The sequence below is a fragment of the Listeria grandensis genome, from assembly GCF_014322885.1.
GTDB lineage: Bacteria > Bacillota > Bacilli > Lactobacillales > Listeriaceae > Listeria_A > Listeria_A grandensis.
Genome location: NZ_JAASUG010000002.1, coordinates 57672 through 115342 on the forward strand (window position 1 = coordinate 57672; position 57671 = coordinate 115342).

The following is a 57671-nucleotide window of genomic DNA, read 5'->3' on the forward strand; positions in this document are numbered from 1 at the left end:
CGCCGTCTCCGGAAGGCTAAAATGATGGTAGCTCATATGTGTCACATCTTGCACGTCCGCTTTATATGTAACACCTGTTTCAATAAAGATTTGCTTAATCTGCTCCACATAAGGCAGACATTCTTGTAGCGGAAAATCGGCGACAAACTCTGATAAAATCGTTACTTTTTCATTCCCGTTCTCCAAAATTTCACCGCCGAAATGGTACACTTGCCATGCAATACCAACATCATGGGAAAAGGTTGTACGGATTTTCTTCATTGCTTCCCTGGCAACTTGGATAGCAGATTTCTCATGGGGAACACCCACTTCCATCCAAAAATCAAGTTGCAAATGCGTCTTACTTGTATGAATCATCCCTCCAACAGCTCCAGGCGCATCAAGACAATAACCAAAACTCGCGTCCACAATATCTAAATCAAACAACTTAGCCCCGGTTAGACCTTCTTCTTCTTTTGTCGTCAAAAGAAACTCGATTTGTCCGTGCGGCTGATCATTTTTAGTAAGCCAGCGAGCTGCGGCAAGTATCGCTGCAACGCCTGCTTTATCATCCGCACCTAGATTAGCTTTGTTAGCTGTTTCGATATATCCATTTGTTATAATAACCTCGGGGGAATCGGAGGAAAACATCGTGTCCAAGTGGGCTGAAAAAGCAATGACCGGTAGTTGCTCCATGGCCTCATTTGTTGCTGGAAGTGTCGCGACAATACCGGACTGTTGCTTGCTAAGCTTCACGGCAATACCTATTTCTTTAAAAAAAGTTTGCACGTATGTCATGATTTCCTGCTCTTGTCCTGATGGAGAAGGGATAGCAACGAGTTCTAAAAAAAGGTCTTGCACGTTAAATTGTGTCATATTTAGTCACCTCCGCCTTGTTCTTAAAAATTATTAGTGTTTTCCTACCAATTTCACTTGAATTTCTCATTAAAAGTAAGTATGATGGATGTAACGAGATTTTATTTGGAAGGAGCCAGTCCACTTTATGACTAACAAAAAAGTTGCCAAAGTTGTTGTTATTTTGATGCTTGTTGCAATTGTAGCCTCTTCTGTATTAACAGGGGTATTGATGTTTCTATAATTGTTGATTGAATACGAGATTTAGAGACCGCACTTGTTTTGTGTGGTTTTTTTGTTTGTCTTCAGTTGAGCTAGTGAAATCTGGATTTGCTTACTCTTATGTTTGGTATTTTTTTTCGCAGGCTTTTTATTGTGGGGGTAGGTTAATATGCTGCAAGGCTTTTTTTAGGATTAACAGTTCGCTTTGCTCACTCTTATGCACAGGCTTTTTATTGTGGGGATAGCTTAATATGCTACAAGGCTTTTTTAAGGATTAACAGTTCGCTTTGCTCACTCTTATATTGGAAGCCTAATTCACTTTGTTTCAAAGGCTTCCAACAAAAAAGAGCGATAGCGTATTTAAACGTACCACTCAAGACATCTAGGGAGTTTAGGGGTATGGATCTAGATGTATTAGTTTAATACCCGCTGCTCTTCTTGTTAAACATTGGATTTTCTGATGATCCTTCCCCCCGAAAAATCCTATTTATTTTCAGTAGATTGGTGTGTTATCTTTCGTAATAGTTTCAATATTTTCTTTGACCTTACTTAGGAATCTGCCGGCAACTAGTCCGTCCAATATGCGGTGATCAATCGAAAGGCAGAGATTAACCATATTCCGAATCGCGATCATATCATCAATCACAACAGGACGCTTCACAATGGATTCTACTTGTAGGATTGCTGCTTGTGGGTGGTTAATGATTCCCATTGACTGGATGGAACCAAATGAGCCTGTGCTATTGACTGTGAATGTGCCACCTGACATGTCCTCTTGTGTTAGTTTACCAGCGCGTGCTTTGGCTGCTAATTGGCTGATTTCGCGTGCGATACCTTTAATAGACTTCTCATCGGCATTTTTGATAACTGGTACAAACAGATGACTTTCCGTTGCTACAGCAATGGAGATGTTGATATCGGCGCGCTCGATGATTTTATCGCCAGCCCATGTACTATTTAAAATTGGGAATTCTTTTAGAGCTTGTGCGACTGCTTTGACAAAAAATGCAAAATACGTCAAAGAATAGCCTTCTTCGGCTTTAAATTTATTTTTTAGTCCATCTCGGTGACGAACAAGGCCTGTTGCATCTGCTTCTACCATCATCCATGCATGTGGAATTTCGTGTTTGCTTGTCACCATATGTTTTGCAATGGCTTTTCTGATGCCATCAATCGGGACTTCACGATCGCCGACTTGGCTCGTTGGCATCGGTGCGTTCGGCCGTTCTGATGATACATTCTTCACCTCTGTTGGTGCAGCTAGTTTCGGGGCAACTGGTGAACCGTTTTCTACATAGGCAAGTACATCTTTTCTCGTGATACGCCCGTCACGACCTGTACCGCTTACTTGGCCTAAATCAATGCCGTGTTCTGCGGCCAATGTTAAAACGGCTGGTGAGAATCGACCCATTGTTGCTGTTTGTTTAGCCGGAGCTTTTTTGGCTGTAGTGGCTTCTTGTGTTGCTATTTCTTCTGGTACGGATGCCTCTGGTTCGGATTCTGCGCCCCCATCTGTTTCTAAAATACAAATAACTGCGCCGACATCCAGCGTCTGATCTTCCTCGGCAATCAGCTCTTTAATCGTTCCCGTGAAGGAAGATGGGATTTCGGCGGTTACTTTATCGGTCAATACATCTGCTAGTGCATCGTATTTATTGACATGGTCACCAGGTGCGACTAACCATTGGCTAATCGTTCCTTCTGTTACGCTCTCACCAAGTTGTGGCATTGTGATTTTCTCAAGTGCCATTCTTTTTCACTCCTTTAAAATTCCGCTAAATCGCGCATTGCTTTTTCTACTTTATCTGGATTGATCATAAAATATTTTTCCATTGTTGGCGCAAAAGGCATCGCTGGCGTGTCTGGTCCTGCTAGACGCTTGATTGGAGCATCTAGATCGAACAGGCAATGTTCAGCAATCGTTGCGGCTACTTCGCCAATAACGCTTCCTTCTTTGTTATCTTCTGTCACGAGAAGCACTTTTCCTGTTTTCTTTGCAGCCTCGATAATCGCGGCTTTATCTAAAGGATAAATCGTTCTTAAATCCAAAATTTCTGCTTCGATGCCATCACTTGCTAATTTTTCGGCAGCTTGTTGAGCAAAGTGGACAGCTAAGCCGTATGTGATTACAGTTAGGTCGTCGCCTTCACGAACCACATTGGCTTTTCCGATTGGAACGGTGTAGTCTGTGTCTGGCACCTCGCCTTTAATGAGTCGATACGCGCGTTTATGTTCTAAAAAAAGAACCGGGTCGTTATCGCGAATCGCTGCTTTTAAAAGACCTTTCGCATCATATGGACTGGATGGCATCACAATTTTCAAGCCTGGTTGCCCAGAGAAAACTTTTTCGATCGATTGGGAATGATAAAGCGCACCGTGTACGCCACCACCGTATGGCGCACGAAAGACAATCGGACAATCCCAATCATTGTTGGAGCGGTAACGAATCCGAGATGCTTCGGAAATAATTTGGTTGACAGCAGGCATGATAAAATCAGCAAATTGCATTTCGGCAACCGGACGCAAACCGTACATCGCTGCACCAATGCCCACACCAGCAATGGCAGATTCAGCGAGTGGTGTATCGAGCACGCGGTCTTCGCCGAATTGATCGTAAAGGCCAGCCGTTGCTTTAAAAACGCCACCTTTTTTTCCGACATCTTCTCCTAAAATAAATACATTTGGATCGCGCTCCATCTCTTCACGAAGCGCAGCCGTAATGGCATCAATATATGAAATGACAGGCATTGTTATTCCTCCTAATTCGTAAAGGGCAAACTCCCTTGACGTAAATAAAACCTTTATTTTTCTTCGTAAACATGTAATAGCGCTGATTCTGGATCAGCATAGCTCGCCGCCTCAGCATAGTCTGTAGCCTCATTGACAAGCGTCATCACTTCTTTTTCGAAGACTTCTTTTTTCGCATCATCTAGTAGGCCTAGCTCTTCCAGTTCTTCTGTGTAAACCGCAAGTGGGTCGCGCTCTTTGGCTTTGTTGACCTCTTCTAGTGTACGGTAACTTCTATCGTCATCATCAGAGGAATGCGGTGTGAAGCGGTATGTCATTGTTTCAATCAAGGTCGGACCTTCACCACGACGAGCACGATCTGTCGCTTCTTTAAACGCTAAGTATACTTCTGTCATGTTATTTCCATCGACGCGAACGCCAGGAATACCGTAACCTAAGGCACGATCAGATAGCTTTTCCGCGGCATATTGCTTCTCGACTGGAACCGAAATGGCGTATTGATTATTATGGATCACGAAAACCACCGGTAATTTATGCACACTCGCAAAATTAATACCTTCATGGAAATCGCCTTGGTTAGATGATCCTTCGCCTGTAGACGCGTAGGCAACGATGGGATCTTTTTTCATTTTAGCAGCAAGTCCGATTCCAGCGGCATGCGGGAATTGGGTGGTTACTGGTGAACTTTGTGTCACAATTCGATTCGATTTTTGGCCGAAATGGGCCGGCATTTGGCGACCGCCTGAGTTTGGATCTTCGGCTTTTGCAAAAGCGCTTAGCATGATATCACGCGCTGTCATCCCAAAGGAAAGCACAACCGCTAAGTCTCGGTAGTACGGCAAACAATAATCTTTTTCCAAGTCAAACGCAAATGCAGCTCCGATTTGAGCGATTTCTTGTCCTTGTCCTGATATCGTAAACGGTATTTTTCCAGAGCGATTGAGCAACCACAAACGCTCATCAATGCGTCTCGTTAATAGTAGCTTTTTATACATTTCTAATAAGGTTTCATCTGATAAACCTGTTTCTCTTAATCCCATTGCCAAATTTCCTCCTTATTTGTTATCCATGAATGGCAAGGCCGTCAACAGCTAGTGCTGCTTCGCCAAATGCCTCTGCAAGTGTCGGATGCGGATGAATCGTGCTACCAATTTCAAACGGTGTCGCATCCAGTACATGCGCGAGTGCCGCTTCGGAAATCATGTCAGTCACATGTGGACCAATCATGAAAACACCAAGTAGATCATTGGTTTTCTTATCCGCGACAACTTTGATGAAACCATCTGATTCGCCGTACACAAGCGCTTTTCCAATGCCACGGAAAAAGAATTTCCCAGTCTTCACTTCAAAACCTTGTTCCTTTGCTTGTTCCTCTGTAATTCCCACGCTTGCAATTTCTGGTGATGTATACGTACAACGTGGTACGTGATTGTAATTCAGCGCTGGTTGCGGATTTCCACTAATATCTTCCGCTGCAATAATGCCTTCTTCCATTGCGACATGTGCGAGTTGCAGGCCACCAATGCAATCCCCAACAGCGTACATATGGCTCTCTTTCGTCTGAAAATTATCGGCAACTTGAATCACGCCTTTTTCAACAATCACGTCCGTATTCTCAAGGCCGATATTCTCCACATTAGCGCTTCTGCCAACCGATACGAGCATTTTAGTTGCCGTGAATGTTTGCTCCTGCCCTTTTACGATTGCTTTTATCACGATACCATCCGCTGTTTTTTCAAAAGTATTTGCTTGTACTTCCGCACTCGTCACGATATTAATTTTTTTCTTCCTGTAAAGGCCGTGAAGTTCTTTTGAGATCTCCCTGTCTTCCGTTGGCAAAATACGATCGCTATATTCAATGACAGTGACATTTACGCCAAAATCATGCAACATAGATGCCCACTCCATACCAATAACGCCACCACCAACGATGATGATCGACTCTGGCAAAGCTTCGAGTTGCAAGGCACCGTCGGATGATAAAACCGATGTTTCATCAAACGCAAGACCTTTTAAAGCACGTGGTTTAGAGCCTGTCGCAATAATTAAGTTTTTAGGAATCAACATTTCATTTTCGCGACCATCTGCAAACTCAACAGAAATCGTTCCGGCTGTCGGTGAAAAAATAGATGGTCCTAAAATTGTGCCTTTTCCTTCGTACAAATCGATTTTGCCTTTACTAAATAATTGTTGGATTCCGCTTTCCAGTTGATCAACAATCTTTTGTTTGCGCTCTTGTGCCTTTATAAAATTAAACGTTGGTTCTGGTGTATCAATGCCAAATTCGGCTGCTTTTCTTACAGTTTGCAGCACTTCTGCTGAGCGTAGTAGCGCTTTACTTGGGATACAACCACGATGTAAACATGTTCCGCCGAGTCTGTCTTTTTCAACAACGGCGACTGAGAGCCCGTTTTGTGCGGCACGGATTGCAGCAACATAACCACCTGTGCCACCGCCTAATACTACTACATCATACTCTTTTGCCATTTCTATTCCTCCCCTAGGTAAACTTTTGCTTCCTCTATTCCTTGCAAAATTCTCTGTGCCCCACCATTTAGTGCGGCCATTTCGTCCTCACCAGGCGCTGTCATAATAGGTGCGATCCAATGAATGTACTGGCTCACTTCTTGTATAAAAGCTTCACTTCGGGCTAATCCACCAGTGAGCACGATCACATCAATTTTTCCTTTTAGTACAGCCGCACTTGCTCCGATTTCTTTAGCGACTTGGTAAGCCATTGCTTCAAAAAGAGCACGCGCTTCTTGATCTCCTGCTTCTATTTGTCGCTCGATATCGCGCAGATCATTCGTCCCTTTATAGGAAACAAGTCCACCGCGCCCGACAAGTTCGTTATGTAGTGCTTCTTTTGTCATCTCACCAGAAAAAGCCCATTCGAGAAAACCTGCCATTGGAAGCGTGCCTGAGCGTTCCGGACTCATCGGACCATCACCATCCAGCGCATTGTTCACATCAATGACTAGGCCTTGTTGATGCGCACCCACAGAAATTCCGCCACCAAGATGCGCTACAATAAGATTTAGCGTGGCATATTCTTTGTTCAGCGACTTCGCAATATTCCGAGCCACCGCCTTATGGTTTAACGCATGAAAAATACTTTGTCGCACGATATGCGCATTTCCAGAATAACGAGCGATGGGCGCAAGTTCATCCACGACAACAGGATCGACAATGTACGCGGGAAGACCATGATCATCCGCTATTTTGCGAGCGAGTAACCCACCTAAATTCGAAGCGTGCTGTCCAGAAACGCCGATTTTCAGATCTCGTTCCATCGCTTCGTTTACTTCATATGTGCCACCAGCCATCGGTCGCAATAGCCCTCCACGACCAACGACTGCTGCTAATTGTTTTAAATCCGTTGTTTGAAGCGTCTCTTTAATAAGTTCATAGCGAAAAGAAAACTGCGCCAAGATGCTGTCAAACGTTGCGATTTTTTCTCTTGGATGTGATATTTCCTGCTTTAAAATGACTTCTTCTCCTGCAAATAAAGCAATTTTTGTCGATGTCGAACCTGGATTAATTGCTAAAACTTGAAATGTCACGTAGTTACCTCCCATGTGAATCTGATATTGTTCTCCAGCCCATTGTAACACGTGTCTATCACAAACTTAAAAAGCTTTGCACCCCAACAGTTGAAATCGTTTTATTCACATTTTTGTATCATTTTCCGATCATTCCAACTGTTAGTATTAATGAGGCAAGTTTGTTATCCACCGAGTCGCTTCTGGAGGCGATGATCACGGGTACTTTTACGCCAGCAATAATCCCACCAACCCTAGCACCAGCAAAGAACACGAGTGATTTATATAAAATATTTCCGGCCTCGATAGAAGGTACGATTAAAATATCTGCATCTCCTGCTACATCGTTCAAAATATTCTTATGCAACGCTGCTGTTTTCGAGATGGCATTATCAAACGCCAATGGACCTTCTACTAGTGAGTCACCATCTGGGAATGCTTTGAAATAAGCAGCTACTTGGGCGGCTTGCACCGAAGATCGCATTTTAGGGTTCTCTTTTTCCACAGCACTTAGAATCGCAACTTTTGGTTTTTCAATGCCTAATTTTTGGGCTACACGAATCGCGTTATGTGTAATCTGAATCTGTTCTTCCTCTGTTGGCGCGATATTCATAGCTACATCTGATACGATGAGTGGTTTATCATATGCCGGTATTTCAAATACAGAAACGTGCGATAATAATGCTCGTTCGCGCAGTTCGTATTCTCGTTTCAAAACCGTTTTCAAAATGAGCCCTGTTGGCAGATTGCCTTTCATCAATACATCTGCTTGTTTATTTACTACAGCTTCCGTCGCTTTTTCTGCGGCCTCTTGTTCTGAATCAGTGGCAACTATTTTTACATGTGGCGACCGTAGCAAAATTCCTTCCGCTCGACCAAACAGTAAAAAATTCGCAATACCAAGTTCCAAGGCTTGCTCCACCACTTCCAAAATAATAGGGTCATCCGCACCAGCAATCGCAACGGTCACCTTTTGGCGCAGTCCCGCAGGATCAAATATCGATTTCCTTGTCATAAAAAGCCTCCTAATTTTTGAGAATTTCACAGAAAAAAACCTACATCTCAAATTAGCAGTTGTTTTTATGACCAGGTAATAAAAAATACTACCTCATCATTGTAAGCAAATTTCTTTTGAGATGCAAGCTATTTAATTCACTTTTAGATTACGTTTGCTTTTGTGCTTTGATTTTCATCGCTTGCGTCAACATCTCATTCGCATGTTGCTTCGTGACATCTGTTACTTCAATGCCTGCAATCATCCGACTAATCTCCTCAATTTTTTCGTCTCCTGACAGCGGCGTCACGGAAGTCATCGTTCGATTCGCCGTCGTTGCTTTGGAAATATAGAAATGATGATCCGCCATCGCTGCTACTTGTGGAAGATGAGAAATACAAAGAACTTGTGACCCTACCGCGACCGCATAAATTTTCTCAGCAATCGCTTGTGCGACACGCCCACTAACCCCCGTATCGACTTCATCAAAAATAATAGATGTGATGCCTTGATGCCTCGAAAAAATCGTTTTGAGCGCTAACATCATTCGGGAAAGCTCCCCACCGGATGCAACTTTAGACAATGGTTTTAAAGGCTCACCTGGGTTCGTACTCATATAAAATGCGACTTTATCTACACCATTTTCTGTGAATTCGTTTGCTTGTGTCGCAAAGTTCACTTGGAAAATCGCTTTTTCCATATAGAGTTCATTCAGTTCATCCTTGATTTGTTTTTCTAATTGCTTTGCTGACTTCTGACGGATTGTTGTTAATTTTGTTGCCAGCTCATGCAACTGATCCTTCGCTTTTTCGAGGTCTTTTTCAAGCTGGTCTAAGTGTGTCTCTCGATCAGATAGCTCCACAATTTCTTGATCGATATCCTCATTATATTGAATGATCGCTTCCACTGTTTTTCCATACTTGCGTTTTAGCTGGCTCAATTCATTCAGACGCGTTTCGATCGTATCTAACTCATCTGGCTGAAACTCCAGTTTATCAAGCTCCTGACGAATTTGCATCGCGCTGTCCTCCAGTAAATAAAAACTAGAAGCCACGGACTCACTTAACGCCTTATACTCTGGTAAAATATCACTCGCCGAAGCCACATGACGCATCGCTTCTGAAATAAACTCTAAGCCTCGTTCTTCTCCTTGTAGCGCAGTGTAAGCATTCTGCAAGCTTTCATTGATTTTCTCAAAATTAGCAAGGACATGCTTTTGCTCCATCAAGGCCTCTTCTTCACCAAGGCGTAAGTTCGCACTTGTGATTTCATCTTGTTGAAAACGCAACATATCCAAACGCTGTGCCAGTTCTTGCTCATTTTTGGTCCAATTGCGCCATTTCGCCTTCATTTCTGTATACGCCACATATTTCGTCTGATATTTCGCTAAAGTAGACGCGATGTCATTCCAAGCAAAGCGGTCGAGTAACTGCAAATGAAACTCATCGTTCATCAATTCTTGGTGTTCATGCTGGCTATGGATATCGATAAGCCGCGATCCAATTTCCCGCAAAACTACTGTCGTTGCTAGTTTCCCGTTAATCCGACAGGTGTTTTTGCCACTTTGGAATAAGATACGTTCAAGGACAACCATCCCATCACTGGCATCGATTCCATTATTATGAAGCGCCTCTAAACAGCCTTTATTGTGCGGGTTTATCGTAAACAGTCCTTGAATCTCAAGCTTTTCTTCCCCGTGCCTAATAAAATCAACGGAACCTCGGCCACCGACAAGAAGACCAAGCGCATCAATAATAATCGATTTTCCTGCGCCGGTCTCCCCCGTTAATACCGTCATACCTTCTTGAAAAGATAGATTTAAAGATTCGATGATAGCAAAATTTCTAATCGTTAGTTCTTGTAACAAATCTATTCACCTCAAACTCAGAGCATCTCGATAAAGCGCTCAGATAATACTTTCGCATCTTCTTCACTGCGGCAAACGATCAAACATGTATCATCTCCACACAATGAGCCTACTTTTTCTTCCCAGTTCAAATTGTCAATGAGCGCCCCAATAGCATTGGCATTTCCGGGCATTACTTTTAAGATCAACATGAATTGGACGACTTCTACACTAATAAATGCGTCGACAAGCGAACGCTTCAACTTTTGATGTGGATTGAATCGATTATCTGCTGGTAAGCTATACTTATATGTTCCTGTTTGTGTTGGTACCTTGACAAGATGTAATTCTTTAATATCTCGGGAAATCGTGGCTTGGGTGACTTTGACATCTCTTTTTAGCAATAACTCAACAAGATCTTCCTGTGTTTCGATTTCATTGGATGTCACGAGTTCTCTAATAATAATATGACGATGACCTTTATTCATAATTTCTCACCTCACGAACTTTTTCTCTCTTACATCTTAGCCCAAAACGAGCATAAAGTCACGGATTTAACTTGAAAAAAGTTTCTGAAAGCCATTATGCATGTGAAAAAGTCAAAATAAGGCTTGAAATAATGGGAAATACACTGAAAATACAAAAATACCAAGCCATCTAGATCAGACGACTCGGTATGCATAATTATTCTAAATTCGAATGTGCTTCGGCAACGATTTCTGTGAGCGCCGTCTCTGATAAGTGATTTTCAGCCTTATTATCCCATTTTAAGTGAGCAATAAATTCGATATTCCCTTCGCCACCTGTAATCGGAGAATAATCGACAGCAAGCACAGAATAACCTTCTGCTATCGCGAAATTGGTGATTTTCTCTATGACTTCCAGATGCACTTTAGCATCGCGGATAATGCCTTTTTTGCCGACTTGTTCTTTGCCGGCTTCAAACTGCGGCTTGATCAACGTCATGACCTCGCCACCACTCACAAGCACTGTTTTCAAGACTGGTAAAATAAGTTTCAATGAGATAAAAGAGACATCAATTGTCGCGAAATCAGCCAAGCCTTGCTCAAAATCTGCTGGTGTAACGTAACGAAAATTGGTGCGTTCCATCACGGTGACACGCGGATCATTGCGCAGTTTCCAAGCGAGCTGATTATAGCCTACGTCCAGCGCATAGGAATGTTTAGCGCCGTTTTGAAGGGCGCAATCCGTAAAGCCACCAGTTGATGAACCAATATCGAGTAGCAACTTGTCTTTAACCGCCAAATCAAACACTTGTAACGCCTTCTCAAGCTTCAACCCGCCACGACTCACGTAAGGCATGACCTTCCCCTTCACTTGGAACTCGACTTCTACCGGAAACTTTTCTCCGGGCTTATCAACGCGTTCTTCTTTTAAATATACTAAACCTGCCATCACGGCCCGCTTTGCTTTTTCACGGGTTTCAAATAACCCTTGTTCTACTAATAATACGTCTACACGCTCTTTTTTTATTGCCATCTCTACGCCCTTATCTGTTTTTCTGGTAATATTTTTTGAATCGTACTTAAAATGCCGAGGGCCGAAATACCATGTTCTGCTAGGATCATATCTACCGAACCGTGGCTAATGAACTCATCAGGAAGACCAATCCGGCGAATCACTGCTTGATCGTAGCCATGTTCCTCCGCAAACTCAAGCACCGCTGTACCAAAACCGCCTTTTAAAAGCGCCTCTTCCACAGTAATAATCGGAATGCCGCGCTTCATGAGGTCATGTAACATATCTTTATCCAGCGGCTTGATAAAACGAGCGTTAATAACACCAGCTTGGATACCTTGACGTTTTAGTTCCATCGCTGCTTCAGCTGCCATCGGAATCGTTGTCCCAAATGTCAAAATTGCCACGTCTACTGGCGCGCTGAGCACTTCCCACGAACCGATCGGCACGGCCTTCATTTCAGCGTCTATTTTCACGCCAAGTCCGTTGCCACGAGGATACCGAATCGCGATTGGACCAGCGTCGTATTCATGTGCTGTTTTCACAAGGTGACGCGCCTCGTTCTCATCTTTTGGCATCATAATTGTCATATTCGGAATGCCACGCAAAAAGCCAATATCAAAAATCCCTTGATGCGTCTCACCGTCTGCACCAACTAAACCAGCCCGGTCAATCCCAATCATGACATTCAAATCTTGCCTGCAAATATCATGTACAACTTGATCATACGCCCGCTGTAAAAACGTCGAATAAATCGCCAAAAATGGTTTCATATCAAGCGCAGCGAGTCCAGCGGCCATCGTTGTCGCATGCTGTTCGGCAATCCCAACATCAAAGAAGCGATCCGGGAACGCCGTCGCAAATTTTTCCAATTTAGAACCTACAGGCATCGCTGGTGTAATCGCAACGATTCGTTTGTCGCCTTGTGCCAGCTCCAACATCGCATCACTAATAACTGCGCTCCAAGCAGGAGGTCCACCAACAGGCTTGATAAAGTCACCTGTTTCAATTTTGTAAGGACCTGTGCCATGCCAATTACCAGTGCGATCAGATTCCGCAGGCTGATAGCCCTTTCCTTTGGTCGTCACGACGTGCATTAACACCGGACCTTTGACCTTCTTCGCAAATTCCATATTCGTAATCAAATCATTGTAATCATGCCCATTCACAGGACCGAGATATGTGTAGCCCATCTCTTCGAAAAACGTTCCTTGCACGAGTAAATATTTGATACTATCCTTGATTCGCTCAGCAGCACCAGCAATCTTATCACCAGCCGTCGGGATACGCTTCATCGCTGTTTCAATATCTTTTTTGGCACGTTTAAACTTACCAGACGTGCGCAACTTACCTAACACATTATGCATCGCACCAACATTTGGTGCAATCGACATATTATTATCATTCAAAATCACGGTCACATTTTTTCCCATATCGCCAATATGATTGAGCGCTTCAAGGGCCATGCCACCAGTTAAAGCCCCGTCACCAATTATCGGTAAGACGTGGTATTTTTCACCGCGAATATCTCGTGCGATCGCCATACCTGCTGCTGCGGAGAGCGAAGTCGAACTATGTCCTGTTTCCCAAACGTCATGTTTCGATTCCTTACGCTTTGGAAAGCCGTCTAAACCGTCATGTTGCCTAAGTGTATCAAATCTATCTGCTCTACCAGTTAAAATTTTGTGTACATAGGACTGATGTCCGACATCCCATAAAAACTTATCCTCAGGGCTATTAAAACAATGGTGAAGTGCTACAGTTAGCTCAACAACACCAAGATTTGGCCCAATATGCCCACCCGTTTTGGAAGTCGATTGAATTAGGAACTCGCGAATATCCGCACTGAGCGCTTCCATTTGCGTCACGTCCAAGTCTTTCACGAACGCAGGATCCTTAACTTTCAATAAATCCAAACAAAACAACTCACTTTCTAGGATTTCTCCATCATTATCGATTGGTACACGTAAAAAAAGCCCGCTACCTTAAAAGTCTCCATTGTTTTCATTATAAACCAGTTGAAAGGATATTACTATTAAATTGTTAGCATCCATCAAATAAAGTAACTTTTTGTACAGGTATTAGAAACCACCTAACGAGAAGAATAGCGCACCCTTAAAAGATGCGCTTAGACATGTACCACTTATTTTTTTAAAACTCACGCACAGCGATCAAATCCGTTAATCCTAGCAGATACGTCGCGTCTATATTTAATTCTTGTAAGGCTAATTTCGCCGCATCTGTATGTTCTACGAGCGCCTTTTTAGCACCGTCTAAGGTTAACAATGCTGGATACGTACTCTTTTGTAAATCAGAATCTCCACCAGTGTTTTTACCCATTTTTTTAGCGTCACCGATGACATCCAATATATCATCGCAAATTTGAAACGCAATTCCAATATGGTTGGAGAATGCAGCCAATATATCTTGATCCGCTTTTGGCACACCCGCAATAATCGCACCCCCAAGCACAGAAGCCGTTAACAATGCGCCTGTTTTCCGGCGATGAACAGACTCTAATTCTGCTAACGTTAGCGTTCTAGTTTCACCTAGAATGTCTGCTTGTTGTCCGCCTACCATTCCATTCGAACCCGCACTTTTTGCAAATAGTTGTACCAACTGAAGCCGCATTTCGCCAGACAAACTCGTATCGCATGCAATAAGCTCAAATGCCTTTGTAAGCAACGCATCCCCTGCCAAAATAGCTGTCGCCTCTCCGTATACCTTATGGTTCGTAAGCTTACCTCGTCTGTAATCATCATTATCCATTGCTGGTAAATCATCGTGAATCAAACTATATGTATGAATCATTTCCATCGCAGCCGCTGTTTGGTAACCAAGTTGCGGCTTTTCATCAAAAGCAATAATCGTTGCCAGTAGTAGTAACGGCCGGATACGCTTACCACCAGCTCCTAATGAGTAAATCATCGACTGTTCTATTTTCTGATCCGATTCTGTTGCTGTAACCGCATGCTCCATACAACGCTCGACTTCTTTTTTATAATATTGCATAAACTGCTCAAAAGTCATCATTATTTAGTACCTTCTTCTGCCTGAAACGGCTCTTCTTCATCCGATTCCGTTACTACTTTAGCCAATTTATCTTCCGCAGCCGCAAGCTTTTCTTGGCATAATTTTGTTAACGCAATACCTCGTTGGTACATATCAAGTGAATCTTCCAGCGAAACATTGCCTTCTTCTAGCGCTTGGACGATGTTTTCTAACTCTTTCATTGCCTCTTCATAGGTCACTTTTTTCGTTGCCATAATCAGTTGTCCTCCTTTTCCGTAATTTTTGCTCGAACCTGACCATTAGCCATCCTAACTGTAATCTCATCACCAACCGCTACCTTCTCGCTACTTGTCAAAATGGTATCTTCTTTGTAAACAACGCTATATCCCCGATTTAGCAATGCTAGCGGGCTTAAATGTTCCAACGCTTCTACTTTTTGCAAAAAATCACGCCGTTTTGTTGTGAGTAGCCGACTCATTTGGCGATTCAAATCTTTGCTTGAACTAGCTAAAAGTTGCTTTTGTTGCGCTATTTCACGATCTAGCCCTGTATGTGCCAGCCGAAATGCGACACGCTCAAAGGCATGCTGTTTCAACAGAAGATGTTGCTTCAATCCTCGTTCCAAACGTTCCATAAAATAATCTATCCGTTCTTGGTATTGCTCCATTTGGCGTTTTGGGCCATGCATGACTAGTCGTTCTTGGTACCGCGCTACTTCCTGCTTAGAAATATCAATTCGCTGTCGTATCGTTTGAAGTAATCGGAAACGGCGTTCCGCCACGCGCTCTAGTAAATCTCGATAATCCGGGACCGCGAGTTCTGCCGCTGCTGTTGGTGTGGCAGCTCGCACATCTGCTACATAATCGGTGAGCGTCGTATCCGTCTCATGCCCTACCGCCGAAATAATCGGGATAGCCGAATCAGCCACCGCTCGAACGACAACTTCTTCATTAAATGCCCATAAATCCTCAATAGAACCACCACCACGACCAATAATCAACACATCGATATCATTGCGAAAATTAGCACGTTCAATGTTTCGGACAATATTAGGTGCTGCCGTATCCCCTTGTACAATCGTTGGAAACAGCAGAATCTCAGTGGCTGGCATCCGTCTCTTAATCGTCGTAATCATATCACGAATAGCAGCCCCCGTTTTCGATGTGACAATCCCAACTTTGGCAGGAAAAGAAGGAAGCGCCTGTTTGCGATTTTGCGCAAAAAGCCCTTCCTTTTCGAGCTGGTGCTTCAACTGCTCTAATTTAATGTATAAGCTACCAATACCATCTGGCTCCATCCACTCCGCATAGAGCTGATAGCGACCACCTTTACTAAATACACTGACACGACCAGTTAATAAAATTTGCATCCCATCTTCTGGCTTAAAACCCAATTTTGTTGCGGATTTTTGGAACATAACGCAGCGAAGCTCAGCACCTTCATCTTTCAGCGTAAAATACATGTGACCACTGATAGGTTGCTTAAAATTTGAAATTTCCCCTTTAACATAGATGTTCTTCAAGTACGGATCCACTTCAAATTTTTTCTCAATATATTTAGTTAGCGCCTCCACACTGAGGTATTTATCTTGTTCCATCATCCCACAACCTTACATCTTTATTTCGTCTGTAATTGGATATTCCAAATACGTTTCGCGGCTTTCAATGTGTTTGCTAGTAGCATCGTGATTGTCATTGGACCGACACCACCTGGAACTGGTGTGATGAAACCTGCCGTATCCTTTACATCATCGAAGTCAACATCCCCACATAATTTATTATTTTCATCGCGATCCATGCCGACATCAATGACAACTGCACCTGGTTTGATGGCCTCTTTTTTAATGAACTTAGCAAGTCCTGTCGCCACTACCAAAATATCTGCAGTACGAGCAACGGCTGGTAGATCTTTTGTGCGGCTATGCGCGATAGTAACTGTCGCGTTTTCTTGTAACAACAACTGAGCGACTGGTTTACCGACAATATTACTACGACCAATGACTACGGCTTGCTTCCCTTCGATGCCAACACCTGTTGATTTGATTAACTCAATAATGCCTGCTGGTGTACAAGGAACGAAAGCTTCTTTACCAACATAAAGGTTCCCAACATTGATTGGGTGGAAGCCATCGACATCTTTTTCTGGAATAATCGTATCGATCACCTTATCCTCAGAAATGTGTTTTGGTAGCGGCAATTGTACTAATATCCCATGGATTGTAACATCTTTGTTCAACGCTTCTACCGTTTCCAATAATTTCGCCTCGGAAATATCTTCTGGTAATTCAATTAAAACGGATTTCATACCGGCTTCTTCTGTACGCTTCTGCTTATTTCTTACATATGTACGGCTTGCCTGATTGTCACCAACAAGAACAACCGCTAGTCCTGGTTGTAAATTTTGTTTTGCGAGCTCAGCCACCTCATTTGTTACATGTTCTTGAATTTTCTTTGCCAGCTGTTTACCATCAATAATTTGTCCCATCAAAAAAGCCCCCTTGAATTTTATCTGAAACCTGCTTGTATTCCGAGGCCTATACAAGCCCCGAAACAGGTAACATTACTTTAAAAGTGAAACTGCCTCTTGCTTGCACAAAAGGTTTTATAAATTAAAAATGAAACTGTGTGAAAGAAAAAATATCAGGATTAATCGTCTTTCGCAATGTTTGCTAAGACGCCATTAATAAACTTACTCGATTTCTCATCGCTGAAAATTTTCGCGATTTCTAATGATTCGTTAAGGCTCACTCGGTCCGGAATATCTTCACAATACACCATTTCGAATACACTCACTCGTAATATAGCAAGGTCAACTTTGTTTAATCGATCCATACGCCAATTGTCAAGATTTCCCGCAATTTGCTCATCGATGGCTGCTTTATTGGCCACAACGCCCTCAACTAACTTGTCCACGTAGGCATCACTTTCGTCTTCCATCACGTTGGCTATCGCTTGATCCAAATGCATCTCATTGAGTTCCATTTGAAACAATATTTGAAGAGCCTTTTCCCGTGCTTCTCGTCTTTTCATTAAGAGCTCTACTCCTTATTACTGAATTAGGGCCTAGCCCAACTCGTACTAAATTTCTAATTCGTCAAATGATACCGTTTCTTGACGCTCGAATTGGACACCAACAATGTGGATGTTCACTTCGATGACTTCAAGCCCAGTCATATTTAAAATTGTTTCGCGAATGCTATCTTGGATATTCTGCGCAAGTAGTGGAATCGTGGCACCAAACTGAATATAACAGTAAACGTCAATAACAATACCCGCTTCCGTTAAATCAATTTTGACACCTTTGCTATGATTAACTGCTCCGCCTAAACGTTCACGCATTTCATTTGTAAACGAGCCCTGCATGCCAGCAACATTCTCAACTTCTGCCGCCGCAAGACCTGCAATAACACCAATAACCTCAGGTGCAATTTCAATTTTACCTAGTGTTTCCTCGTTTTTATTTTTTGTCAGTGCCATGATTATCTCTCCTTACGATAGATTCATTACATCATATTTCTCAAGAAATTTCGTATTGAAGTCTCCGGATAGAAAAACTTCATGATCTAAGACGCGCAGATGGAAGGGAATCGTCGTTGGAATACCATCAATCCCAAACTCACCCAATGCCCGCTTCATTTTAGCAATAGCTTCTTCACGTGTTTCGCCATAGCAGATCACTTTTGCAACCATGGAATCGTAATATGGCGGGATTTTGTAATTCGGATATGCCGCAGAATCCACGCGGACACCATTGCCACCCGGTGGTAGATAAAACTTGATTTCGCCTGGTGCTGGCATGAAGTTCTTCTCTGGATTTTCTGCGTTGATGCGGCATTCAATTGCCCAACCAGTTAAAGTCACGTCTTCTTGCTTCATCGCTAAACGTTCACCAGATGCAACCAAAATTTGCTGTTTGACAATATCGACACCCGTAATCCACTCGGTTACAGGATGTTCTACTTGCACACGCGTGTTCATTTCCATGAAATAAAATGATTTCTCATGCGGTTCGTAGATAAATTCGATCGTTCCAGCACCAGCGTATTTCACAGCTTTCGCAGCTTTCACAGCCGCTTTCCCCATTTTTTGACGCATTTTCTCATCTAATGCTGGGGACGGGGCTTCTTCAATCAGTTTTTGAAGACGGCGCTGGATTGTACAGTCGCGCTCGCCGAGATGGATCGCGTTACCGTAATTGTCCGCCATAATTTGAATCTCAACGTGTCGAAAATCCTGAATAAATTTCTCAATATACACACCTGGATCTCCAAAAGCAGTTTCAGCTTCTTGCTGAGTGATCTGTAAGCCAGAAACAAGTTTTTCTTCATCTTCTGCCACACGAATCCCTTTACCGCCACCGCCTGCTGTTGCTTTAATAATGACTGGGTAACCGATTTTCTTTGCGAGTCTCTTTGCTTCTTCTACGTCTTTAATAATACCTGTCGAACCTGGAACGACTGGTACGCCTGCTTTTTTCATTGTTTCACGAGCCACATCTTTTGTGCCCATTTGTGAGATTGCATTGGCACTAGGACCGATGAAAATGATATTACAATCTTGGCAAAGCTCCGCGAAATCAGCATTCTCAGCTAAGAAACCGTAACCTGGATGGATCGCATCACAATTCGTTAAAACAGCGACGCTAATAATATTAGACATATTTAGATAACTTTCTTTGGAAGAAGCCGGTCCAACACAATAAGCCTCATCCGCCAATTGAATGTGCAAACTCTCAGCATCTGCCTCTGAATAAATCGCGACCGTTTCAATATTCATCTCTTTCGCAGCACGAATGATACGAACAGCGATTTCTCCCCGGTTCGCTATCAGTATTTTTTTTATCATCATAAATTACCCCTTATTTCTTTCTAACTTTAAACAATGGTTGACCAAATTCTACAAGTTCTCCATTAGACGCCAGCACTTCAACTACTTCCCCGTCGATGTCTGCTTCTACTTCATTCAAGAGCTTCATCGCTTCAATGATACAAACGACTGTTTTTGTATTCACAACAGAACCAGCTTCTACAAACGCCGGACTTTCTGGGTTTGGCGAACTATAAAAAGTTCCAACCATCGGTGATATGACAACGTGTAGATCTTCCTCAGGTGCTGCGGCTACAACTGGCGCTTCACTTTCGATTGATGGTGCTGGAAGAACCGCCTGAACTGCCGGCGTCGTGATTACAGGTGCAGCTACATGTTCTCCACCTTTTTTCATTCTAATTTTCCCTTGTTCTGTTTCATATTCGAATTCCGTCAATGAAGACTCATCGACTAATTTCACAAGTTGTTTAATCTCGCTAATTGATAACATTATTTATAACACTCCTCAATATTCATCTATACAATATATATAAGTTCGAATGCATTCGTCACGCATCCTAATTATTGTACCATACTTTTCATAGAAACTCTTAGGTTAACACCGTTTTTTCGCAAAAAAAATAGCCCTGTCGATTCTTGTCCTGAGCGAACTGCAAAAGTAGGCTCCAAACAGGAATAGACAGACTATTTTTATTTATTGAGCGCGCGAAACGTAGGAGCCGCCCTCTGTTGTATTAACAACAAGCGTATCATCTACGTTTACAAAGAAAGGCACGTTAACGACAAGGCCTGTTTCTAGCGTCGCTGGCTTAGATCCACCAGAAGATGTATCGCCTTTAATGCCAGGATCTGTCGCTACTACTTTTAGTTCTACCGTATTTGGCAAATCAACACCCAATGTTTCCCCTTGGTACATCATGATTTGAACTTCCATATTTTCTCGCAAAAATTTCAATTCATACTCGATCTGTTTTTCTGGTAGCTCGATTTGATCATACGTTTCTGTGTTCATAAATACGTGTTGATCACCACTTGCATACAGATATTGCATTTTATTGTTATCGATTTGTGCCTTAGCTACTTTCTCGCCACCACGGAACGTTTTTTCTTGAATCGCGCCTGTACGTAAGTTCCGTAATTTAGAGCGAACAAAAGCCGCACCTTTACCTGGTTTTACATGTTGGAAATCTAGCACACGCCAGATGCCATTATCTACTTCGATCGTTAAACCTGTTTTAAAATCGTTTACTGAAATCATCTTTGTATCCTCCTACTTTTAAGTTGGTTTCATCCCTACTTATTTAACCATAAAACGCGCCATTATACAATTCTATAAAATAATTAGTTCTTTAGATGAGTGTGTCAAAACTTCATTTCCTGCTTCCGTGATCAAAATATCGTCTTCAATTCGCACGCCACCAATCCCTGGCAAATAAATACCCGGCTCATCTGTAACAACATTCCCTGGCACAAGAACATTAGGGCTCTTTATCGAAAGATTTGGACCTTCATGAATCTCTAAGCCAATACCGTGTCCGAGAGAATGCCCAAAAGCTTCTCCATACCCTTTAGACGCAATATGATCCCGCGCAATAGCATCCGCTTCGATCCCTGTCATGCCTGGTTTTAGCGCTTCGATCACTTTAAGTTGCGCTTCTAATGTCACCGCGTAAATTTCTTTTAGTTTCGGACTCGGTTCTCCGATTGCAATTGTACGCGTCATATCCGAACAGTAACCGTTATAGTAACACCCGTAATCCATTGTCACAAAATCGCCAACTTCGATGATTTTATCTGACGCCACACCGTGCGGTAAGGCAGAACGCAAACCAGAAGCCACAATTGTATCAAAAGAAGACCCTGACGCCCCGTTTCTGCGCATAAAAAATTCTAACTCATTGGATACTTCTAGTTCCGTCAAACCCGGTTTGATGAAAGTTAAGATATGCTTGAATGCCGCATCAGCAATTTCACAAGCTGTCTTGATCGCTGAAAGTTCCGATGCTGTCTTCACTTTACGCATAGCTTCCAAAAGATCGCTAAACGGCTCTAATTTTGCCGAAAAATAACTTTGCATCAACTTGTGTTCTGCAACAGTGACGTAAGCCTCTTCAAAGGAAAGGACTTTAATGCCAAGCTCTGAGATAATTCCTTCTACCGTCTCGAAAATCGGTCCTTTATTTTGGCGAATTTCATAGCCAAGTGCTTGCTTTGCAGCTTGTTCCGTATAACGGAAGTCCGTAATAAAAAAAGCTTTTTTCGGTGTGATTAAAGCCATCCCAGTTGTTCCAGTAAAATCAGCTACGTAGCGCCGATTATAGTCACTTGTCACCAATATTGCTTCGATTTTATGATCCGTTAATAACGCTTGAATTTTTGCTAATTTTGTCATTCCAATTCCTCCTACTTTTTGTGTTATGTAAGTTGATTTTTCGCTCGAATACAGCTATTCTAACACAAATGAAGTAAAATAACTTTTTTTATGCGTTATAACTATACGAAACTCACAAATTAGCGTAGAATAGCAGATGTATACTAAATAAGGCTGGTGAACGATTTTGAGTGAACAGACAAAAGGAATATATGGCGGTCAAGCCGTCGTCGAAGGTGTAATGTTTGGTGGCAAAAAAGAGACCGTTACCGCTATCAGGCGAAAAGACGGCACCATCGAATACTTCTACCTAACCAAAAACCCTCCTGCTTGGGTTCAAATGCTGAAGCGCATCCCTTTCATCCGAGGTATTGTAGCTTTAATTGAATCTAGCGCAATTGGCTCCAAACATCTCACTTTCGCGACCGATCGCTATGACGAAGACCCTCTAGATGAGACAGAAAACGAAAAAATCGAGAAAAAAGAATCAAAATTGGCAATGTGGCTCGGTGTCGCAGTTGTTGGCGTGCTATCCTTCATCTTTGCCAAGTTTGTCATGACGCTGATTCCCGTTTTTATCGCGAACCTTTTTCGACCAATCGTAGCTGGTGATATGGGGCAAATCATGTTGGAAACTCTTTTCAAATTAATTTTACTGCTCAGCTATATTTTCGCCATTTCCCAAACGCCTATTATTAAACGTGTTTTCCAATATCATGGCGCAGAGCATAAAGTAATCAATTGTTATGAAGCAGATCTTCCGCTCACCGTTGCAAATGTTCAAAGCAGATCGCGGCTGCACTACCGCTGTGGTTCTAGCTTTATCCTGTTCACGGTCATTGTCGGGATGTTCATTTACATGCTCGTGCCTACCGATCCACTATGGGTTCGCGTTGTCAACCGAATTTTGCTTATTCCAGTCGTCCTCGGCGTTGCTTTTGAAGTGTTACAACTGACGAATAAATGCCGAAACATCCCGATATTGAAATACCTCGGCGTTCCCGGTTTATGGCTCCAACTCTTGACAACAAAAGAACCACAAGATGATCAAGTAGAAGTTGCCATTGCATCATTTAACGAATTACATCGCGTCGAACATGCGAAACAAGAAGAAACACTACCTGAAAATTTAGAACTACTGGAATGAGGTGATGCAAATGCGTCGATTTCCCATTTGGTTTTATATTCTCGCCATTTTTGCGATCCTTGGCATTTTCTACGTCGGCTTCAAAAGCTTGATTAGTAGCCTTGTCGTTTCCGTGATATTCATTCTCATTCTTTGGCTGCTACTCCGCTTTTGGGGTAACCAACCAAAAAAAGATGACAAATACCAAGCGGCAGTGAAACAATCACAAAAATTGCGCGCAAAAAACCAACCACAAACAAAAAAAAGAAAAACTTCATTGAAAGTCATTGATGGAAAGAAAAAATAAGTTATAATAGTAAACGAAGGATAAGAATCGAAAGGGGTATATCAGCTTGAATATTGACTGGAGTTGGGTTTTAGCAATTGCCATCTTGGTTATTTTGCTAGGCTATGAATTGTATCAATTTACCATGCGTAAAAAAGCGTTAACCATTTTAACCGAGGAAGAATTCAAAAAAGATTATCGAAAAGCGCAATTGATCGATGTGCGCGAACCGAATGAATTCGATGCTGGTCATATTTTGGGAGCAAGAAACATTCCGATGTCCCAAATGAAGGCACGAAAAGCAGAAATTCGTCAAGATTTACCGGTTTATCTGTATTGTCAAGGCGCGCAACGTAGCAACCGTGCAGCCATTATGCTTTACAAAAACGGCTACACGAACCTTTTCCAATTAAAAGGCGGCTACAAAAGATGGTCAGGTAAAACAAAATCAAAATAAACACAAAGCCGCTGAGCACACCCATGCTTGGTGGTTTTTTCTAGGAGGCTTATATCCCATGTCAAAAAAAATGCAAACACCCAAAATACCAGCACAACTAGAAGCTTACGACCCCAACTGGTTATCCGAAGAGATTTACTTACGCGAAGTACTCATCGAAGATCGTGAGTTCAATGTAGATCCAATGGAACGCATTGTGCTAGATCAAGTGATTTTGAGAAATGTGAATTTCGTGACGCTACAGTTTCCAAATATCGAACTGACTGATGTGATTTTCGAGAAATGTAACTTGTCCAATGTTGTATTTAACTCGGCAGTCATCCATCGTTGCCAGTTTATCGACTGCAAACTAACTGGTGCCGATCTTTCTGACTCACTGATACATAATACGTTATTTCAAAACTGCTTGATGACGATGAGTTCACTAGGTTTCTCCAAATTCAAAAATGTGGAATGGTTGGATTGCGCCCTTCTGAACGCTGACTTTTATGAATGCGAACTCAAGCAATCTGCGCTTAAGAACTGCCAGCTAAATGAAGCAAATTTTTCAAATGTCGCGATGGACAGCATTGATCTTAGCATCAATCACTTTGAGGGTATCACAGTATCTCTTGATAAATTGCGTGGTTGTCGCGCCACCTCTGAACAAGCGCTTAGTTTCGCGCGAGCCTTAGGTATTACGATTACAGAAGATGAATAAAAATGCCATGTCTCCTAAATTGAAGCGGGAGGCATGGCATTTTTTCTTAATTAGTTACTTCATCTTCTACTTTTTCTTGATAGCGCAAAACAGGTTTTCTTGCTGCTCGTGTCTCATCTAAACGTTTTACATAAGTGTTATATGGCGCTTCTTGAACGATTTCAGGATTATCCTCGGCTTCTTTTGCAATTTTAAGCATCACATCGATAAACCCATCTAACGTTTCTTTTGACTCTGTTTCTGTTGGCTCAATCATGATGGCCTCTTCCACGATAAGCGGGAAATACACCGTTGGCGGATGGAAATTATGATCGAGCAGGCGTTTTGCAATATCGAGCGTACGAACACCCAATTGCTTTTGACGCTTACCAGATAGCACAAATTCATGTTTGCAAACTTGATCAAATGGCAAATCGTAGACACCTTCCAAACGACGCATCATATAGTTTGCATTCAAGACTGCATATTCCGTCACTTTCTTCAGACCATCAGGACCCATCGTACGAATATATGTGTAGGCACGAACATTAATGCCAAAGTTACCATAGTAAGGTTTTACGCGTCCAATTGATTGCGGATAATTATAGTCGAATGTATACGTATCTTCTTTCTTCGTCAAAACTGGTGTCGGCAAAAACGGAATCAAGTCTTTCTTCACCCCGATAGGCCCGGAACCTGGTCCACCTCCACCATGAGGTCCAGTGAATGTTTTGTGTAAATTCAAATGTACTGCATCAAAACCCATATCCCCAGGGCGCACTTTGGCCATAATTGCGTTTAGGTTGGCGCCATCATAATACAATTTCCCCCCGGCTTGATGGACGATATCTGCCATCTCCACAATATCCGCCTCAAAAAGGCCTAACGTGTTGGGGTTTGTAAGCATCAATGCCGCTGTATCATCACCGACTACACTTTTTAGATCATCAATATCGACAAGACCTTTGGCATTAGATTTAACTGTGATAATCTCAAAACCAGCCACTGATGCCGATGCAGGGTTTGTGCCGTGCGCCGAATCTGGAATAATCACTTTTGTACGATGATGATCCCCATTCGCTTCATGGAAAGCACGAATTAGCATCAATGCCGTCCACTCTCCATGTGCTCCCGCAGCAGGTTGTAACGTCACTTCATCCATTCCCGTTATTTCTACAAGACTTTCCTGAAGATCATAAAGCAGCTCCATCGCACCTTGCACAGATTCTTCTGGTTGGTACGGATGAATATTAGCAAAGCCAGGAAATCTCGCTACTTTTTCGTTAATTTTCGGATTATATTTCATCGTACAAGAACCAAGTGGATAAAAACCGGAATCCACACCAAAATTATGATTTGAAAGCGTTGTATAGTGGCGCATCAACTCAAGCTCGCTCAGCTCTGGTAATGCTGGTGGTTTTTCTCGGACATAGGTCGCTCCAAATAAATCAGCTAAATCAAGCTCCGGCACATCACGTTCTGGTAAGCTATACCCAACGCGCCCCGGAACAGATCGTTCAAATACTAATGGCATTGTTTCACTGTTATTCATTTTGCACCCTCCAAACTCGCTACAAACATTTCAATTTCTTCCTTTGTACGCATTTCTGTAACGGCGACAAGCATGTGATTAGCATACTTTTCTTCATAAATCCCCAAATCATAGCCACCGATAATACCTTGTTCTAGTAGTTCCAAATTGACTTCCTTCACTGGTTTCGCCAATTTTACGACAAATTCGTTGAAAAAAGCATCGCCAGAGATCACTTCAAAACCTTTATCCTGAAAAGCTTTTTTAGCAAAATGTGCCTTATCAATGTTTTGTTGGGCCATTTCCGTAATGCCTTGTTTCCCAAGTGCACTCATCGCCACAGATGAAGCAAGAGCATTCAACGCTTGGTTCGAGCAAATATTAGACGTTGCTTTATCGCGACGGATATGTTGCTCACGAGCTTGTAAGGTCAATACATACCCGCGTTTTCCGTTTTCATCCACTGTTTCACCAACAAGACGACCAGGAACCTTACGCGTCAACTTCGAATTTACCGCGAAATAACCACAATGTGGTCCACCAAATGCTTCTGCAATACCGAATACCTGCGTGTCTCCCACAACAATATCCGCACCCAACTCGCCAGGTGGTGTCAACGCCCCTAGTGCCAGCGGATTGCTGGAAACCACAAACAACGCCTTATTAGCATGAGCCAATGGTTCCATTTCCTGAAGCGCCTCCACTTGACCATAAAAATTCGGATATTGGACGATAATCGCCGCAACAGTATCGTCCACCTGCGATTCTAGGGCTATCAAATCAGTAACGCCATCTTTCTCGTCAATTTCAATAACTTCAATATGTTGCCCCATCGCGTATGTCTTTACAACATTACGGGATTCTGGGTGTACCGCTTTTGAAATCAAGATTTTTTTGCGCTTCGTATGTGCACTGGCAAGCATTGCAGCCTCAGCAAGTGAAGTTCCGCCATCATACATGGAAGAGTTCGCTAAATCCATACCAGTTATTTCAGCAATCATCGTTTGGAACTCAAATATGGCCTGCAACTCCCCTTGTGAAATCTCTGGCTGATAAGGCGTGTAAGCCGTGTAAAATTCAGATCGTGAAATCACGCTGTCCACAACCGTCGGAATATAATGATCATATACCCCTGCACCTAAAAAAGATGCATATTCCACAGAATCTGCGTTTTTACTTGCCATTTTTGCCAGTTCTTTCAAAAGCGCTGGTTCCGATTTTGCAGGTTTTAAATTATATTCCCGATTAAAACGAATCGACTCTGGAATATCTGTAAACAGCTCATCGATAGAAGAAACCCCAATCGTATCTAACATATCTTTCTCATCTTGCTCCGTCATTGGTAAAAAACGATGTTTAGCCATAACCTTATTTCCCCCTTCATTATTTCGCGCGTTTATAAAATGGAGTTGGCACTACTTTCGCCTTGAGCTTTTTGTTACGAACCTCTACCTCTACTTCTGTATCTAGCGCTGTATAATCGATATCAATAAGTGCTAGTCCAAGATTTTTGCTAAGCGTTGGTGATTGCGTTCCACTTGTTACAATTCCAATCTCCTTGTCACCAGCAAAAACTTTATAATCATGCCTTGGAATACCACGATCAACCAGTTCAATTCCTACTGATTTTCGAGATAATCCCGCCTCTTTTTGTTCGATTAAAGCTTGTTTTCCAATAAAGTCAGCCTCTTTTTGCAATTTCACCGCAAAGCCAACTCCAGCCTCAAGTGGCGTGATATCCTTAGAAAGTTCTTGACCGTACAATGCTAAATTCGCTTCAAAACGCAACGTATCCCTTGCACCTAGTCCGATCGGGAGAACGTTTTTCTCAAGAATAGCCTCCCAAACACGTGGTGTATCAGTAGCTTTCGTGTAAATTTCAAAGCCATCCTCACCTGTGTAGCCTGATCTAGAGACAAGAGCAGGAACGCCAGCGACCTCTACATTATCGACAAAACCAAAGAACGTCAACGCTCCCAAATCAGCCTTCGTAAGCGTGCTTAAAACAGCTTCCGCATTTGGGCCCTGTAACGCTAGCTGGCCGTATTCCTCAGATACATTTTGAACATTAACTCCCTCTGTTGCATGCTCGGCTAACCAATTAAAATCTTTTTCTGTATTGGCCGCATTCACAACCAGAAGATATTCGTTATCAGCCTTTTTATAGACAACCAAGTCATCTACCACACCACCGTTTTCGTAACACATAATATTATATTGTGCCTTGCCTACTTTTAACTTCGAAATATCATTGGAAAGCAGTCGTTGTAAATAGGCTAAACTCCCAGCTCCCTCCACTGAAACTTCCCCCATGTGCGACACATCAAATAACCCAGCATTCGTTCGTACGGCTTCATGCTCCGCTTTAATCCCCGAAAATTGTACGGGTAAATCCCATCCACCAAAATCAATTGTCTTTGCACCGTATTTCTCGTACAGCGGAAAAACAGGTGTTTTCTTCAAATCAGTCATGCGAATCCTCCTCTTTTTTTGCATACTAAAAGGACTTACTCGTTAAAATAAGTCTCTGTCGTGCTCCAAAATAAGGAATAATGCCTCCAGAGTTGCGTCCCATAAACATCCTTTTGCCTGAGAGTTTCACATTCACATGCTTTCCCCGTCGGCGCCGCAAAAAATCTGCAGTCTCTCTGTCTATTTTCATCCGCTCTTTTATGTATTAGCTGCCTTTTCTATATGTTACCACGAGACCCTATCGTTCGGCAAATAATTAAGTTTCAGATGATAAAATTATAAATAAAGTATAATAGTTCGGAATGAAAGGGCTTTACCGATAAATAACAACTTTATTATACGTATGTGAAAATGAGAGCAAATCGAATAATATGAAAAAATTTTTTTATCCCTGCATCGAAATTTTTTCCTAAAGATTTCGCGATTAAATTCTGTTTTTCACAAACTTTCTTGCCCAAATATCCTATTGTCCCCTTGAAGCGAACAAAGGAGTATTGGCGATCGATGGCGAATACATTTAGCATAGACACAAATAAGGAGCCCTGCCCCATGATCCAAAATCTAGCTAATACACTATTACAACAAGCAGTTCTGCTTTCTGCAAGTGATGTTCACCTCATTCCATTTGAGCAGAAATACCGCATTCTTTTACGAATCAATGGTAGGTTACAATTTTTCACCTTCTTACCATTGGATAACGGTGAACGTTTACTGTCCCATCTGAAGTACCGCGGTTTTATGGATATTAGTGAAACCAGAAAGCCACAAAGCGGTTCTTTCCAAACAACGATACATGGGAATAACGTATCCGTTCGCCTTGCAACAATTCCTAATTTTCGCTTCGTAGAAAGCATGGTCATCCGTGTTTTCTCAGATCAAGAAATCGCACTTTTTCAAAAAAGTAGCATTTTCCATAAGATAACACACCATATTTTATCTCTCGCACAAAACCGAACTGGGCTGCTCTTATTTTCAGGTGCAACGGGAAGCGGAAAAACTTCCAGCATGTATAGTTTAGCGCATTCCTTAAGTTTGCGGGAGCCCTTGCAAATAATCACAATTGAAGATCCTGTCGAACGCCCAATGCCCTCCTTTTTGCAAGTGCAAATAAATGAGAAAGCCGGCTTAGATTACGCAGATATCATCCGAGCGACCTTACGTCACGATCCAGATATCCTAGTGGTTGGAGAAATTCGAGATTCCCATACAGCTAAGATGGTTATTCGAGGCGCATTAACCGGGCACCTTGTACTCAGCACTGTCCATGCAGATAGCGCATATGGTGTACTATCTCGATTACTTGAACTGGGTGTGGATCAAGAAGAGCTGCGACAATGTCTAATTGGTATATCTCATCAACGATTAAGCCACCTCTATTGTTTGTTTTGCAATGGTAGATGCCATCCATTATGCAATCATCTCACTCAAAAAAGAACGGCACTTTATGAATTTATAGAAAAAGAGCAGATTAATCAATTTTTCACCACCACCTCAGAACTCGAACAAACAAATACTATCAAAAACCAGATGAAGAAAGGAGCATGTTATGGCTTTTTCTCTCCGCAATAACTGGCGTGCCGATGGTGAGTTTTTAATACGACTTGCCGATTTATTAAGCAAAGGCTTCACAATGGAAGAAGCGATTTCCTTTCTTTCCATAACTACACCTAAAGATGCTCCAAGAAACACATTGATGATAGCGACACTAGCCTCTGGGGCTCCTTTTAGCGAAGCACTGTTACAGGCTAAATTCCCAAGCTTTGTCTGTACCCAACTCCACTATGCTAGCAAACACGGCTATTTCAATGAGACCGTACAAGAAACGGGTGACCATTTAACAAGAAAAGCAGAACAACAAAAAGCATTACGCAAAATCTTTCAATATCCGCTGATTCTATTCATGACGGTTATCGTCGTGTTTTTTCTCTTACGCATTTTCTTACTTCCAAAATTCGATATGTTATTTCAACAACTAACCCATGGCGATAATCAAACATCAAATTTCACCTACTTTATTTTAGAGAAATTACCATTGCTCTTCCTTGCTTTTCTTGGCTTACTCTTTCTCCTGTGTACTTTCTTCTTAACTAAACAGAGAAAAAAGAATTCCTATGAGCGTGCCGAATTATATTGCAAAATACCCATTGTAAAAAAATTCATGAAATTACACTATTCCCAACTATTTGCTCGCGAGTGCGGCTACCTACTTAAAAGCGGACTATCCATTCATGATATGGTACAAGTATTTTCCTTGCCAGACTCCCCACCACTTTTCAAATATATTAGCCAAGAAATTGAAAAATCCTTTGCAGAAGGTACACCATTCACTAAGTCCCTTTCCTTTTTTTCCATTTTTGAAAAAGAGATGGTTTATATTATTCAACACGGCGAAAAAAACGGGCAACTAGCTGAAGAATTATTATTTTACTATGTGCTTTGCCACCAAAAATCAGAAGAAAAAATAGCGAAAGTCTTCAGCTTCATACAACCAGCTGTTTTCATGGTTATCGGTGTGCTCATCGTCTCGATCTACTTATCCATCTTGTTTCCAATGTTTAGCATGGTAAATTCCATCTAAACAATAAAATAAAAATAGGAGTGATTTCAATGTTAAAAAAAATCGATTGGAAAGATGAATCAGGATTTACTTTAGTCGAAATGTTAATCGTTCTACTTGTGGTCAGTGTATTACTTTTATTAACTATTCCAAACATTGTGAAACAAAGTAAATCGATTAACGACAAGGGATGCGATGCGTTCATAACAATGGTACAAGGCCAAGCACAAGCTTATCAGCTAGAAAACAACAAAGTTCCTTCCCTTCAAGACCTTCTAACAGGGGGATACCTTAAAGGTGAGCAGAAAAAATGCCCTAACGGCAAAGACGTGAACATTGACAGCAGCGGGAAAGTGACAGAAGCTCCATGAAACAAAATGGTTTCACTCTAATCGAAATGCTTCTCGTTCTCTCCATTAGCTTACTTCTATTAAGTATAAGTATTTTTCCAGCAGGCAATCTCTTGACACAAATACTTGAGAAGCAAAGCCTGGATCAGCTAAAAATAGATATCATGCACTTGCAAGCAGAAGCAATCACTGCAAACCAAGAAACGAGTCTAGTTTTCGTCGGTGCGAACAATACGTATTTCGGAAGCCTATCTATACCTAACAAATCTGTCATATCTAGAAAATTAACCCCCACGTTACAATTTCAGGAGAAGAGCGAACAAACTTTTCGCTTCTCTCCACCATTCGGGAATATCAACAAATTCAAGACAATCATCATCGAAGGCTACAGCAAAAAATATGCACTTATTTTCCAAATTGGGAAAGGAAGGTTTCGCATCGATGAACTATAATGGTTTCTCCTTACTAGAAAGTCTTTTTTCACTCAGTCTGTTGTCACTTATTATTTTATCACTTCTGCCCATGATGATGCAGATAAAAGAAAACCTGCACCATCAAAATCAACGAACGACAGCTTATCAACTGCTCGCCGAAGAAAGCACCTTTCATATAAGCAACAGCTTATCATCCAACTACACCGTCATCATCAAAAATCAAAGCTATCAAATAACTTACAATCAGGAGGTGAAGCAACTTTGCGCTACTTATGCTAAAGAAAATATTTGCTATGCTACGAAGTAACCACGCTTTTACACTGCTGGAATCTTTGTTTTCGTTACTAATCTTTATAATCATTGCGTCCTTTGTGCCACTTATCTTTCAAAGTTACCAGTCTGTATTAAAGGTGATGGATATTGATAAGAATTATGAATGGCAACTTTTCCTCAATCAAGCAAGAAAAGAGCTTATGACAAGTTCGGAACTTACCGTGTCAGACCACAAAATAGATTTCTATTCACAATCAAAACTAATAACCTATGCATCCTATCAAAACATGACACGGCGTTCTGTTGATAATAAAGGCCACGAACCACTCTTAACTAATATCAAACAAGATAAATGGTTCAAAAAAACAGATAATCAACTTGTTTATGAGGTCCTTTTTGAAGATGGCAACGAATTAACCGCGCGTTTTTATATTCATACAGAGAGGAATAAATAATATGGTACAGCAAAACGGCTTCACTTATGTTCTAACTCTCTATATTACTTTGCTAGGCATTATGATGATGTTAGGAGCAACCAGTATCTATAGCTCCAAGCTAGAAATGGAGAAGCAATTACAAAATTATTATCTCGCATCAACATTGCTAAATTTATCGATTCATAATAATGTCTCCAACATTAAATCTGGCAAAAAAACCTTTACCGAGAAACACAACAATACTGTTTTATGGTATAATTGGGCAGAAAGTACGGAAGATACTATTAGATATAATACTGTGACACAGCTAGATAATGGATATCTCCTGAAACAAAGCCTGATATGGGATATCCAATCGCAAAAAATAAGTCTTCTACCAAATTAAAATATTACAAAGGAGGACCTATATGAACCAAGTTGTCTTAACAGGATTTATGGGAGCTGGGAAATCAACTGTTGGCAGAATCCTTGCCGAAAATTTGGCGCTCCCCTTGATTGATATTGACACAGAAATCCAATCAAAATTTCAATCGTCGGTCACAGAGATCTTTGCTCGTCTAGGGGAGTCTGTTTTTAGAAATGAAGAACACGACATGCTGATGCAAGTTTTACAACAGGAGGCTGTTATATCCACTGGTGGAGGTATTATTCTTTCTCCCCAAAATAGAGCCAAGCTTCAATCAGCAGATTTTGTTGTTTACTTAAAAACAAGTCCTGATATATTTCTCAAAAGGCTAGAAGGCGATACAACACGACCTCTCATCCAAGAAAAAAGCCCTGAAGAAATAAAAATCCTATTTGATTCGAGGACCCAATTATACGAAGCAACCTCACATTTAGTTATTGAAACAGACCTATTAACACCACAAGAAATTGCTAAAAAAATAAAAAAAGAATTCCAAATAAGGAAGGAGAAATCATGACACAGCCAATACTAGAAATAAATCATTTAGTAAAAACCATTGGTTCTAAACCGATCATTAAAGATATTTCATTTTCCGTGAATGAAGGCGAAATTTTCGGTCTCTTAGGGCCAAATGGGGCAGGTAAAACAACTATTATCCGCAGCATTGTCAAACTTATCAGCAAAACAAGTGGAGACATAACAATCTTAGGTAAAAATATCGACAACTTCTATACAGAAGCCATCCAACACGTTGGAGCTATTGTAGAAAATCCTGAGTTCTATCCATACATGACGGGTTTACAAAATTTAAAAACATTCGCATCTATGTCACGCACTAAAATTTCAAACGAACGCATTCATGAGATTATTCAATTAGTACACTTAGATAAAGTCATAAATAACAAGGTCAAAACCTACTCTTTAGGAATGAGACAGCGCCTAGGTGTCGCACAAGCACTGATTCATAATCCTAAACTTTTAATTTTTGATGAACCTACAAACGGCTTAGATCCTGAAGGAATGAAAGAATTTCGCTTACAAATGAAAACTTTAGCTAGCCAAGGAGTGAGCATCCTTGTTTCTTCACATTTACTAACAGAAATGGAACTGTTGTGCGATCGTTTTGCGATTATCGAACGTGGTGAACTGACACATATTGCTGATATGAAAGTGGAAAACGCCACTGAAAATGAACTGATCCATACATTCCGTATGCATCTAGAGCCTCTTGAACTTTCCAAACAACTGCTTACAAACTGGAATATTGACTACATACTCGATGACAACGCAGCTGCTCACTTCTTTATCAAATATATCCCTTCTGATATTCCCGAGCTTGTAAAGAAATTAGCATCCGAAGATATTTCTATTTTCACAATAGAAGCACACACTAAGACATTAGAAGATCGTTTCTTGGAAATAACTAAGTCAAATGGGGGTAGTATGGCATGATTTCATTAATTGCAAACGAAACAAAGAAACTAACACTACGATTCAGCACCTGGCTTTATCCACTTATTATTTTGGCTGTTATCCTAACCTTATCTGCAAGTTTTAGATCATTTATTCCAGACCTTAACAATGTTCAACTGATGTTAACGATAAATAGTATTAGTATGTTTCTAGTTGCCCTGTTCTCCATTGTAATTGCGAGTGCTGTTGTATCTTCTGAATTTAGCTATGGCACAATAAAATTACTCTTGATACGCCCTTATAAACGTTGGCAAATACTTTTATCAAAGTATATCGTCGTGCTTATGTACGCCATTTTATTAACTATTTTTACTCTTGTTATGACTTATATTATTGGTGGTATACTAACTTCTTTTGCTAGTTTCACACAAGATATTAGCACCGCTAATCCAGCTTATTCTGAGAGTGGAGCCATCACTAATATTGGGCAAACAGCAGCAAGCGCCCTAGGTTCGCAACTTGGCTTCTTCACAATACAGCTTATATTTTCTACATCAATTGCCTTTATGGTCTCCTCTTTACTACGCAGCCAAGCATTAGCTGTAGGTATTGGTCTGTTCCTTCTATTCGTTAACAGCATTGCTGGTGGCATAACACTCATGCTAGTGGAACAATTTCAATGGTTCAAATATATCTTTATGGCACCGCTCTACTACGTCAGCATGAATGCCAATGGAGCAGGAATGGATGTCAAAGGACTTTCATCAGAGCTAGCTATCAGTATCTTAGCTGTGTACTACCTTATTTTTATGGCTCTAGCCTTTATATTCTTCCAGAAGAAAGACGTATCTGTTTAATTGTATATAACACAAAAACGCCAGATGAATCTATCTCCTTACGATAGTATTCTCTGGCATTTTAATACATCTTATCACGATGCTGAGTCAAATAAGTCATATCTCTTGTTTTTAGGTCAATAATCTGGTCAAATAAATAGCCATACAAGCAATATTTGCCGTTAGGTGATGTCAAAATCGGCTCATTATTGACCAGTTCTAAAATCGTTTTAGCACTTTTAGCTTTAGGATCAATTTTTATAAGTTTAAACTCTCCACCATGGTTTGTTAATTTCTTACTCTCGTATGGCTCGAAGGTAAGAAAGGATTCTTGCTCTACATTCAAATCATAGAATGGAAAAAATGTGCCTAACTCATCGTACACTCTAGGAGCTTCGTATTTATAATATGATTGAAATCCAATCGTCCTAAAGTTATATATCATCGATTTTTCGTCCTTACTCGGTTCCGTTGTTAAAAGTGTATTAGCCGAAACAGCAAACTGGTAAATATCTGCTACTATCAAATTTTTAACCGACTTATCCCGGGCATCTTCTAAAAAAAGATCTCCCCTATCTTGTTGTGGTGTTGCTTTTTGATTAGAAACAAATAAGTTATCACTGTACCATGAAATAAACGGTGAATGCGTGTTTAGTTTAGTCACACTGCCAGATGAAATATCCCATTGAAAAACTTGATAGTTCCAGTCTGTATCAAATGTTGTCATAAACATCTTATCTTGATCATCTTGGTTCCAAGAAAACTCGATATTTTGCGGCTTTACTTCTTTCGAACTCATTAACGATCCAGACATCGATATTATATCTAGCACAGCCATATCTTTTCTCTTAGCAGAATAAATCAAGAAGCGATCTCGATTTGGACTGATGATTACTTCTGAAATAACATTTGCTGTTTCATATATTTGGTGCCGTTTCCCAGTGAATACATTCAAGCTTTCAAAGATTATTTTTCTATCTTTTCGTAACTGTAAAAGAACATTTTCATCGTCAATCCAGCCCACCACACGTTGAAACTCCTTAGATGGAATATTGGATGTCTTAATTTTCTTGGTAGTAGCTGATGTTTCTTTGTTGGCGGGTATCTCCTCGTTCTTACACCCATAGGAAAGAAATAAAAGTCCAAGGATAGTAATGATGAAACCTATGCGTATTTTATCCATCTCTCTCCCCCCAATTGCTTTATGGCTACTGTTATTTTACCCTGACTTTAAGAAGATGAAACAAACTTCCAACAGCTAAAAAACTAGATGCATTACCACCGTTAATTCAGCGCCAGTATGCATCTAGCTATACATTCGTTATTCAGCTGGTAAAGCTAGCCAAGCCGCGCCTAAGACACCGGCATCATTCCCAAGTGTAGCAATGGAAATGGAAGTTGATTCTCGAACAGCCGGGAAAACCATTCCTTCAAAATAGCTTTGAATTGGTTTCAATAGCGCTTCTCCTGCCGCTGAAACGCCTCCACCAATGATAATTTTTTCTGGGTTTAACATGTTTCCAATATGACTACATGCAAGCCCTAAATAGAAGCAAATGTGATCCACGACTTGGCTTGCCAACTTATCTCCTTTAGCCGCAAGATCAAAAATCAACTTGGATGTTGTTTCCTCTGTTCCTTGTTTGATTATACTTTTTAATTCTGATTCTGATGCGAAGGATGCAGCTAAATCCTTCGCTACGCGAACAATCCCAGTGGCAGATGCAATTGTTTCCAAACAACCTTTTTTACCACATGTGCAATCATACGCTTCTGGACTTGTATCCACAGTGATGTGTCCAATTTCTCCCGCAGCACCTTTTGCGCCATGAAGGATCTTTCCTTCTGCAAAAATACCACCGCCGACCCCAGTTCCTAGTGTTACAAAAAACACATTTGCTGAGCCCTCGCCCGCTCCTTGCCATCTTTCGCCTACTGCTGCGATATTAGCATCATTATCTAAATACACATCTAGTCCTGTGATTTTCTTAAGGTCCGTGGCAACTTTTTGCTCCTTCGCCCAGTTCAAGTTATAAGCACCTTTTACTGTACCTGTTTCATAGTTAATAGTCCCAGGTGTGCCCATTCCAATACCATGGAAAATATCCTTATTTAATTGCAAGTCCCTTAGTTTCTGATTGATGCTATCACCAATATTTTGGACAATATGACCACCTTCATCTGAAATATCCGTTTCGACAGACCATTTTTCTTCAATTGTACCATCGGTTGTTAGAATCGCGATTTTTGCAGTTGTACCACCAAGGTCAACACCAATTAATTTCTTTTCCATTTTCACATACCTCCTAATCTGCTACTTTATTTTTAGCCTTCTCTTTGTCTAATTCTACTTTCAGGATAGATCTTGCGCGGGCATAGACTTCACGATCCAGCAATTTATGTTTAAACAGTTCAGTCAGCTCGTATTCCATCATTTCGATATCCCATTGTCGCTTCCCTAGATATACGATGATGCCGTATTTTTTCAGCAATTGAGCCACATCATAGACTGTTTTCATAACGATACCTCTTATCTTGTTTGAATTTTATTCTCCAAGTATAACTTATACTGCACATAATTTGCTGTGTCTTCTTGCTCCACAGCAATTGTCGCCTCTTTCAATGCTTGCTTTAGATCCCCCTGCATTTCATAACTTCTCGCAAGCAAAAAGTGCGCGTGTGGGTTAAACGGTTCTTGTGAAATGGCTTCACGTGCGTAGCTAGCAGCATCCTCTTCGTTTCCTTTAATTGTCGCGATGATTGCCAAATTTGTAAAACTGATCTCATCCGCACTGCCAGAAGACCGCAGTTGTTGAAGTATTTTTTGCGCAGTCGCGTAATCCTCATGTTGAATAAAGGCTCCTGCAACAGCATTTGCGTTCTGTGGTTCATAAGGATTTTGCCCTTTATTAAAACCAAACCATAGGAAGAATGCCGTTAGTAAAATAACAGAGGCTCCGTATACAACCCGGCGCCAATGGAAATACTGATGTGGTAGTGATAAGGCTCCTGCAATCAAGAAACCACCAACTAAACCACCAACATGCCCTGCTAAATCAATACCTTGTGAGAATAGATCAACAACAAGGTTCACAACCACCAATCCAGCGATACTAATTCCCAATGATCTTGCATATACATGCGGTTTCAACACTACTAAATACAACAAGGCGCCAAAAATACCGAATATCGCCGTACTTGCACCTGCCGCCACATTGATATTGAAGACAAAGCTCGCGACGACGCCAGTAATACCTGATAGGACATAAATCAGGGCGTAACGCCATTTCCCATATAATTTCTCTGCCATCGGGCCAATGATATATAAAACAACAGAATTCATGAGCAGATGCAACAAACCAATATGAATGAACATCGGTGTAATGAAACGCCACCATTCCCCTGCATATATGAGCGGATTGAATTTAGCACCCCAGCGAACAAGGTTAAATGTATTATTACTCGTTCCTCCGGTGAAGGTCATGATTAGAAATACTGCGATTTGGATCGCTAACAATATATATGTCACATAAGGCTTTTCTTTGCGAGCTTGTACTTGTTCCTCGCTTACTTTTGTAGTGATATAGTTGATAACAATGCTACGTTCTTTAGCAATCCTATCTTCATCTAGCTCATTTGGAACGTGAAAAGTTTCTGGTGGTACGCCTAAATCTAGGCACATTTGGTTCAATTGTTCATTCGCGTTTTCTTGATCAATCAATATATTATCTAAACTTATTTTCTCGTTCTCTGATTGAAGCGGCTTATCGAACCATTCCGAAATATCCCCAACTGGTTTAAAAGGCGTGATGTAAATATTGATGAGTGACAATTTCAAACGCCCCATCTGTTTGCGCAAGTCCTCGCATACATGCATCACTTGCTCAATATCACGTTCTACGACATTGGACCAACTGAGCTCCTTCATTTGAATTCGAATCACTGGTCTTTTCTTTTGTGCTGGATTATCTAACCATAATTCTTGCTTCTTTTCATGAAGGTGGATCAATCGATATCCTTCCTCAATAAGAAAATAGTTAGTTAATCGCCAAAAAATATACTGTTCTTGGAGGCTCAAAAAATTCCCTGCTTTCTTTTAAAATCCTATTTATAAGTACTACTATACGCAAAAAGGCGAGTATTGTAAATCAATCTCCGCCGATTTTTTGCTATTATTTCAGATTATTTTCAAGTACTAGTTTTTGAACGGGTAAATCATGAGCTTCTGGCGTGAAATCTGTCGATATTTGTTCGGCGTAACAGAGAGAAATCGTACGTCCTTCATATCCTGCTAAATAGCGGTCGTAAAAGCCAGCACCAAAACCAATTCGGTAACCATCAGGGCGAAAGAGAACACCTGGAACGATAAGTAAATCGATCTCTGCCTTGGCTAAAATTCGTGCTTTTGTCGCCGGCTCATATAATCCTAAAGCTTTTTTCACAAGCTTATCATCGGGCCGATACTCCCGGAATTGCATTGTCTTTGTTTTGTTATCTGTTTCGGGTATCGATACACATTTCCCTTCTCGCCAAGCGCGCTCAATGATGGACTGTGTTGCCACTTCTGGAAAGCGTGCTATCGTAATGCCGATTGCTTGAGCCCTTTGCCAAACCTCTTCTTGAAAAAGTTGATTTGCAATTTGGAGGGAACGCTTTTTATATGTAGCTTCATCCATCTGTTTTAGTTGTGCCAGTATTTGCTCACGTAGGTAGGCTTTTGTTGACATCAGTATCTCCTCCCAAATCGTTTTTTCAATAAAAAAAGCAACAGGTGAAAATCCTGCTGCTTACTTAGTTTCGCGGTGCAAAGTAACACGACGCAATCTTGGACAATATTTTTTTAATTCAATACGTTCCGGGTTTTCACGTTTGTTTTTAGTAGTGATATAATTGCGATCGCCACACTCAGTGCATTCTAAAGTGATATTAACACGCATTCTATTTCCCTCCAGACTCTCATCAAACTGATTTTTTATTTATCAGACCTGTATTATAATATCATTTTTAAGGGCTTTACGCAAGGATTCCTGAGCTTTTCTTTTTATTTTCTTTACAATATCTATTTTTGACTATGTTTTTGATGGAATTTATGCTATAAATAGAAGTAGAGTTTAGGGAAAAGAGGTGTTATTAACACAATGACTGTTTTAATCATAATTCTCCTTGCCTGTTCTGTCGTCCTATTCTTGCTTTCATTTATGCAAAAAGGAAATAGCAAACAGTTAGAAAACGAGATGGAAGAAATTGCATCTCAATTAATGCAAGAGAACTTCGAATTAAAAAAACGCGTGTCTACTCTAGAAAATACATTGAAGGTCGATGCTGATTCTGTCACACCTGTTCGCACTTCTAGCAAGAAACTTCGTGACTTAAGAAAAAAACAAATCATCACTTTGTATACGTCTGGTGTCACTATAGAAGAAATTGTCACACAATCGGAGCTTTCAGAGGACCAAGTAAATGAAATAATTGCTGAATACGTAGCTCATTAAATTAGAGAATTCATAGGAGGAAATAATACAATGAAACAATCACTTCGCATGCTGGCATTAGGTTTTTTAATCTCAGCAGTGCTACTACTTGTCTTTGATACATTCTTCTCGTCAAGCGCACAAGCAGAGAAATCGGCGGAGCCCAAAACAACAACCACAGCAAAATCAGCTGATAACGCTAGTTACAAAAAGAAATACGAAGATTTACTCGCAGCTCAAGAATTAGCAAAATCTCAAGCCGCAGAAGCTCAAAAGGCAGTCGCAGCTAAGAAAAAAGCAGAGGAAGAAAAAGCAAAACAAATCAAGAAGTTTACATTGGTTATCAAAAAAGGTGACCCTTCTTCCAAAGCAGGAAATGAATTACAAATAGCCGGTATAATCAAATCTGGCGCTGAGTTTGATAAATTCTTGCGCGCAAACGGTTATGAGAAATACGTTCGTGATGGTAGTTATGCTTTAACAAGCAATATGACTGCGGATCAAATCGCAAAAATCATTACACATAAAAATTAACGAGTCAAACAGGTAAGCAGATTCCAACGCTTTCCTGTTTTTTTGTAGCAAAAACGCCCTACTTGTGTTATAATGATTCAGAATTCCCAGTATGAAAGGATGATGAAGTATGGCTATTGTAGAATTTCTAAACACAAACAGCAATCACATTTTGGGAGTGTTTAATTTGATTTAAAGCTCCCCTATTATAAAGGAGCGAAAACATTGACTATTATTAATTATGGATTTACAGATTTTTTTGAGTCGCAAACATTGCAAAGCGGGCTTATTCCTGCACGTGTCACCGCTGTTTTCAAGGATTTTTTCAAAGTGGTTTCAGAGGATGGCGAACATTTAGCGAAATTAAAGCACGTGGCTTTTATGGGGGCGATAAATACAGAATTACCAGCAGTTGGCGATTTTGTTGCACTGGAGAGTCACCCGCGGGACACATCTTTGATTCACGGTGTGCTAGATCGGAAAACCGTTTTTAAACGTAGCGATCCTGCTGGTGGCGAACAATTGGTGGCTGCTAACTTCGATTATGTCTTTATTGTTAGTTCACTCAATCATGATTTCAATATGAATCGGCTAGAGCGTTATTTGACCATCGCGTGGGATAGTGGCGCAAAACCTGTCGTTATTTTGACCAAGGCGGACCTGAGCGATAACGTGACACAAATTGTAACGGAAATCGAGCTCGTGGCTTATGGCGTTCCTATTTTTCCCGTGGATAACTTATCAAAGCGTGGATTCGAGGATATCGAGCAATTTCTGAAACAGGGAGAAACCATCGTGTTACTCGGATCTTCAGGCGTCGGCAAGTCCTCTTTTATCAACGCTTTGTCAGGAGAAACATTGATGAAAACAAGTGAGATTAGAGAAGATGATTCTAAAGGGAAACATACGACCACACACCGGGAGTTGCACCGACTTTCCACTGGCTTACTTGTTATTGATACTCCTGGTATGCGAGAACTTGGTATCGGGCAAGCAAGTCATGGTCTTGGTGAAACTTTCCAAGATATTGAGCTACTGGCGAACGATTGCAAGTTTCGTAATTGCCAGCACGGTAGCGAGCCAGGATGCGCCGTACAAAGTGCGCTAGAGGACGGTAGTTTACCTGAGACTCATTATTCCAATTGGCTCAAATTAAAGCGAGAACTGGCTTATTTTGAGCGTAAAAACGACCCTGTCTTACAACGTGCAGAAAAGCAGAAATGGAAAGCTGTTCATAAGGCACTGGAAACACAATATAAGTCCAATCTCAAAGCACGAAAAAAATAATAGATGGAAACGAGCCTGCCAATTTGGCGGGCTTTTTTGCGCGCTATAAAGAAAACACTCGCCAAAACGACGAGTGCTTATCATACTTATTTATTATCCTTATTGTAAGGTTTTTTGTATCCTTCTTTACGTGGCGGACGGCTAGATTGTTCTGTGTCGCCCTCTTTTTTCTCGATTAAGGCTTTGCGTGATACATTCACACGACCATGGTCATCGATTTCTGTGACTTTCACTTTGACGATATCGCCCATCTTCAAGATGTCCTCTACTTTTCCAACACGCTCGTGTGCTAATTCAGAAATGTGGATAAGACCATCTTTGCCTTTGAACAACTCAACAAAAGCTCCGAATTTCTCGATGCGACGTACTTTACCGTCATAGATTTCACCAACTTGTACTTCACGAACGATTTCTTCGATCATCGCTTTCGCTTTTTCAATCATAGCATCATCTTGAGACGCGATGAAAACTGTACCGTCTTGTTCAATATCAATTTTAACGTCCGTTTCATCGATGATTTGGTTAATTTGTTTGCCGCCAGGTCCGATAACGTCTTTGATTTTATCTGGTTTGATGTTGATTGTTACGATCTTAGGTGCATATTCGGATAACGTTTCGCGCGGTGTATTGATCGTTGCTTCTAGGTGCTCCAGGATGTGCAAACGACCCGCTTTCGCTTGTGTCAATGCTTCTTCTAGAATTTGACGGCTAAGGCCATCGATTTTAATATCCATTTGTAGTGCAGTAATACCATCGCGTGTTCCGGCTACTTTGAAATCCATATCGCCGAAATGATCTTCCATACCTTGGATGTCAGAAAGGATCGTATAGTCATCACCAAGTTTCACAAGACCCATCGCAATACCTGCAACTGGGGCTTTGATTGGGACACCAGCGTCCATCATCGCAAGCGTCGATCCACAGATACTTGCTTGTGAACTCGAGCCATTTGATTCCAAAACTTCGGAAACAAGGCGAATCGTGTATGGGAAATCCTCTTCGCTTGGAATAACTTGTTGTAATGCACGTTCACCTAAAGCCCCGTGACCGATTTCGCGGCGGCCTGGTGCACGGCGAGGTCCGGTTTCTCCAACACTGAATTGTGGGAAGTTATAGTGATGCATGAATCGCTTAGAATCTTCTAAACCAAGACCATCAATGATTTGGTGTTCACGAAGCGGTGCTAGTGTACATACGCTAAGTGCTTGCGTTTGCCCACGTGTGAACAGTCCTGAACCATGGACGCGCGGTAAAATACCAACCTCAGATGATAGCGGGCGAATTTCATCCACTTTACGACCATCTGGACGGATTTTGTCTTGAGAAATAAGACGGCGCATTTCATCTTTTTCGAGCAGTTCTAGAATATGCTTCACTTCAGAGATCACTTCGGTAGCATCTTCTAGTTCTTTCGCTTCGTATTCCGCAATAACCGTTTCTTTTAACACGTTGATATTTTCTTCACGCGCTAGTTTTTCTTCGGTTTTGATCGCGATTTTCATATCTGCTTCTGCGCGAGCCTTCACTTCTGCTACAAGTTCTGCGTTTGGAACGAATAATTCGATTTCCATTTTTTCTTTCCCAACAGCTGCAACTATCTCTTCTTGGAACGCAATAAGGCGCTTAATCTCTTCGTGGCCGAACATAATGGCTTCTAGCATCGCTTCTTCAGGCACTTCTTTTGCCCCTGCTTCTACCATGTTAATAGCTTCTTTTGTTCCGGCAACCGTCAAGCTAATATCGCTCTTTTCTTGGTCGGCAACGCTTGGATTAATAATATATTCACCGTTCACGCGACCTACATCAACACCTGCAATCGGCCCTTCAAAAGGAATATCCGAGATGGAGAGTGCAATCGATGAACCGAGCATCGCTGCCATTTCTGGTGAACAATCTTGCTCTACACTAAGTACTGTCGACGTAATTTGAACATCATTACGATATCCTTCAGCAAAAAGCGGACGAATTGGACGGTCAATCAGGCGTGCTGTCAATGTTGCACGGTCACTTGGACGACCTTCACGTTTTAAGAAGCCACCTGGTACTTTACCAACAGCATACATCTTCTCTTCATAGTTTACAGTTAGTGGGAAAAAATCACCTGGTCTTGGTTTTCTAGAACCAACGGCAGCAGTGAGAACAACCGTGTCACCGTAACGAATTAATGCAGCACCGTTTGCTTGTTTTGCCATTTGACCAACTTCGATAACTAGCTCCTTGCCAGCCCATGTGGATTTGAATACTTGTTTTTCAGACATATTTTGATCTCCTTTTTGTTAGGAGCGTCCACTGTCCAATAGAAACTTTACCATGCATAATAATTCTTCACGCACGCCTTTTAAAAAGTTTAAAAGACACGCATGAATCCAAAAACCTACTATTCTCTCACCAAGTTGAGGCTTGCACCCGTGGATTCAATGAATGGAGTTAATATCTTGTTTTGTTATGTAATAGCACGTTTTTGGATTCATGCGATAAAGCTTCTTTCTATGTCAATGACTAGTGGGACGCTTCTTGTTTATTTTTTTCAAAAAAAAACGGGACAAAAATATCCCGTTTTCCTTGTGTTTATCGACGTAAACCTAAACGTCCGATAAGTTCGCGGTAACGTGCAACATCTTTCTTACGTAGGTAAGTTAAAAGGTTACGACGATGACCGACCATTTTCATCAAACCACGATAAGAATGGTGATCCTTCTTGTGTTCGCGAACGTGTTCATTCAAACTGTTGATTTCTGCAGTAAGAACAGCGATTTGAACCTCTGGTGAACCAGTGTCCGTATCATGTACACGATATTCAGCGATAATTTCATTTTTACGCTCTTGTGTCAATGCCATTTCTTACACACCTCCTTCTTTTCTAATCCCCGCATACTGAGCCAAGCGTTGGTGACTCGCAAAAAGCCAAGTAAGGGTTCTTTTTCGTACAGAGTTAAAGATACACTATTTCACTGTAAAAAGCAAGTAATAGCCAGAGTTTTTATGCAAAATATGCTCGTGTATCTACTTCGTCTTGCTTCAACTGTTCAATCAATCCCTCAACACCATTAAATTTCAGTTCCGGACGGAAGTAATGGAACCATTCGATCTCGATTTCTTCGCCGTATATTTCTTGATGAAAATCTAGAATATACACTTCAATTGACATCTCCTGATCGTCTTTAAATGTGATATTATAGCCAATACTCGCCATACCAAGATGAATTTTTCCATTCACCTTAAATCGAACGGCATAGACACCTAACTTCGGAATTAGGAATCCTTCATCCACAGCGATATTTGCAGTGGGAAATCCGATAGTCCGACCTCGTTTATCACCATGAATAACGGTTCCTGTAATCGTATATGGATAACCTAGCAGTCGGTTTGCCTCGTCTAGTTGGCCTTCTGCGATATATTTGCGAATATTTGTCGAACTCACTTTATCATGCAAATCTTCTAATTTCTGAACGATTGTCACGTCAAATTGGCCTTGTGCATAATCAGCAAGCGCCGTCATTTTACCTGCTCCTTGACGTCCATACGAATAATCGAATCCTGCTACAACGTGCTTCGCATTCAAGCCAATTAAGTAATTTGATACAAAATCTTCAGGGCTTAAATTCGAAAAAGCGGTTGTAAATCGAACAATGTATAAAATATCAACGCCGAGCTCTGCCATTTTACGTTTCTTTTCTTCGATTGGCGTTAAATATTTCACTTGCGTACGCATTTGGCTGAGCACAACAGACGGATGTGGATCAAAGGTTAAAACAGCCGTTTTTATGCGACGCTTTTCAGCTTCTTTTTTAGCTGTGTGAATAACTTCTTGGTGCCCTCGGTGCAATCCGTCGAAAAAACCAAGTGCCATCACTTTTGGATCACGATTCATTTTTTCTGGCGGATGGTGCAAAAAATACGTTTCCATGAAATCCCCTTCTCTTTCTTTTCTCGCTATGTTTACCTCGCGAATTCACGGGTAAATTATACTGCGCAATCAATACGGAGTTACGAGAAGCTACCACGTTTAAAAAAATGGGTAGCTTCTTTTCGTTGTGCCATTTTTAGTTTAATTTACCAGATCGTAGTTCAATGACTTTTTCTGGTTTCCAAAAATCACGACGCTCCGGATGTTGGACATAGATTGCTGTGAGTTTGTTTTTGTGCAACAAGGCTACGCGACCTTTGCTACGTTCTTTAATAAATTGTTCTGGCAAGACGACACCGTTGAGTACTTTTTCGTATAGGGTATCGGAAATATCCTGTTTAACCATGTCAGATAAGCCATCCTCTAATGGGTATAGGAAGCTCGCCTCTTCTTCTTTGGCTCGCAAGTCTTCAATTTCAGCCAGTGTAAAACATTGTTCCTCTGTAAAAATACCGCTTTGTGTGCGCTTTAATGCAGACATATGTGCCGGATATCCAAGTTTTTCACCAATCATCACGGCTAATGTTCGGATATATGTTCCTTTTCCGCATGTAATACGAATCCGGAAGGTATGCTGATCTGGATCTATTGGTACGTAAGGCTTTAGGAGTTCGATTGCATAAATATTCACCCTGCGTTTCGGTCGCTCTACCTCTATACCCTCTCGTGCATATTCATACAATTTGCGTCCTTTTACTTTGACGGCGGAATACATTGGTGGAATTTGTTCGATCTCGCCGACGAAGGACTTTGCTGCTTTTTCCACATCGATTGGTAGAATGGTTTCAGTGATCGCTTTAGAGGCAACGACTTCTCCACTCGCATCTTCGGTCGTTGTTGCTGTTCCTAATGTGACTGTCGCCTCATACGTTTTACCTTCATCTGTAATGTATTCAGCGAGCTTCGTAGCGCGTCCGATACAGATTGGTAGTACCCCTTCCACATCCGGATCAAGCGTACCAGTATGTCCTACTTTTTTTGTCTGAAGAATTTTGCGTAATTTGAATACGCAGTCATGACTTGTCATGCCTTTTTCTTTCCATAAGGGGATAATTCCGTCCATCGCGCAAATCACTCCTTTCCTACATAAAGAAGGATAGACATCCGTAAAAACGGCACCTACCCTCCACTTATTTCTTATTCATTATCATTTAGACCACGCAATAGGTCGTCGATATGATTACCATAAGCAACAGAATGATCTATTTCAAAAAATAGTTCTGGTACTTTGCGTAAACGAATGCGACTTCCGATTTCAGAGCGAATAAACCCGTGTGCTTTTTCTAAGGCTGCCAGAGCATCTTTTTGCTCTCTTTCTTCACCTAAAACAGAAACAAACACGGTTGCTTGTTGCAGATCTCCTGTGACATCGACACCTGTGACAGTTATAAATCCAATGCGCGGATCTCTTAATTTACGATTAAGGATGTCCCCAAGTTCTTTTTTCATTTGCTCTGCTACACGATTAGCTCGGACATTCATGTTTTCACCTCATTTTACAGACTTTCCATCGTTGTTTTGCCTCGCTCCCACTCTGGGAAAGAGTCGAGAAAAACAAGAACAGTATCCGCCATTTTTTCGGCTTGATTATGTGATTCACTGACAACAGCGAACCCGATGAGGGCGCGCTGCCATTTGTCTTGGAATCCAATTTCAGCAATGGAGATATTAAATTTTTGGCCAGCGCGTGTTAGAACGCGTTTTAAAATGGCTCGCTTTTGTTTCAATGTTTGTGGGGTCTGCAAAAACCACTCGGATTCGACGTAACGGATCATTTACGCTCGATTTCCTCCATGATGTAAGCTTCAATCACATCGTCTTCTTTAATGTCGTTAAATTTATCGATGGTGATACCACATTCGTAACCTTTGGCAACTTCTTTGGCATCATCTTTAAAGCGTTTCAACGTGCCGATTTCACCTTCAAAAACAACGATGCCATCACGGATAACACGAACGCCGCTGTCACGTGTGATTTTACCATCAGTAACGTAACAACCCGCGATTGTACCCACTTTGGATACGCTAATTGTTTGGCGAACTTGGGCTTGCCCGATAATTTTTTCTTGGAATTCTGGGTCAAGCATTCCTTTCATCGCCGCTTCAATTTCATCGATGGCTTTATAGATAACGCGATGTAAGCGGATATCCACGCCTTCATTTTCAGCACCTTCACGTGCCTGTGTTGTCGGGCGAACGTTGAAACCGATGACGATAGCGTTTGACGCTGAAGCCAATGTAATATCTGACTCGTTGATGGCACCAACGGACGTATGGATAATTTTGACGTTAACGCCTTCTACTTCAATCTTACGTAGGGATGCAGCTAATGCTTCGACTGATCCTTGTACGTCCGCTTTGATGATAACGTTAACTTCTTTCATTTCTCCAGCTTTCATGTGCTCAAATAGATTTTCCAAACTCACACGGTTTGTCGCAGAGCGTTGGGCTACAACGGCACGACTTGAGCGGGCTTCCCCAACGCTACGTGCTGTTTTCTCATCTTCAAAGACTACGAAACGGTCACCAGCTTGTGGTACGTCGCTCAGTCCAGTGATTTCAACGGGTGTACTTGGTCCAACTTTTTTCACGCGGCGTCCAATATCATTGACCATCGCACGAACGCGTCCAAATGTATGACCGACAACGATTGGATCGCCGACTTTCAGCGTACCATCTTGTACTAGAAGTGTCGCAACGGAACCGCGACCTTTATCTAGTTCTGCCTCGATAACGCTACCGATAGCAAGACGGTCTGGGTTCGCTTTTAATTCTTCTACTTCGGAAACAAGCAGAATCATTTCAAGCAACGTGTCCAGTCCTTCGCCGAATTTCGCCGAGATTGGCACGAAAATGGTGTCGCCCCCCCATGCTTCAGGAACTAATTCGTACTCGGTTAGTTCTTGCATTACTCGATCGGCATTGGCTTGCGGTTTATCGATTTTGTTTACAGCAACAATGATTGGAACTTCCGCTGCTTTCGCATGGTTGATCGCCTCAATTGTTTGTGGCATAACGCCATCGTCTGCTGCTACAACAAGGATTGTAATATCGGTAATTTTCGCACCACGTGCACGCATCGTTGTAAAGGCTGCGTGACCAGGTGTATCTAGGAATGTAATTTTTTTGTTGTGCACTTCTAGTTGGTAAGCACCGATATGCTGCGTGATTCCGCCGGCTTCACCAAGTGTTACCTTCGTGTTACGCAGGGAATCAAGCAATGTTGTTTTACCGTGATCGACGTGACCCATGATTGTTACAACAGCTGGGCGCTCTACTTCTTTACCTTTATCTTCCTCAGGTGCTTCTTCAAAATAAACATCTAGATCTGTGATGTCAATTTTGATCTCTTCTTCTACTTCTACACCGTACTCGCCGCAAACAAGTTCAATGGCATCTTTGTCTAAACCTTGGTTAATCGTTGCTACGACGCCAAGCATGAATAGTTTTTTGATGATTTCTGATGGCTCACGGTATAATTTACGCGCTAGCTCCCCAACGGTAAGTGACTCTGAGAATACGATTTTTTCTGGAAGCTCTTTTGGCTTCGGTGGTGTCGGTGGTACTGTACTGTGATTACGTTTTCCTTTGTATTTAGTGTTGTTTTTGCGACCGCGGTTTTGGTTGTTGCGATTGCCACCTTGGCTACGATTTCCTCCACCTTGCGCGTTTCCACCTGGTCGGCTTTGTCCACCGCTATTGTTCGGGCGATTTTGCCCGCCTTGCGTTGGTTTGTTCGCACTTGCTGCTGGTTTGGCTGCGCCTTGTGACGCTGGTTTATTCGAATTATTATTTGGTTTCGATTGATTTGATTTATCATTCATATTTGGTTTATTAGACCCCTTACTTTGACCTGCTTCGTTTGGTGCTTTAGGTTGGCTGCTTGGCGCGGCAGATTCTTTTTTCGGTCCAAGCAATGTTTTGTCAAGTTGTCGTAATGCATTTTCGTTAATGGTAGACATGTGGTTGGCGACTTCAACGCCTAACGCTTGTAGTGTTTCGATGACTTTTTTACTAGGTAATTGGTGTTCTTTTGCGTATTCATATACACGAACTTTACTCATGTGACACACCTCCGTTAAGATTTCACCCGAGTAATTCCGTTAATTTTGCCGCAAATCCTTTATCCATTACTGCAATAATGGCCCTTGCATCTTTGCCGATCGCACCGCCTAGCTGTTCACGGGTGCCGGCTTTCACAAGCTGGACATCGTAATACTGGCATTTGTTACGGATTGTTTTCTCGGTTTTTTCTGATATATCTTCTGAAATGATGACTAGACGTGCTTTTTGACGTCTCACTTCTTTCAAAACTAGCTCTTCGCCAGTCACGAGTTTGCGAGCGCTATAAGCGATTCCAAGCAAGGAATAAGCTTTGTTATGATCCATGATTTGCTCCTTCAATCGTCTTTACGTATGCAATTAATTGATCGTAAAAACCGTCTTGTTCTGCCATTTTCATCTGTTGAAAAATACTATTCTTCTTTTTGGCTTTTTCAGCAACCTTGCTGTCAATGATGATATAAAAGCCACGACCAGGCGCTTTTCCACTAGGATCTATCGTAAGTACACCGTCTTTGGAGTAGGCAATACGTAAAAGTTCGCCTTTTGGTTTGCGTTCACCGGTTACAATACATTTTCTTAAGGGAATTTTTTTGTTACGCATTCGCGTTGGTCACTCCTTTTATTCTTCGTCTTCTGCAACCTCATCTGCCATATCGATATCGACACGCTCAATGACTGGGCCATCTGGACGTGGATAAATACCAGCTTCTGTTGCTACTGTTTCACTTTTAATGTCGATTTTCCAACCAGTTAGCTTGGCAGCAAGTCGTGCATTTTGACCTTTTTTACCAATTGCTAAGGAAAGTTGGTAATCAGGAACGATAACCGTTGTTGCTTGCTCGGCCGCATTCACGATAACGTCCAATACTTTGGATGGGCTAAGCGCGTTTGCTACGAATGTAAACGGATCAGCAGACCATTCTACAATATCGATTTTTTCGCCTTTTAGTTCATTGACGATGGCTTGCACACGGGCACCTTTTGGCCCAACGCATGCCCCAACTGGATCAACTTCTGGGTTTTCTGTATATACAGAGATTTTCGAGCGGTCACCCGCTTCACGAGCAACAGATTTAATTTCTACGATGCCTTCATAGATTTCCGGAACTTCCATTTCAAAGAGTCGTTTTAATAGACCTGGATGTGTGCGTGATACGTAAATTTGTGGCCCTTTTGTTGTTTTCTCAACTTTTGTCAAATACACTTTAATACGGTCGTGTGCGCGGTATGTCTCATTTGGCATTTGCTCATTTTGAGAAAGAATCGCTTCGATTTTACCCAGATTAACGTAGATAAAACGAGAATCTTGGCGTTCTACAATGCCCGTCATAATATCATCTTCACGATCGATAAATTCATCGTAAATGATGCCTCGTTCTGCTTCACGAACACGTTGCGTCACGACTTGCTTCGCCGTTTGCGCTGCAATTCGACCGAAGTCTTTTGGTGTTACTTCCAGCTCCACAACATCGCCAACTTTAAAAGCAGGGTTGATCTTATGTGCTTCTTCCACCGATATCTCAAGACGTGAATCAAATACTTGATCGACCACATCTTTGCGCGCTAACACGTGCATCGAACCTTTATCTAGGTTTAAATCTACTCGTACATTTTGTGCTTGATTGAAATTACGTTTGTAAGCAGACACAAGCGCCGCCTCAATTGCCTCAATAATCACGTCACGTGAAATTCCTTTATCATGTTCTAACACATGAAGAGCATCTAATAATTCTGAGCTCATTCTTTTTTCAGCTCCTTTAAATTACTGCTTTAAAATTTAATTGCTAGTCTTGCTTTTGCCACTTTGTCCTTTGGAATTTCACAAACAATTTTGCGTGTCTTGTCCAAAATTTCGACAGTGAGCGTTGTGCCATCATAGTTTGTCAATGTACCTTCCCACATTTTACGGTCCGCGATTGGTTCGTAACTTGTGATATAGACCCATTTATCCACAGCTGCTTCAAAATCTGCTTCCTTTTTTAATGGTCGTTCAGCGCCTGGTGATGATACTTCCAGAAAGTAATTTTGCGTAATCGGGTCGTTTTTGTCCAAGATTTCACTCAGTTTCTCGCTAACCAAGGCGCATTCGTCAATATCAATGCCGCCTTCTTTATCTAAAAATACCCGTAAATACCAGTGCTTTCCTTCTTTTTCAAACGCTAAATCGACCAGTTCTAGTTGAAGTTCGGTCGCGATGGGCAACACGATTTCTTCGACTTGTTCAAGAACTTTACTCATTTTAGCCTCCTTCTGCATATCTGACAAAGCTAGAATTGCCAGTGGTTTACGACAATCTAACCCTGCAAAGTTGCAAAATGAAAGAGTGGGCATCGGCCCACTCTTGGTTGAGTTATCGTAATTTCATTATTAACTATAACACAAACATTTCGCAATCGCAAACGTTAGATCTTGCATCGCCTTGTATAGAGCCAATATCGCTAGAATAAGGACAGCTGATTTTGATCTGGCAAACCGTCCAAGCACCCTTGATCATCCATGTATTGAATGATTGTTTTGGATACTTTTCCGCGTTGTTGCAAGTCTTCTTTTGATAGGAACTCGCCGTCTGCGCGGGCCTCTACAATCGATTTTGCGACGTTGGTACCAAGACTTGGAATCGCGTTAAACGGTGGAATTAACTGATCACCGTCGATAATAAACTCATCCGCGCTTGATTTATACAGGTCTACTTTCTGGAAGGAGAACCCGCGTGCTAGCATCTCGTTAGCAATTTCAAGAACGGTCAACAAGTTCTTCTCTTTTGTCGAAGCTTCTAAGCCTTTTGCGTTAATTTCTTGCATCTTGGCTTTCGTGGCTTCTTTCCCGTTCACCATCGCAGTTAAGTCAAAATCATCAGCACGTACGGTAAAGTACGTTGCGTAGAAAAACAGTGGATGGTGGACTTTGAAGTAGGCAATCCTTACAGCCATAAGCACATAGGCCGCAGCATGGGCTTTCGGGAACATATATTTGATTTTTTTACACGAATCGATGTACCAATTTGGCACTTTATTCTCGATCATCGCGGCTTCCATATCTTCCGTAAGCCCCTTCCCTTTACGCACCGACTCCATGATCTGGAAGGCAAGGGAACTATCGAGTCCTTGGTAAATCAAGAAAACCATGATGTCATCCCGACAACCGATAACTTCAGCGAGCGAACAGATGTCATTTTTGATGAGCTCTTCTGCGTTCCCAAGCCATACATCGGTTCCGTGAGATAATCCTGAAATTTGCACAAGCTCGGAGAATGTCGTTGGTTTGGTTTGCTCAAGCATTTGTCGGACGAAACGCGTTCCGAATTCAGGGATACCGAGCGTTCCTGTTTTTGAATCAATATCCGCTGGTTTGACACCAAGTGATTCTGTCGAGCCAAATAATTTCATCACTTCTTTGTCATCCGTCGGAATCGTTTTCGGATCGATACCGCTTAGGTCTTGGAGCATCCGAATCGCGGTCGGGTCATCGTGCCCCAGTATATCGAGTTTCAGCACGTTATCATGAATGGAGTGGAAATCAAAGTGGGTCGTTTTCCATTCGGAATCCGTCGCATCCGCTGGGAACTGAATCGGCGAAAAATCATAGACATCCATGTAATCTGGGATAACAATAATTCCCCCAGGATGTTGACCAGTCGTTCGCTTCACACCCGTACAACCTTGCACGAGACGATCGACCTCTGCCCCACGTATCGTCATGTTCATATCACGCTCATAGTTCCGCACATAGCCAAATGCCGTCTTCTCAGCGACCGTACCGATCGTCCCAGCACGGTACACATAATCCTCACCAAACAGCTCTTTTGTATAGGCATGGGCTACCGGTTGATATTCCCCAGAAAAGTTCAAATCGATATCTGGCACTTTATCCCCTTTAAAGCCTAGGAACGTCTCAAAAGGAATATCTTGCCCTTCTTTCGTAAATGCCGTACCACATTCTGGGCACTCCTTATCTGGTAAGTCGAAACCGGAGCCAACCGAACCATCATCGAAAAACTCGGAATGCTTACAGTTAGAACACACGTAATGCGGCGGCAATGGGTTTACTTCCGTAATTTCCGTCATGGTGGCGACGAGCGACGAGCCGACCGATCCACGGGAACCTACGAGGTATCCTTCATTCAGCGATTTTTTCACGAGTTTGTGCGAAATCAAGTAAATAACGGCAAAACCATGCCCGATAATACTTTTCAGTTCTTTTTCTAGGCGAGCTTCGACAATTTCTGGCAGTTCATCGCCATAAATACTGCGCGCCATCGTGTAACTCATATTGCGCACTTCATCTTCTGCGCCCTCAATTTTCGGCGTATACAAATCGTCTTTGATCGGCTTCAAATTTTCCATCCAGTCGGCAATGAGATTCGAGTTCGTCACAACGATCTCCTTCGCTTTCTCTTCTCCTAAAAAGGCAAATTCGGCGAGCATCTCATCTGTGGAACGGAAGTGTACATCTGGAAGCGTCGCACGATTAAGCGGATTGGCGCCACCTTGCGAGTGAATTAAAATTTTACGATAGATTTTGTCATTGGGGTTCAAATAATGCACATTTCCAGTTGCGACAACAGGTTTACCGATTTTTTCACCGACTTTGACCAGGTTACCGATAATTTCTTCGAGCGCCTTCTCATCACGAACTAATTCGCGTTCAATGAGTGGCGCATAAACTGGTTTTGGCTGTACTTCGATGAAATCGTAAAACGTAGCAATACGCTCAGCTTCTTCCATTCCTTTTTGCATCATCGCTTCGAAAATTTCACCCTGATTACATGCAGAACCAATAATTAGACCTTCACGCAATTTATTCAGTTCAGATCTCGGAATTCTTGGAACACGGAAGAAATAATTGATTTGTGACATAGATACAAGCTTGAATAGATTTTTTAGACCGACATCTGTTTTTGCGTAAATGGTGGCATGGAACGGACGGGCGCGTTTATATGCGTCTCCCTCTCCTCTGAAATTATTGAGTTGATCATGAAAATCGATATCGCGCATTTCCTTTGCATCTTTAATCAATTTCCACCCAAGATAAGCTGTCGCCTCTGCATCAAAGATCGCTCGGTGATGCTGTTCTAAAATGATATTGAATTTTTTGGTCAGTGTATTTAGGCGGTGATTTTTAAAATGTGGATAGAGGAAACGTGCCAATTCTAACGTATCAATAACCGAGTTCTCTGCTTTTTCAATACCTACTTTTCCGTAAGCCGTGTTGATGAAGCCCATATCAAATGAGGCATTGTGTGCAATCAGAATCGCATCCGCTGAAAATGCTTTGAAATTCTTTAATACGACTTCAATCGGATCGGAGCCTTTCACCATGTCATCTGTAATTCCTGTCAGGTTGATCGTTGTTGCCGATAATGGGTGACCTGGATCAATAAAGGCTTCGAATTTATCAATGATTTCGCCATCTTTCATTTTGACGCCTGCAAGCTCGATGATTGTATCGTAAACCGCTGATAAACCGGTAGTCTCCACGTCAAATACAACATACGTTGCGTCTTTCAGCGCTGTATGGCGTTCATTGTAAGCAATTGGGACGCCGTCATCGATCAGGTTCGCTTCGATTCCGTACAAAATTTTGACACCGTTTTTCTTTCCAGCACCGTAAGCTTCTGGGAAGGACTGTGCCACCGCATGATCTGTAATCGCGATTGCTGGATGCCCCCAATCTGCCGCCTGTTTCACGAGATCTGCCACAGAAGACGTCGCATCCATTTGGCTCATCGGTGTATGCACATGAAGCTCCACCCGCTTTTCCTCCGCCGTATCTAGGCGTTTCACACCGGCAATTTCATTCACATCTTGCGCCATCATGATCAGATCACGGACAAATGTATCCATCTGAACGCTTCCGCGAACGCGTACCCACATCCCTTTTTTCATATTCTGGAACATCGCGGCATCGTCGTTATCACGCGAGAACATTTTTATAATAATCGAGCTTGTGTAATCCGTGATCTTGAATTGCAACAAACTGCGACCACTGCGCAACTCACGAATTTCTGATGCGAAAACATAGCCTTCTACCGTGATCCGGCGTTCCTCGTCATGAATATCTCCAAGAGGCTTGCGTTCCTCATCATCTTTAATTTTATAGCCAATTTGGAATGGTCCAGATGGTGCCTGTCCACCGCCGCCTTCACCATTCGCCTGTTGCTCCGCCCGTTTTTGCATCACTTGCACTGCCTCAAGCGCCTTCGCCTGATCCTCTTTTTCCTTCGCTTCCACAAAAGCCTTGTAATGCTCCGTTTCTGACTGCTCTAGCAAATTCGTGCGCAACATCATATTTGGAAAACCTTTCTCACGCAAGCTCTCAGCAATCGCTGGCTGAAAACGTTGTGCAATCGTCGTCTGCTCCATCTCATTATGTACACGAACCTCCATGAAATTCGGTGCCACAAAGGTTGGCTTCTGTTCAATGAGTAACTGTCCAATCATCGGTGACTGCTTGGCAAACGGTGTAATGGTATCGTTCCAATAATCGTCTACTAATCGTTCCGTCACTGTCTCGTCTCGTGCATGAATCCGCATTGTCGTCTGCGCAATCTGAGCAAACGCTTGGTTCATCCCAACTCGCATCATTTGAAACAACTCAAACGGCAAAATTTGTGCGACATCCAAGTGAAATTCCCAGATTTTATTCGCTTTATCTACAACCAACTTCTCGATTTTCCCATCTTTCGTAAAATCTTGAAATACGGCATCATTTCCTAATCCAATTTGCTGTAACAAAATTTGGAATCGCTCTTGTTTCTCTGCATCTGTAATAGACAACTCCCGACAACTCCTTTTCGTTTCAAACTTCTTAACAAAAAAAGCGTCTTCCCAGTTTGAAATACAACACCTGACTGTATTTCACTCGTAAGACGGCTCTTCTCTTCACTTATTTCTACACTTATAACTTACACAATCAGATGAAAATGAACGTTTGCCGCCGATTCATCTGATTGGTTAGCTAAAACATTAAGCATTCTCACCTAAAAGGATTGGCAATGTGTTCATCAGCTCTTCCTTACGAACTTCGATCATCTCGCCTGTTTTACGAATTTTCACTTCAACGATCCCCTCAGCAGCCTTCTTACCAACCGTAACACGCATTGGCAAACCGATGAGATCTGCATCCGCAAATTTCACGCCTGCGCGCTCTGTGCGATCATCTAACAAAACAGAATAGCCCATTTCTTGCAAGGACGCATACAGTTCTTCTGCAAATGATACTTGCTCTTCACTCTTCATATTTACTGGAATCAAATGAAGGTCAAGCGGACTGATGCTACGATCCCAAACAAGACCGTT

The 57671-nt window shown here is 41.8% G+C and carries 61 protein-coding genes and 1 riboswitch (2 of these 62 cut by a window edge); of the genes, 18 read left to right on the forward strand and 43 right to left on the reverse strand.

The features are described from left to right. A protein-coding gene (locus HCJ54_RS02900) for a M20/M25/M40 family metallo-hydrolase (protein ID WP_187136586.1) crosses the window boundary here: on the reverse strand, window positions 1–855 show its 5' portion. Its footprint begins 231 nt before the window's first position; only the first 855 of its 1086 coding nucleotides appear in the window; its start codon is at window positions 853–855; its stop codon lies off the left edge, out of view. Between the two features lie 127 nt (window positions 856–982). Between HCJ54_RS02900 and prli42 the strand changes: the two genes are divergently transcribed. After that, complete coding sequence (prli42, locus tag HCJ54_RS02905) at window positions 983–1078, forward strand: stressosome-associated protein Prli42 (RefSeq protein ID WP_185408687.1); 96 nt, start codon at window positions 983–985, stop codon at window positions 1076–1078. A gap of 471 nt (window positions 1079–1549) precedes the next feature. Here the strand turns inward: prli42 and HCJ54_RS02910 are convergent, their stop codons facing one another. The 20 genes from HCJ54_RS02910 to HCJ54_RS03005 form a co-directional block, all read right to left on the reverse strand. After that, complete coding sequence (locus tag HCJ54_RS02910; RefSeq protein WP_187136587.1) at window positions 1550–2806, reverse strand: dihydrolipoamide acetyltransferase family protein; 1257 nt, start codon at window positions 2804–2806, stop codon at window positions 1550–1552. Window positions 2807–2820: 14 nt separating this feature from the next. After that, window positions 2821–3804: an alpha-ketoacid dehydrogenase subunit beta gene (locus HCJ54_RS02915; protein ID WP_187136588.1), complete on the reverse strand. Its 984-nt coding sequence runs from the start codon at window positions 3802–3804 to the stop codon at window positions 2821–2823. 53 nt (window positions 3805–3857) lie between these two features. Beyond that, entirely contained in the window at window positions 3858–4844 is a 987-nt protein-coding gene (locus tag HCJ54_RS02920; protein WP_036064971.1) for a thiamine pyrophosphate-dependent dehydrogenase E1 component subunit alpha, read from the reverse strand. A gap of 22 nt (window positions 4845–4866) precedes the next feature. Further along, entirely contained in the window at window positions 4867–6291 is a 1425-nt protein-coding gene (gene lpdA / locus HCJ54_RS02925) for a dihydrolipoyl dehydrogenase (RefSeq protein WP_185525269.1), read from the reverse strand. A 2-nt stretch (window positions 6292–6293) separates the two neighbouring features. Further along, window positions 6294–7367: a butyrate kinase gene (gene buk / locus HCJ54_RS02930; RefSeq protein WP_187136589.1), complete on the reverse strand. Its 1074-nt coding sequence runs from the start codon at window positions 7365–7367 to the stop codon at window positions 6294–6296. 118 nt (window positions 7368–7485) lie between these two features. Next, window positions 7486–8361: a phosphate acyltransferase gene (locus HCJ54_RS02935; RefSeq protein ID WP_187136590.1), complete on the reverse strand. Its 876-nt coding sequence runs from the start codon at window positions 8359–8361 to the stop codon at window positions 7486–7488. A 148-nt stretch (window positions 8362–8509) separates the two neighbouring features. Then, window positions 8510–10207: a DNA repair protein RecN gene (gene recN / locus HCJ54_RS02940; RefSeq protein WP_187136591.1), complete on the reverse strand. Its 1698-nt coding sequence runs from the start codon at window positions 10205–10207 to the stop codon at window positions 8510–8512. 17 nt (window positions 10208–10224) lie between these two features. Beyond that, window positions 10225–10674 carry a transcriptional regulator AhrC/ArgR gene (gene ahrC, locus HCJ54_RS02945; RefSeq protein WP_185408693.1) on the reverse strand — a complete coding sequence of 150 codons (450 nt, stop codon included), beginning with the start codon at window positions 10672–10674 and terminating at the stop codon, window positions 10225–10227. Between the two features lie 196 nt (window positions 10675–10870). Then, a complete protein-coding gene (locus HCJ54_RS02950; RefSeq protein ID WP_036064962.1) occupies window positions 10871–11686 on the reverse strand; it encodes a TlyA family RNA methyltransferase in 816 nt (271 codons plus the stop codon). Window positions 11687–11688: 2 nt separating this feature from the next. Beyond that, window positions 11689–13581: a 1-deoxy-D-xylulose-5-phosphate synthase gene (gene dxs / locus HCJ54_RS02955; RefSeq protein WP_187136592.1), complete on the reverse strand. Its 1893-nt coding sequence runs from the start codon at window positions 13579–13581 to the stop codon at window positions 11689–11691. A gap of 235 nt (window positions 13582–13816) precedes the next feature. Continuing rightward, window positions 13817–14698: a polyprenyl synthetase family protein gene (locus HCJ54_RS02960; protein ID WP_187136593.1), complete on the reverse strand. Its 882-nt coding sequence runs from the start codon at window positions 14696–14698 to the stop codon at window positions 13817–13819. Further along, window positions 14698–14931 (reverse strand): exodeoxyribonuclease VII small subunit, encoded by a 234-nt coding sequence (gene xseB, locus HCJ54_RS02965; protein WP_187136594.1) that lies wholly within the window; start codon window positions 14929–14931, stop codon window positions 14698–14700. The genes HCJ54_RS02960 and xseB overlap by 1 nt, the downstream gene beginning before the upstream one ends. A gap of 2 nt (window positions 14932–14933) precedes the next feature. Further along, window positions 14934–16274, reverse strand: a complete 1341-nt coding sequence (gene xseA / locus HCJ54_RS02970) for an exodeoxyribonuclease VII large subunit (RefSeq protein ID WP_187136836.1) — start codon at window positions 16272–16274, stop codon at window positions 14934–14936. Window positions 16275–16294: 20 nt separating this feature from the next. Next, on the reverse strand, window positions 16295–17161 hold the full coding sequence (gene folD, locus HCJ54_RS02975) for a bifunctional methylenetetrahydrofolate dehydrogenase/methenyltetrahydrofolate cyclohydrolase FolD (protein WP_187136595.1): 867 nt from the start codon (window positions 17159–17161) through the stop codon (window positions 16295–16297). Window positions 17162–17322: 161 nt separating this feature from the next. Further along, window positions 17323–17706 (reverse strand): transcription antitermination factor NusB, encoded by a 384-nt coding sequence (nusB, locus tag HCJ54_RS02980; protein WP_187136596.1) that lies wholly within the window; start codon window positions 17704–17706, stop codon window positions 17323–17325. A gap of 48 nt (window positions 17707–17754) precedes the next feature. Continuing rightward, window positions 17755–18153 (reverse strand): Asp23/Gls24 family envelope stress response protein, encoded by a 399-nt coding sequence (locus tag HCJ54_RS02985; protein ID WP_185408699.1) that lies wholly within the window; start codon window positions 18151–18153, stop codon window positions 17755–17757. Between the two features lie 12 nt (window positions 18154–18165). Further along, on the reverse strand, window positions 18166–19521 hold the full coding sequence (accC, locus tag HCJ54_RS02990; RefSeq protein WP_187136837.1) for an acetyl-CoA carboxylase biotin carboxylase subunit: 1356 nt from the start codon (window positions 19519–19521) through the stop codon (window positions 18166–18168). 13 nt (window positions 19522–19534) lie between these two features. Then, a complete protein-coding gene (accB, locus tag HCJ54_RS02995) occupies window positions 19535–19993 on the reverse strand; it encodes an acetyl-CoA carboxylase biotin carboxyl carrier protein (RefSeq protein WP_187136597.1) in 459 nt (152 codons plus the stop codon). A gap of 204 nt (window positions 19994–20197) precedes the next feature. Next, on the reverse strand, window positions 20198–20761 hold the full coding sequence (gene efp, locus HCJ54_RS03000; protein ID WP_036064947.1) for an elongation factor P: 564 nt from the start codon (window positions 20759–20761) through the stop codon (window positions 20198–20200). Between the two features lie 72 nt (window positions 20762–20833). After that, window positions 20834–21895: a M24 family metallopeptidase gene (locus HCJ54_RS03005; RefSeq protein ID WP_187136598.1), complete on the reverse strand. Its 1062-nt coding sequence runs from the start codon at window positions 21893–21895 to the stop codon at window positions 20834–20836. Window positions 21896–22115: 220 nt separating this feature from the next. Here HCJ54_RS03005 and HCJ54_RS03010 point away from each other — a divergent pair, with 220 nt between their 5' ends. Genes HCJ54_RS03010 through HCJ54_RS03025 form a run of 4 tightly spaced genes read left to right on the forward strand, consistent with a single transcriptional unit; the run spans window position 22116 to window position 24443 of the window. Beyond that, window positions 22116–23021 carry a DUF1385 domain-containing protein gene (locus tag HCJ54_RS03010; RefSeq protein WP_425324787.1) on the forward strand — a complete coding sequence of 302 codons (906 nt, stop codon included), beginning with the start codon at window positions 22116–22118 and terminating at the stop codon, window positions 23019–23021. Between the two features lie 10 nt (window positions 23022–23031). Then, window positions 23032–23307, forward strand: coding sequence for a hypothetical protein (locus tag HCJ54_RS03015; protein WP_185408703.1), 276 nt, complete (start codon window positions 23032–23034; stop codon window positions 23305–23307). 52 nt (window positions 23308–23359) lie between these two features. After that, window positions 23360–23743 carry a rhodanese-like domain-containing protein gene (locus HCJ54_RS03020; protein WP_036065278.1) on the forward strand — a complete coding sequence of 128 codons (384 nt, stop codon included), beginning with the start codon at window positions 23360–23362 and terminating at the stop codon, window positions 23741–23743. Between the two features lie 58 nt (window positions 23744–23801). Beyond that, window positions 23802–24443: a pentapeptide repeat-containing protein gene (locus tag HCJ54_RS03025; protein ID WP_187136600.1), complete on the forward strand. Its 642-nt coding sequence runs from the start codon at window positions 23802–23804 to the stop codon at window positions 24441–24443. 46 nt (window positions 24444–24489) lie between these two features. Here HCJ54_RS03025 and gcvPB read toward each other — a convergent pair whose 3' ends face one another. Genes gcvPB through gcvT form a run of 3 tightly spaced genes read right to left on the reverse strand, consistent with a single transcriptional unit; the run spans window position 24490 to window position 28425 of the window. Then, complete coding sequence (gene gcvPB / locus HCJ54_RS03030) at window positions 24490–25974, reverse strand: aminomethyl-transferring glycine dehydrogenase subunit GcvPB (protein WP_187136601.1); 1485 nt, start codon at window positions 25972–25974, stop codon at window positions 24490–24492. Beyond that, a complete protein-coding gene (gene gcvPA / locus HCJ54_RS03035) occupies window positions 25971–27317 on the reverse strand; it encodes an aminomethyl-transferring glycine dehydrogenase subunit GcvPA (protein ID WP_187136602.1) in 1347 nt (448 codons plus the stop codon). Before gcvPA ends, gcvPB begins: the two co-directional genes overlap by 4 nt. A gap of 19 nt (window positions 27318–27336) precedes the next feature. Then, on the reverse strand, window positions 27337–28425 hold the full coding sequence (gene gcvT, locus HCJ54_RS03040) for a glycine cleavage system aminomethyltransferase GcvT (protein ID WP_187136603.1): 1089 nt from the start codon (window positions 28423–28425) through the stop codon (window positions 27337–27339). Window positions 28426–28520: 95 nt separating this feature from the next. Then, window positions 28521–28615, reverse strand: a riboswitch (glycine riboswitch). A 359-nt stretch (window positions 28616–28974) separates the two neighbouring features. Here gcvT and comGA point away from each other — a divergent pair. From comGA to HCJ54_RS03090, 10 genes are read left to right on the forward strand one after another with little or no spacing between them, the layout of a single operon-like run. Further along, complete coding sequence (gene comGA / locus HCJ54_RS03045; RefSeq protein ID WP_187136604.1) at window positions 28975–29994, forward strand: competence type IV pilus ATPase ComGA; 1020 nt, start codon at window positions 28975–28977, stop codon at window positions 29992–29994. Beyond that, on the forward strand, window positions 29972–31003 hold the full coding sequence (gene comGB, locus HCJ54_RS03050) for a competence type IV pilus assembly protein ComGB (RefSeq protein WP_185408709.1): 1032 nt from the start codon (window positions 29972–29974) through the stop codon (window positions 31001–31003). Before comGA ends, comGB begins: the two co-directional genes overlap by 23 nt. 29 nt (window positions 31004–31032) lie before the next feature. Next, on the forward strand, window positions 31033–31353 hold the full coding sequence (comGC, locus tag HCJ54_RS03055) for a competence type IV pilus major pilin ComGC (RefSeq protein WP_036064941.1): 321 nt from the start codon (window positions 31033–31035) through the stop codon (window positions 31351–31353). After that, on the forward strand, window positions 31350–31784 hold the full coding sequence (gene comGD / locus HCJ54_RS03060; RefSeq protein WP_187136605.1) for a competence type IV pilus minor pilin ComGD: 435 nt from the start codon (window positions 31350–31352) through the stop codon (window positions 31782–31784). Before comGC ends, comGD begins: the two co-directional genes overlap by 4 nt. Next, window positions 31774–32073 (forward strand): competence type IV pilus minor pilin ComGE, encoded by a 300-nt coding sequence (comGE, locus tag HCJ54_RS03065; RefSeq protein ID WP_187136606.1) that lies wholly within the window; start codon window positions 31774–31776, stop codon window positions 32071–32073. Before comGD ends, comGE begins: the two co-directional genes overlap by 11 nt. After that, window positions 32060–32494, forward strand: a complete 435-nt coding sequence (gene comGF, locus HCJ54_RS03070; RefSeq protein WP_280527054.1) for a competence type IV pilus minor pilin ComGF — start codon at window positions 32060–32062, stop codon at window positions 32492–32494. The genes comGE and comGF overlap by 14 nt, the downstream gene beginning before the upstream one ends. A gap of 1 nt (window position 32495) precedes the next feature. Next, window positions 32496–32861 (forward strand): hypothetical protein, encoded by a 366-nt coding sequence (locus HCJ54_RS03075; protein WP_187136608.1) that lies wholly within the window; start codon window positions 32496–32498, stop codon window positions 32859–32861. A 22-nt stretch (window positions 32862–32883) separates the two neighbouring features. After that, window positions 32884–33399 (forward strand): shikimate kinase, encoded by a 516-nt coding sequence (locus HCJ54_RS03080; protein ID WP_187136609.1) that lies wholly within the window; start codon window positions 32884–32886, stop codon window positions 33397–33399. Continuing rightward, window positions 33396–34334, forward strand: a complete 939-nt coding sequence (locus tag HCJ54_RS03085) for an ABC transporter ATP-binding protein (protein ID WP_187136610.1) — start codon at window positions 33396–33398, stop codon at window positions 34332–34334. Before HCJ54_RS03080 ends, HCJ54_RS03085 begins: the two co-directional genes overlap by 4 nt. After that, the gene (locus HCJ54_RS03090) at window positions 34331–35152 is read left to right on the forward strand and encodes an ABC transporter permease subunit (protein ID WP_187136611.1); all 822 of its coding nucleotides are present in this window, start codon (window positions 34331–34333) and stop codon (window positions 35150–35152) included. Before HCJ54_RS03085 ends, HCJ54_RS03090 begins: the two co-directional genes overlap by 4 nt. Before the next feature lie 61 nt (window positions 35153–35213). Here HCJ54_RS03090 and HCJ54_RS03095 read toward each other — a convergent pair whose 3' ends face one another. From HCJ54_RS03095 to rpmG, 6 genes are all read right to left on the reverse strand, one after another. Continuing rightward, on the reverse strand, window positions 35214–36314 hold the full coding sequence (locus HCJ54_RS03095) for a YqgU-like beta propeller domain-containing protein (protein WP_187136612.1): 1101 nt from the start codon (window positions 36312–36314) through the stop codon (window positions 35214–35216). Between the two features lie 138 nt (window positions 36315–36452). Then, on the reverse strand, window positions 36453–37424 hold the full coding sequence (locus HCJ54_RS03100) for an ROK family glucokinase (protein ID WP_187136613.1): 972 nt from the start codon (window positions 37422–37424) through the stop codon (window positions 36453–36455). 13 nt (window positions 37425–37437) lie between these two features. After that, window positions 37438–37650, reverse strand: a complete 213-nt coding sequence (locus HCJ54_RS03105) for a YqgQ family protein (RefSeq protein ID WP_036064935.1) — start codon at window positions 37648–37650, stop codon at window positions 37438–37440. An 11-nt stretch (window positions 37651–37661) separates the two neighbouring features. Beyond that, the gene (locus HCJ54_RS03110) at window positions 37662–39209 is read right to left on the reverse strand and encodes a rhomboid family protein (RefSeq protein WP_187136614.1); all 1548 of its coding nucleotides are present in this window, start codon (window positions 39207–39209) and stop codon (window positions 37662–37664) included. 94 nt (window positions 39210–39303) lie between these two features. Further along, window positions 39304–39858 carry a 5-formyltetrahydrofolate cyclo-ligase gene (locus HCJ54_RS03115; protein WP_185525295.1) on the reverse strand — a complete coding sequence of 185 codons (555 nt, stop codon included), beginning with the start codon at window positions 39856–39858 and terminating at the stop codon, window positions 39304–39306. A gap of 60 nt (window positions 39859–39918) precedes the next feature. Beyond that, window positions 39919–40068 carry a 50S ribosomal protein L33 gene (gene rpmG / locus HCJ54_RS03120; protein ID WP_003719608.1) on the reverse strand — a complete coding sequence of 50 codons (150 nt, stop codon included), beginning with the start codon at window positions 40066–40068 and terminating at the stop codon, window positions 39919–39921. Between the two features lie 201 nt (window positions 40069–40269). Here rpmG and HCJ54_RS03125 point away from each other — a divergent pair, with 201 nt between their 5' ends. The 3 genes from HCJ54_RS03125 (at window position 40270) to rsgA (ending at window position 42402) form a co-directional block, all read left to right on the forward strand. Beyond that, entirely contained in the window at window positions 40270–40623 is a 354-nt protein-coding gene (locus HCJ54_RS03125) for a hypothetical protein (protein WP_185525296.1), read from the forward strand. Between the two features lie 30 nt (window positions 40624–40653). Continuing rightward, complete coding sequence (locus tag HCJ54_RS03130) at window positions 40654–41136, forward strand: MltG/YceG/YrrL family protein (protein WP_187136615.1); 483 nt, start codon at window positions 40654–40656, stop codon at window positions 41134–41136. A gap of 204 nt (window positions 41137–41340) precedes the next feature. Then, complete coding sequence (rsgA, locus tag HCJ54_RS03135) at window positions 41341–42402, forward strand: ribosome small subunit-dependent GTPase A (protein ID WP_185525297.1); 1062 nt, start codon at window positions 41341–41343, stop codon at window positions 42400–42402. Window positions 42403–42488: 86 nt separating this feature from the next. Here the strand turns inward: rsgA and pnp are convergent, their stop codons facing one another. The 13 genes from pnp to HCJ54_RS03200 form a co-directional block, all read right to left on the reverse strand. Next, entirely contained in the window at window positions 42489–44660 is a 2172-nt protein-coding gene (gene pnp / locus HCJ54_RS03140) for a polyribonucleotide nucleotidyltransferase (RefSeq protein ID WP_187136616.1), read from the reverse strand. Window positions 44661–44970: 310 nt separating this feature from the next. Further along, window positions 44971–45240, reverse strand: a complete 270-nt coding sequence (gene rpsO / locus HCJ54_RS03145; RefSeq protein ID WP_036062005.1) for a 30S ribosomal protein S15 — start codon at window positions 45238–45240, stop codon at window positions 44971–44973. Between the two features lie 142 nt (window positions 45241–45382). Then, window positions 45383–46309 (reverse strand): bifunctional riboflavin kinase/FAD synthetase, encoded by a 927-nt coding sequence (locus HCJ54_RS03150; protein ID WP_187136617.1) that lies wholly within the window; start codon window positions 46307–46309, stop codon window positions 45383–45385. Window positions 46310–46445: 136 nt separating this feature from the next. Beyond that, window positions 46446–47372: a tRNA pseudouridine(55) synthase TruB gene (gene truB / locus HCJ54_RS03155; protein WP_187136618.1), complete on the reverse strand. Its 927-nt coding sequence runs from the start codon at window positions 47370–47372 to the stop codon at window positions 46446–46448. Window positions 47373–47446: 74 nt separating this feature from the next. Beyond that, window positions 47447–47791: a 30S ribosome-binding factor RbfA gene (gene rbfA, locus HCJ54_RS03160; RefSeq protein ID WP_185408726.1), complete on the reverse strand. Its 345-nt coding sequence runs from the start codon at window positions 47789–47791 to the stop codon at window positions 47447–47449. Window positions 47792–47805: 14 nt separating this feature from the next. Beyond that, a complete protein-coding gene (locus HCJ54_RS03165; protein WP_036064925.1) occupies window positions 47806–48084 on the reverse strand; it encodes a DUF503 domain-containing protein in 279 nt (92 codons plus the stop codon). Beyond that, entirely contained in the window at window positions 48081–50372 is a 2292-nt protein-coding gene (gene infB / locus HCJ54_RS03170) for a translation initiation factor IF-2 (RefSeq protein WP_187136619.1), read from the reverse strand. Before infB ends, HCJ54_RS03165 begins: the two co-directional genes overlap by 4 nt. A gap of 22 nt (window positions 50373–50394) precedes the next feature. Beyond that, on the reverse strand, window positions 50395–50697 hold the full coding sequence (locus HCJ54_RS03175; RefSeq protein WP_036064923.1) for a YlxQ family RNA-binding protein: 303 nt from the start codon (window positions 50695–50697) through the stop codon (window positions 50395–50397). Next, a complete protein-coding gene (rnpM, locus tag HCJ54_RS03180) occupies window positions 50687–50974 on the reverse strand; it encodes an RNase P modulator RnpM (protein ID WP_187136620.1) in 288 nt (95 codons plus the stop codon). The genes HCJ54_RS03175 and rnpM overlap by 11 nt, the downstream gene beginning before the upstream one ends. An 18-nt stretch (window positions 50975–50992) precedes the next feature. Continuing rightward, a complete protein-coding gene (nusA, locus tag HCJ54_RS03185) occupies window positions 50993–52114 on the reverse strand; it encodes a transcription termination factor NusA (protein WP_036064919.1) in 1122 nt (373 codons plus the stop codon). Window positions 52115–52143: 29 nt separating this feature from the next. Next, on the reverse strand, window positions 52144–52611 hold the full coding sequence (gene rimP / locus HCJ54_RS03190) for a ribosome maturation factor RimP (RefSeq protein ID WP_185408728.1): 468 nt from the start codon (window positions 52609–52611) through the stop codon (window positions 52144–52146). 200 nt (window positions 52612–52811) lie between these two features. Further along, window positions 52812–57149, reverse strand: coding sequence for a PolC-type DNA polymerase III (locus HCJ54_RS03195; RefSeq protein WP_187136621.1), 4338 nt, complete (start codon window positions 57147–57149; stop codon window positions 52812–52814). A 189-nt stretch (window positions 57150–57338) separates the two neighbouring features. Beyond that, window positions 57339–57671, reverse strand: the end of a protein-coding gene (locus HCJ54_RS03200; protein ID WP_187136622.1) for a proline--tRNA ligase. It continues 1380 nt past the right edge of the window; only the last 333 of its 1713 coding nucleotides appear in the window; its start codon lies off the right edge, out of view — the gene reads right to left on this strand; its stop codon occupies window positions 57339–57341.

Coding starts and splice junctions, on each gene's coding strand:
- prli42 (WP_185408687.1), top strand. CDS start 983: ATGACTAACAAAAAAGTTGCCAAAGTTGTTGTTATTTTGATGCTTGTT.
- HCJ54_RS02910 (WP_187136587.1), bottom strand. CDS start 2,806: ATGGCACTTGAGAAAATCACAATGCCACAACTTGGTGAGAGCGTAACA.
- HCJ54_RS02915 (WP_187136588.1), bottom strand. CDS start 3,804: ATGCCTGTCATTTCATATATTGATGCCATTACGGCTGCGCTTCGTGAA.
- HCJ54_RS02920 (WP_036064971.1), bottom strand. CDS start 4,844: ATGGGATTAAGAGAAACAGGTTTATCAGATGAAACCTTATTAGAAATG.
- lpdA (WP_185525269.1), bottom strand. CDS start 6,291: ATGGCAAAAGAGTATGATGTAGTAGTATTAGGCGGTGGCACAGGTGGT.
- HCJ54_RS02935 (WP_187136590.1), bottom strand. CDS start 8,361: ATGACAAGGAAATCGATATTTGATCCTGCGGGACTGCGCCAAAAGGTG.
- ahrC (WP_185408693.1), bottom strand. CDS start 10,674: ATGAATAAAGGTCATCGTCATATTATTATTAGAGAACTCGTGACATCC.
- HCJ54_RS02950 (WP_036064962.1), bottom strand. CDS start 11,686: ATGGCAATAAAAAAAGAGCGTGTAGACGTATTATTAGTAGAACAAGGG.
- HCJ54_RS02960 (WP_187136593.1), bottom strand. CDS start 14,698: ATGATGACTTTTGAGCAGTTTATGCAATATTATAAAAAAGAAGTCGAG.
- xseB (WP_187136594.1), bottom strand. CDS start 14,931: ATGGCAACGAAAAAAGTGACCTATGAAGAGGCAATGAAAGAGTTAGAA.
- xseA (WP_187136836.1), bottom strand. CDS start 16,274: ATGGAACAAGATAAATACCTCAGTGTGGAGGCGCTAACTAAATATATT.
- folD (WP_187136595.1), bottom strand. CDS start 17,161: ATGGGACAAATTATTGATGGTAAACAGCTGGCAAAGAAAATTCAAGAA.
- nusB (WP_187136596.1), bottom strand. CDS start 17,706: ATGAAAAGACGAGAAGCACGGGAAAAGGCTCTTCAAATATTGTTTCAA.
- HCJ54_RS02985 (WP_185408699.1), bottom strand. CDS start 18,153: ATGGCACTGACAAAAAATAAAAACGAGGAAACACTAGGTAAAATTGAA.
- accC (WP_187136837.1), bottom strand. CDS start 19,521: ATGATAAAAAAAATACTGATAGCGAACCGGGGAGAAATCGCTGTTCGT.
- accB (WP_187136597.1), bottom strand. CDS start 19,993: ATGTTATCAATTAGCGAGATTAAACAACTTGTGAAATTAGTCGATGAG.
- efp (WP_036064947.1), bottom strand. CDS start 20,761: ATGATTTCAGTAAACGATTTTAAAACAGGTTTAACGATCGAAGTAGAT.
- HCJ54_RS03005 (WP_187136598.1), bottom strand. CDS start 21,895: ATGACAAAATTAGCAAAAATTCAAGCGTTATTAACGGATCATAAAATC.
- HCJ54_RS03010 (WP_425324787.1), top strand. CDS start 22,116: ATGTTTGGTGGCAAAAAAGAGACCGTTACCGCTATCAGGCGAAAAGAC.
- HCJ54_RS03015 (WP_185408703.1), top strand. CDS start 23,032: ATGCGTCGATTTCCCATTTGGTTTTATATTCTCGCCATTTTTGCGATC.
- HCJ54_RS03025 (WP_187136600.1), top strand. CDS start 23,802: ATGTCAAAAAAAATGCAAACACCCAAAATACCAGCACAACTAGAAGCT.
- gcvPB (WP_187136601.1), bottom strand. CDS start 25,974: ATGAATAACAGTGAAACAATGCCATTAGTATTTGAACGATCTGTTCCG.
- gcvPA (WP_187136602.1), bottom strand. CDS start 27,317: ATGGCTAAACATCGTTTTTTACCAATGACGGAGCAAGATGAGAAAGAT.
- gcvT (WP_187136603.1), bottom strand. CDS start 28,425: ATGACTGATTTGAAGAAAACACCTGTTTTTCCGCTGTACGAGAAATAC.
- comGA (WP_187136604.1), top strand. CDS start 28,975: ATGATCCAAAATCTAGCTAATACACTATTACAACAAGCAGTTCTGCTT.
- comGB (WP_185408709.1), top strand. CDS start 29,972: ATGGCTTTTTCTCTCCGCAATAACTGGCGTGCCGATGGTGAGTTTTTA.
- comGC (WP_036064941.1), top strand. CDS start 31,033: ATGTTAAAAAAAATCGATTGGAAAGATGAATCAGGATTTACTTTAGTC.
- comGD (WP_187136605.1), top strand. CDS start 31,350: ATGAAACAAAATGGTTTCACTCTAATCGAAATGCTTCTCGTTCTCTCC.
- comGE (WP_187136606.1), top strand. CDS start 31,774: ATGAACTATAATGGTTTCTCCTTACTAGAAAGTCTTTTTTCACTCAGT.
- comGF (WP_280527054.1), top strand. CDS start 32,060: ATGCTACGAAGTAACCACGCTTTTACACTGCTGGAATCTTTGTTTTCG.
- HCJ54_RS03075 (WP_187136608.1), top strand. CDS start 32,496: ATGGTACAGCAAAACGGCTTCACTTATGTTCTAACTCTCTATATTACT.
- HCJ54_RS03080 (WP_187136609.1), top strand. CDS start 32,884: ATGAACCAAGTTGTCTTAACAGGATTTATGGGAGCTGGGAAATCAACT.
- HCJ54_RS03085 (WP_187136610.1), top strand. CDS start 33,396: ATGACACAGCCAATACTAGAAATAAATCATTTAGTAAAAACCATTGGT.
- HCJ54_RS03090 (WP_187136611.1), top strand. CDS start 34,331: ATGATTTCATTAATTGCAAACGAAACAAAGAAACTAACACTACGATTC.
- HCJ54_RS03095 (WP_187136612.1), bottom strand. CDS start 36,314: ATGGATAAAATACGCATAGGTTTCATCATTACTATCCTTGGACTTTTA.
- HCJ54_RS03100 (WP_187136613.1), bottom strand. CDS start 37,424: ATGGAAAAGAAATTAATTGGTGTTGACCTTGGTGGTACAACTGCAAAA.
- HCJ54_RS03105 (WP_036064935.1), bottom strand. CDS start 37,650: ATGAAAACAGTCTATGATGTGGCTCAATTGCTGAAAAAATACGGCATC.
- HCJ54_RS03115 (WP_185525295.1), bottom strand. CDS start 39,858: ATGTCAACAAAAGCCTACCTACGTGAGCAAATACTGGCACAACTAAAA.
- rpmG (WP_003719608.1), bottom strand. CDS start 40,068: ATGCGTGTTAATATCACTTTAGAATGCACTGAGTGTGGCGATCGCAAT.
- HCJ54_RS03125 (WP_185525296.1), top strand. CDS start 40,270: ATGACTGTTTTAATCATAATTCTCCTTGCCTGTTCTGTCGTCCTATTC.
- HCJ54_RS03130 (WP_187136615.1), top strand. CDS start 40,654: ATGAAACAATCACTTCGCATGCTGGCATTAGGTTTTTTAATCTCAGCA.
- pnp (WP_187136616.1), bottom strand. CDS start 44,660: ATGTCTGAAAAACAAGTATTCAAATCCACATGGGCTGGCAAGGAGCTA.
- rpsO (WP_036062005.1), bottom strand. CDS start 45,240: ATGGCATTGACACAAGAGCGTAAAAATGAAATTATCGCTGAATATCGT.
- HCJ54_RS03150 (WP_187136617.1), bottom strand. CDS start 46,309: ATGGAAACGTATTTTTTGCACCATCCGCCAGAAAAAATGAATCGTGAT.
- truB (WP_187136618.1), bottom strand. CDS start 47,372: ATGGACGGAATTATCCCCTTATGGAAAGAAAAAGGCATGACAAGTCAT.
- rbfA (WP_185408726.1), bottom strand. CDS start 47,791: ATGAATGTCCGAGCTAATCGTGTAGCAGAGCAAATGAAAAAAGAACTT.
- HCJ54_RS03165 (WP_036064925.1), bottom strand. CDS start 48,084: ATGATCCGTTACGTCGAATCCGAGTGGTTTTTGCAGACCCCACAAACA.
- infB (WP_187136619.1), bottom strand. CDS start 50,372: ATGAGTAAAGTTCGTGTATATGAATACGCAAAAGAACACCAATTACCT.
- HCJ54_RS03175 (WP_036064923.1), bottom strand. CDS start 50,697: ATGGATCATAACAAAGCTTATTCCTTGCTTGGAATCGCTTATAGCGCT.
- rnpM (WP_187136620.1), bottom strand. CDS start 50,974: ATGCGTAACAAAAAAATTCCCTTAAGAAAATGTATTGTAACCGGTGAA.
- nusA (WP_036064919.1), bottom strand. CDS start 52,114: ATGAGCTCAGAATTATTAGATGCTCTTCATGTGTTAGAACATGATAAA.
- rimP (WP_185408728.1), bottom strand. CDS start 52,611: ATGAGTAAAGTTCTTGAACAAGTCGAAGAAATCGTGTTGCCCATCGCG.